This is a genomic window from Burkholderia sp. YHN3-13 (assembly GCF_055810675.1).
The window spans coordinates 1-57,236 of record NZ_JBVVNQ010000014.1; the positions used below are offsets into that span (position 1 = coordinate 1).

At 66.8% G+C, this 57,236-nt stretch carries 50 protein-coding genes (1 of these 50 running past the window's edge); 31 read left to right on the top strand and 19 right to left on the bottom strand.

Features of this window, described 5'->3' with window-relative positions; all coding sequences use genetic code 11:
• Positions 1-174: 174 nt before the first annotated feature.
• The 4 genes from AC0KUR_RS26505 to AC0KUR_RS26520 form a co-directional block, all read right to left on the bottom strand.
• Positions 175-891, bottom strand: coding sequence for an O-methyltransferase (locus tag AC0KUR_RS26505; RefSeq protein ID WP_473376599.1), 717 nt, complete (start codon positions 889-891; stop codon positions 175-177).
• A gap of 103 nt (positions 892-994) precedes the next feature.
• Positions 995-1,291, bottom strand: coding sequence for a 4Fe-4S dicluster domain-containing protein (locus AC0KUR_RS26510; RefSeq protein WP_124609256.1), 297 nt, complete (start codon positions 1,289-1,291; stop codon positions 995-997).
• A gap of 2 nt (positions 1,292-1,293) precedes the next feature.
• Positions 1,294-1,602: a hypothetical protein gene (locus AC0KUR_RS26515; protein WP_034190681.1), complete on the bottom strand. Its 309-nt coding sequence runs from the start codon at positions 1,600-1,602 to the stop codon at positions 1,294-1,296.
• 12 nt (positions 1,603-1,614) lie between these two features.
• The gene (locus tag AC0KUR_RS26520) at positions 1,615-2,196 is read right to left on the bottom strand and encodes an RNA polymerase sigma factor (protein WP_175902134.1); all 582 of its coding nucleotides are present in this window, start codon (positions 2,194-2,196) and stop codon (positions 1,615-1,617) included.
• A gap of 274 nt (positions 2,197-2,470) precedes the next feature.
• Between AC0KUR_RS26520 and AC0KUR_RS26525 the strand changes: the two genes are divergently transcribed.
• Positions 2,471-4,300, top strand: a complete 1,830-nt coding sequence (locus AC0KUR_RS26525) for a methyl-accepting chemotaxis protein (protein WP_059557998.1) — start codon at positions 2,471-2,473, stop codon at positions 4,298-4,300.
• A gap of 95 nt (positions 4,301-4,395) precedes the next feature.
• Here AC0KUR_RS26525 and AC0KUR_RS26530 read toward each other — a convergent pair whose 3' ends face one another.
• Positions 4,396-4,767, bottom strand: a complete 372-nt coding sequence (locus AC0KUR_RS26530) for a nuclear transport factor 2 family protein (protein WP_226230123.1) — start codon at positions 4,765-4,767, stop codon at positions 4,396-4,398.
• Between the two features lie 56 nt (positions 4,768-4,823).
• Entirely contained in the window at positions 4,824-5,423 is a 600-nt protein-coding gene (locus AC0KUR_RS26535; RefSeq protein ID WP_473376600.1) for a hypothetical protein, read from the bottom strand.
• 387 nt (positions 5,424-5,810) lie between these two features.
• Between AC0KUR_RS26535 and AC0KUR_RS26540 the strand changes: the two genes are divergently transcribed.
• Entirely contained in the window at positions 5,811-7,316 is a 1,506-nt protein-coding gene (locus tag AC0KUR_RS26540; RefSeq protein ID WP_473376601.1) for an aldehyde dehydrogenase, read from the top strand.
• An 80-nt stretch (positions 7,317-7,396) separates the two neighbouring features.
• On the top strand, positions 7,397-8,788 hold the full coding sequence (locus tag AC0KUR_RS26545) for an aspartate aminotransferase family protein (RefSeq protein ID WP_034190676.1): 1,392 nt from the start codon (positions 7,397-7,399) through the stop codon (positions 8,786-8,788).
• A gap of 107 nt (positions 8,789-8,895) precedes the next feature.
• Here AC0KUR_RS26545 and AC0KUR_RS26550 read toward each other — a convergent pair whose 3' ends face one another.
• Positions 8,896-9,900, bottom strand: coding sequence for an AraC family transcriptional regulator (locus AC0KUR_RS26550; protein WP_049029564.1), 1,005 nt, complete (start codon positions 9,898-9,900; stop codon positions 8,896-8,898).
• A gap of 145 nt (positions 9,901-10,045) precedes the next feature.
• Here AC0KUR_RS26550 and AC0KUR_RS26555 point away from each other — a divergent pair, with 145 nt between their 5' ends.
• The 3 genes from AC0KUR_RS26555 to AC0KUR_RS26565 are packed head-to-tail and all read left to right on the top strand — an operon-like array spanning position 10,046 to position 13,703.
• Complete coding sequence (locus AC0KUR_RS26555) at positions 10,046-11,713, top strand: acyl-CoA synthetase (protein WP_473376602.1); 1,668 nt, start codon at positions 10,046-10,048, stop codon at positions 11,711-11,713.
• A gap of 13 nt (positions 11,714-11,726) precedes the next feature.
• Entirely contained in the window at positions 11,727-12,494 is a 768-nt protein-coding gene (locus AC0KUR_RS26560; RefSeq protein ID WP_034190674.1) for a 3-hydroxyacyl-CoA dehydrogenase, read from the top strand.
• Between the two features lie 18 nt (positions 12,495-12,512).
• On the top strand, positions 12,513-13,703 hold the full coding sequence (locus AC0KUR_RS26565; RefSeq protein WP_034190673.1) for an acetyl-CoA C-acetyltransferase: 1,191 nt from the start codon (positions 12,513-12,515) through the stop codon (positions 13,701-13,703).
• A gap of 81 nt (positions 13,704-13,784) precedes the next feature.
• Here AC0KUR_RS26565 and AC0KUR_RS26570 read toward each other — a convergent pair whose 3' ends face one another.
• Complete coding sequence (locus tag AC0KUR_RS26570) at positions 13,785-14,483, bottom strand: TetR/AcrR family transcriptional regulator (protein WP_034190672.1); 699 nt, start codon at positions 14,481-14,483, stop codon at positions 13,785-13,787.
• A gap of 319 nt (positions 14,484-14,802) precedes the next feature.
• Between AC0KUR_RS26570 and AC0KUR_RS26575 the strand changes: the two genes are divergently transcribed.
• The 8 genes from AC0KUR_RS26575 (at position 14,803) to AC0KUR_RS26610 (ending at position 25,334) form a co-directional block, all read left to right on the top strand.
• A complete protein-coding gene (locus AC0KUR_RS26575) occupies positions 14,803-16,083 on the top strand; it encodes a Zn-dependent hydrolase (protein WP_034190671.1) in 1,281 nt (426 codons plus the stop codon).
• 127 nt (positions 16,084-16,210) lie between these two features.
• Complete coding sequence (locus tag AC0KUR_RS26580) at positions 16,211-17,548, top strand: NAD(P)-dependent oxidoreductase (RefSeq protein ID WP_473376603.1); 1,338 nt, start codon at positions 16,211-16,213, stop codon at positions 17,546-17,548.
• A 54-nt stretch (positions 17,549-17,602) separates the two neighbouring features.
• Positions 17,603-18,913: an NAD-dependent dihydropyrimidine dehydrogenase subunit PreA gene (preA, locus tag AC0KUR_RS26585; RefSeq protein WP_034190669.1), complete on the top strand. Its 1,311-nt coding sequence runs from the start codon at positions 17,603-17,605 to the stop codon at positions 18,911-18,913.
• A gap of 101 nt (positions 18,914-19,014) precedes the next feature.
• On the top strand, positions 19,015-20,523 hold the full coding sequence (locus tag AC0KUR_RS26590; RefSeq protein ID WP_049033028.1) for an NCS1 family nucleobase:cation symporter-1: 1,509 nt from the start codon (positions 19,015-19,017) through the stop codon (positions 20,521-20,523).
• A 52-nt stretch (positions 20,524-20,575) separates the two neighbouring features.
• Positions 20,576-22,033 carry a dihydropyrimidinase gene (hydA, locus tag AC0KUR_RS26595; protein ID WP_034190667.1) on the top strand — a complete coding sequence of 486 codons (1,458 nt, stop codon included), beginning with the start codon at positions 20,576-20,578 and terminating at the stop codon, positions 22,031-22,033.
• A gap of 255 nt (positions 22,034-22,288) precedes the next feature.
• Positions 22,289-23,563, top strand: a complete 1,275-nt coding sequence (locus AC0KUR_RS26600) for a NupC/NupG family nucleoside CNT transporter (protein WP_034190666.1) — start codon at positions 22,289-22,291, stop codon at positions 23,561-23,563.
• Between the two features lie 39 nt (positions 23,564-23,602).
• Positions 23,603-24,919: a thymidine phosphorylase gene (gene deoA, locus AC0KUR_RS26605; protein ID WP_069707038.1), complete on the top strand. Its 1,317-nt coding sequence runs from the start codon at positions 23,603-23,605 to the stop codon at positions 24,917-24,919.
• A gap of 25 nt (positions 24,920-24,944) precedes the next feature.
• A complete protein-coding gene (locus AC0KUR_RS26610) occupies positions 24,945-25,334 on the top strand; it encodes a cytidine deaminase (protein ID WP_034190664.1) in 390 nt (129 codons plus the stop codon).
• A 28-nt stretch (positions 25,335-25,362) separates the two neighbouring features.
• On the opposite strand, the gene AC0KUR_RS26615 is transcribed toward AC0KUR_RS26610, so the two are convergent.
• The 7 genes from AC0KUR_RS26615 to AC0KUR_RS26645 form a co-directional block, all read right to left on the bottom strand.
• Positions 25,363-26,478: an aromatic ring-hydroxylating oxygenase subunit alpha gene (locus AC0KUR_RS26615; protein ID WP_034190663.1), complete on the bottom strand. Its 1,116-nt coding sequence runs from the start codon at positions 26,476-26,478 to the stop codon at positions 25,363-25,365.
• 220 nt (positions 26,479-26,698) lie between these two features.
• The gene (gene msrA / locus AC0KUR_RS26620) at positions 26,699-27,442 is read right to left on the bottom strand and encodes a peptide-methionine (S)-S-oxide reductase MsrA (protein WP_059558018.1); all 744 of its coding nucleotides are present in this window, start codon (positions 27,440-27,442) and stop codon (positions 26,699-26,701) included.
• 55 nt (positions 27,443-27,497) lie between these two features.
• The gene (locus AC0KUR_RS26625) at positions 27,498-29,345 is read right to left on the bottom strand and encodes a cytochrome c biogenesis protein DipZ (RefSeq protein WP_473376604.1); all 1,848 of its coding nucleotides are present in this window, start codon (positions 29,343-29,345) and stop codon (positions 27,498-27,500) included.
• Between the two features lie 35 nt (positions 29,346-29,380).
• A complete protein-coding gene (gene msrB / locus AC0KUR_RS26630) occupies positions 29,381-29,908 on the bottom strand; it encodes a peptide-methionine (R)-S-oxide reductase MsrB (RefSeq protein WP_124609266.1) in 528 nt (175 codons plus the stop codon).
• Between the two features lie 723 nt (positions 29,909-30,631).
• Positions 30,632-32,287: a tannase/feruloyl esterase family alpha/beta hydrolase gene (locus AC0KUR_RS26635; protein WP_473376605.1), complete on the bottom strand. Its 1,656-nt coding sequence runs from the start codon at positions 32,285-32,287 to the stop codon at positions 30,632-30,634.
• A 25-nt stretch (positions 32,288-32,312) separates the two neighbouring features.
• Positions 32,313-33,353, bottom strand: a complete 1,041-nt coding sequence (locus AC0KUR_RS26640) for a hypothetical protein (RefSeq protein WP_473376606.1) — start codon at positions 33,351-33,353, stop codon at positions 32,313-32,315.
• Positions 33,350-34,699, bottom strand: a complete 1,350-nt coding sequence (locus AC0KUR_RS26645) for an MFS transporter (protein WP_034190902.1) — start codon at positions 34,697-34,699, stop codon at positions 33,350-33,352. Before AC0KUR_RS26645 ends, AC0KUR_RS26640 begins: the two co-directional genes overlap by 4 nt.
• 113 nt (positions 34,700-34,812) lie before the next feature.
• On the opposite strand from AC0KUR_RS26645, the gene AC0KUR_RS26650 reads away from it, so the two are divergent.
• The 16 genes from AC0KUR_RS26650 to AC0KUR_RS26725 all read left to right on the top strand — a co-directional run bounded on the left by AC0KUR_RS26650 (position 34,813) and on the right by AC0KUR_RS26725 (position 52,431).
• Positions 34,813-35,721, top strand: coding sequence for a LysR family transcriptional regulator (locus AC0KUR_RS26650; RefSeq protein WP_034190903.1), 909 nt, complete (start codon positions 34,813-34,815; stop codon positions 35,719-35,721).
• Between the two features lie 1,502 nt (positions 35,722-37,223).
• Positions 37,224-38,168 (top strand): GlxA family transcriptional regulator, encoded by a 945-nt coding sequence (locus AC0KUR_RS26655; protein WP_226104035.1) that lies wholly within the window; start codon positions 37,224-37,226, stop codon positions 38,166-38,168.
• 552 nt (positions 38,169-38,720) lie between these two features.
• Positions 38,721-38,903, top strand: a complete 183-nt coding sequence (locus AC0KUR_RS26660; protein WP_473376607.1) for a hypothetical protein — start codon at positions 38,721-38,723, stop codon at positions 38,901-38,903.
• A gap of 86 nt (positions 38,904-38,989) precedes the next feature.
• A complete protein-coding gene (locus AC0KUR_RS26665; RefSeq protein WP_049035390.1) occupies positions 38,990-40,066 on the top strand; it encodes a sugar transferase in 1,077 nt (358 codons plus the stop codon).
• A 180-nt stretch (positions 40,067-40,246) separates the two neighbouring features.
• The gene (locus AC0KUR_RS26670) at positions 40,247-41,422 is read left to right on the top strand and encodes a polysaccharide biosynthesis/export family protein (RefSeq protein WP_049035391.1); all 1,176 of its coding nucleotides are present in this window, start codon (positions 40,247-40,249) and stop codon (positions 41,420-41,422) included.
• Entirely contained in the window at positions 41,419-41,853 is a 435-nt protein-coding gene (locus AC0KUR_RS26675; RefSeq protein WP_034190906.1) for a low molecular weight protein-tyrosine-phosphatase, read from the top strand. The genes AC0KUR_RS26670 and AC0KUR_RS26675 overlap by 4 nt, the downstream gene beginning before the upstream one ends.
• A 53-nt stretch (positions 41,854-41,906) precedes the next feature.
• The gene (locus AC0KUR_RS26680; RefSeq protein ID WP_034190907.1) at positions 41,907-44,144 is read left to right on the top strand and encodes a polysaccharide biosynthesis tyrosine autokinase; all 2,238 of its coding nucleotides are present in this window, start codon (positions 41,907-41,909) and stop codon (positions 44,142-44,144) included.
• 63 nt (positions 44,145-44,207) lie between these two features.
• Positions 44,208-45,440 carry a lipopolysaccharide biosynthesis protein gene (locus AC0KUR_RS26685; protein WP_473376608.1) on the top strand — a complete coding sequence of 411 codons (1,233 nt, stop codon included), beginning with the start codon at positions 44,208-44,210 and terminating at the stop codon, positions 45,438-45,440.
• 28 nt (positions 45,441-45,468) lie between these two features.
• The gene (locus AC0KUR_RS26690; protein WP_301742828.1) at positions 45,469-46,668 is read left to right on the top strand and encodes a capsular polysaccharide export protein, LipB/KpsS family; all 1,200 of its coding nucleotides are present in this window, start codon (positions 45,469-45,471) and stop codon (positions 46,666-46,668) included.
• A 1-nt stretch (position 46,669) separates the two neighbouring features.
• Positions 46,670-47,200 carry a serine O-acetyltransferase gene (locus tag AC0KUR_RS26695; protein ID WP_034190910.1) on the top strand — a complete coding sequence of 177 codons (531 nt, stop codon included), beginning with the start codon at positions 46,670-46,672 and terminating at the stop codon, positions 47,198-47,200.
• Positions 47,197-48,171, top strand: coding sequence for a glycosyltransferase (locus tag AC0KUR_RS26700; RefSeq protein ID WP_124609276.1), 975 nt, complete (start codon positions 47,197-47,199; stop codon positions 48,169-48,171). Before AC0KUR_RS26695 ends, AC0KUR_RS26700 begins: the two co-directional genes overlap by 4 nt.
• A gap of 52 nt (positions 48,172-48,223) precedes the next feature.
• Complete coding sequence (locus tag AC0KUR_RS26705; protein ID WP_473376609.1) at positions 48,224-49,306, top strand: glycosyltransferase; 1,083 nt, start codon at positions 48,224-48,226, stop codon at positions 49,304-49,306.
• 31 nt (positions 49,307-49,337) lie between these two features.
• A complete protein-coding gene (gene kdsA, locus AC0KUR_RS26710) occupies positions 49,338-50,183 on the top strand; it encodes a 3-deoxy-8-phosphooctulonate synthase (RefSeq protein WP_473376610.1) in 846 nt (281 codons plus the stop codon).
• Positions 50,180-50,731, top strand: a complete 552-nt coding sequence (locus AC0KUR_RS26715; protein ID WP_124609279.1) for a KdsC family phosphatase — start codon at positions 50,180-50,182, stop codon at positions 50,729-50,731. The genes kdsA and AC0KUR_RS26715 overlap by 4 nt, the downstream gene beginning before the upstream one ends.
• Positions 50,715-51,518: a 3-deoxy-manno-octulosonate cytidylyltransferase gene (kdsB, locus tag AC0KUR_RS26720; RefSeq protein WP_473376611.1), complete on the top strand. Its 804-nt coding sequence runs from the start codon at positions 50,715-50,717 to the stop codon at positions 51,516-51,518. The genes AC0KUR_RS26715 and kdsB overlap by 17 nt, the downstream gene beginning before the upstream one ends.
• Complete coding sequence (locus AC0KUR_RS26725; RefSeq protein ID WP_034190915.1) at positions 51,496-52,431, top strand: KpsF/GutQ family sugar-phosphate isomerase; 936 nt, start codon at positions 51,496-51,498, stop codon at positions 52,429-52,431. The genes kdsB and AC0KUR_RS26725 overlap by 23 nt, the downstream gene beginning before the upstream one ends.
• Before the next feature lie 63 nt (positions 52,432-52,494).
• Here the strand turns inward: AC0KUR_RS26725 and AC0KUR_RS26730 are convergent, their stop codons facing one another.
• The 4 genes from AC0KUR_RS26730 to galU all read right to left on the bottom strand — a co-directional run bounded on the left by AC0KUR_RS26730 (position 52,495) and on the right by galU (position 56,712).
• On the bottom strand, positions 52,495-53,622 hold the full coding sequence (locus AC0KUR_RS26730) for a sialidase family protein (protein WP_473376646.1): 1,128 nt from the start codon (positions 53,620-53,622) through the stop codon (positions 52,495-52,497).
• Between the two features lie 71 nt (positions 53,623-53,693).
• Positions 53,694-54,887, bottom strand: a complete 1,194-nt coding sequence (locus AC0KUR_RS26735; protein ID WP_473376612.1) for a hypothetical protein — start codon at positions 54,885-54,887, stop codon at positions 53,694-53,696.
• A gap of 315 nt (positions 54,888-55,202) precedes the next feature.
• Complete coding sequence (locus AC0KUR_RS26740) at positions 55,203-55,802, bottom strand: phosphatase PAP2 family protein (protein ID WP_124670540.1); 600 nt, start codon at positions 55,800-55,802, stop codon at positions 55,203-55,205.
• 25 nt (positions 55,803-55,827) lie between these two features.
• The gene (gene galU, locus AC0KUR_RS26745) at positions 55,828-56,712 is read right to left on the bottom strand and encodes a UTP--glucose-1-phosphate uridylyltransferase GalU (protein ID WP_034190918.1); all 885 of its coding nucleotides are present in this window, start codon (positions 56,710-56,712) and stop codon (positions 55,828-55,830) included.
• A 319-nt stretch (positions 56,713-57,031) separates the two neighbouring features.
• Between galU and AC0KUR_RS26750 the strand changes: the two genes are divergently transcribed.
• Positions 57,032-57,236, top strand: partial view of a flagellar transcriptional regulator FlhD gene (locus AC0KUR_RS26750; protein ID WP_226104033.1) — the 5' portion only. 68 nt of this gene lie beyond the right edge of the window; 205 of the gene's 273 nt are visible here — the first part of the coding sequence; it begins with the start codon at positions 57,032-57,034; its stop codon lies beyond the right edge, outside the window.

Sequence of the window (57,236 nt, forward strand, 5' to 3'; positions counted from 1 at the left end):
AACGACTCTACGCCGATGATAGTGCGGGTTCCCGTGTGAAAGTAGGTAATCGTCAGGCTCCCTAAGCCAAGAACCCCCGCCCGAAAGGCGGGGGTTTTTGCATTTCGGCGACGGAAATGCGCGTCGGCGCAGAAAGGTGCTCGATTCATCGCATCCATTCGACGACATCCCGACTCAAGATACGACGACCGTAAATTCGACCCCCGATTCAAAGTCCAGCGTCGTGGTCGAAAACCGCGGATCGTTGTCCAGGTATTGCTTGTAGGGTCGAACGGCATCCTCGGCTGTGTACATGTTGTCGGCAAGCACGACCGATCCCGGGCGCAGCAGGTGCTCGATCTGCTTGAACAGTCTCAGATAAGCGTCGGCCCAAACGTCGATGAATACCAGGTCGAAGGCCCCGTCCAATTCGGCAACGGTCTCGAATACGTCGCCCTCCCGCAAATCGACATAAGCGTCCAGGCCTGCCGTTTTGGCGTGCGTGCGCAGATGTGCGCACTTGGGCGCGTCGCGCTCGGTCGCGACGACCACGCCGCGGCCCAACATGCGCAGCGCCTCCGCGAAATACAGCGTGGACACGCCGCGGGAACTGCCGAGCTCGAGGATTCGGGCCGGCCGTTGCGAAAGCACCATGTTGCGCAGGAATCTTCCCGTTTCCGCCGACACGGCCAACGATAGCGGGCTGCCTTCCGAGGACTCGAAGTCTTCGCTGGACAACCCGAGCATTTCGAGAAATCGTCCCCGCAGCCGGGGAGCAAGCGCCTCGTATTCGTCGCCGAGCGTCAGGAACGCTTCGTTCGATCCCTGGAACTGCGCGCGTGCGCGCGCGATGATTTCGGCTCGGCTCTCCTCATGAAGCCTTTGCAGAAGAGCGATGGTGGGTGGAGTCATGTGCATTCCCTGGAGAGATTGATGAGGTCGACGACGCATCCAGCGACTGCTCCCTCCGCCGGGTTTCCCGCGCTGAGGTTCGGCCGCCGACCAACCGGCGATGCTACGTGCTTCGGGCGAGCGTGATGGCGCGTTCCGGACACGCCGTCACGCAAAGCCCGCATGACCGGCACGCATGCGCATTTGGCGTGTAGGCGACTTTCATTCCATGCACGCGCAACTTCAGGCGATGCATCATGCCGAGGCCGACGTAGTCGGCCTGATCGATGCGCCGGATCTCGAATACGTTTTCCGGGCAAACGGTGACGCAATCCCCCTTGCCTTCGCAACGTTTCAGGTCGACGACCGGCGCAATCACCCCCGGCTTCTGTTTGCAGCTGCCCGTGGATCGTTCGCGCATGTTCACTCTCCCGTGCGCGGGTTGCTGCCCGATCGCCACGCGGCCCGAAAACGCTCGCGCTCTTCCGGCGTCATCGATTCCCACTTGCGCCAGTGGCGTCGGCCGTGCCAGCCACGGTGTCCGCGGAATCCGCCGAACAGAATGCGGCTCAACACGAGCAGGCCCAGCGCATGGGCGAAGTCGATCGTCCGGGCGCCGACGAATAACGCCGGCATCACCCAGTTCCACAGCATCATGACGACCCATCCGAGCACGCCTATGGCGATCACCACGAGCAGTGCCTTGCCGGCACATCTGATTCGAAAATTCATCCGTCGACTCCGTTAGTTATCCAGTTCGTCATAAATGGGCTGCAGCCGAGCGCGCAGATGCAGGACCGCATAGCGTTTGCGCGCGAGCAGGGTATTGAGCGCGATACCGCTTTGCGCGGCCATCTCCTTGAAGGACTGCCCTTCCAGTTCATGCGCGATGAAAACCTCACGCTGATTGGCGGGCAACTCGTCGAGCGCATCCTGCAACGCCTTGAGCACCAGCGTGCGGGCGTAGAGCGCTTCGGGGCCGGCGTCGTGCGCCGGTAGCGCGAGGTCCAGCCGATACTCGCCGTCCGGTTCGTCTTCGGCTTCGAGCAGATCGGTCAGCGGCTGCTCCTTCTTCTTGCGAAAACGATCGATGATGCGGTTGCGCGCGGTACGGAACAGCCACGCGCTCGCCTGCTCGATCGGGGCAGGCAGTCGATACGCCTGCACGAATTCGTAAAACACATCCTGCAGGATGTCCTCGGCATCGTCCGGGTCGCGTATCCGGCGCCGGATGAAGCTCACTAGCCTCGATCGTTCACGCATCACCGTCGCCGTGATGTCGCGGTCTGGGTCGGTCATCATGTGCGAAGTGGGTGGCGATTCCATGCCTGTGAAGACGTTTCAGGCGCCCGGATATTGTGGCGCCGGTGAAAATCCGCTGCTGAACGCTTTCCCTCGACGCACCACGGACAGTCGGCACGATAGTCCGATCTCGCCGAATCGACTCCGTCTTTTCCGACTTCGCAGCCCTGCCAACCTCTCGTCTGAACTGGTCAGGCCAGTCAGGCCTTAAGTTCCCGCCACCGCTGTCGTTAAACAGGACGTTGCCGGCCTTCGGCAACCCCATTCAAATAACGCGGTAACGGAGATCGAAGTCATCATGCTGTCCTCGATTCGTGCTCGGATACTTGCGACCTGCGTCGCCATCGTGGTCACGGCGCTGGCCGTGACGGGCGGACTGGTCTATTACGTCGTCAAGAACCACAACGACGAGGCCATCGACCAGAACCACAAGTCGATCCTCGCCGGCCACGCGCTCGCGATCAACGAATGGGTGGCCAGCAGGGCGCGGGCGACCCAGGCACTCGCCGACACGATCGCGATCGGCGAAGGCGACCCGCTGCCGGCATTGAAACTGCTCGGCAAGTCGGGTGGCTTCGAGGTGCTGACGCTTGGCTTGCCGGACAAGACTGCGTTCTCGAACGTCCCGCTCGCGCCCGGCTACGATCCGACCGCACGGCCCTGGTACAAGCAAGCCGTCAGCGCGGGCCAACTGGTCGTGACGGCGCTCTACCGTGATGCGACGACCGGCAAGCCGGCCGTCGCGTTCGCGGTGCCCGTGGTGCGCGACGGTGCCGTGAAAGGCGTGCTGGCCGCCAGCCTGTTCATGGAGAGCGTGAGCGCGATCGTCACCTCCGTTCACCCGACACCGGCGAGTTTCGCGTTCCTGGTGGACAAGAGCGGGCGCGTGATCGCGTCGGCGAAGACCGACCTGATCATGAAACCTGCGACCGGCCTTTCGCCTGCGCTCGACTCCGATCACCTCGGCGCGCTGCAAACGGCGTCCGCGCCCGTCGCGGTCGACATCGACGGGGCCACCAAGCTGGTGCGCGCACAGCCGATCGCAGGCACCGACTGGTCGCTCGTCCTCGCGCTCGACAAGGCCGACGTGACGGCCGGCATGCGTGCGGTCGCGACCACGACGCTGGCTGCCATCCTGATCGTCGCGGTCATCGCGGCGGCGCTCGTCGGCGCGATGACGAATGCGGCTTTCAAGCGCATCCTGCTGGTTCGCGATGCGCTCATGGACGTCTCGAGCGGCAGCGGCGACCTGACGAAACGCCTGCCCGCCGACGGCGCGGACGAAGCCGCGCAGATCGCGCATGCGTTCAACCTGTTCGCCGAAAAGATCAGCACGATCCTGCTGCAGATTCGCGAATTCAGCGAATCCGTCAACCTCGCGAGCGCCGAGATCGCACAGGGCAACCAGGATCTGTCGAGCCGGACCGAACATGCGGCGTCGAGCTTGCAGGAGACGGCCGCCGCGCTCGAGGAAATCGCCGGCACGGCCCGCAACTCGGCCGATGCCGCCAGCCAGGTGAGCCGTCTGGCGGAATCCGCGTCGACTGTCGCGTTGCGCGGCGGCTCGGTCGTGAGCGAGGTCGTGTCGACGATGAACGACATCACGCAAGCGTCCGGCGAAATCGCCAACATCGTCGGCGTGATCGACGGCATTGCGTTCCAGACCAACATCCTCGCGTTGAACGCCGCCGTCGAGGCAGCACGTGCGAACGAGCACGGCCGCGGCTTTGCGGTCGTCGCGGGCGAGGTGCGTGCACTCGCACAGCGCAGCGCGCAAGCCGCCAAGGAGATCAAGCAGCTGATTCACTCGTCGGTCGAGAAGATCGAGGGCGGCTCCGGACTCGTCCAGACGGCCGGGGCGACGATGGACGAGATCGTCGAGGGCGTGCGCGGCATCACGGGTGTGATCGCCGAAATGACCGTGGCGGCGAAGGAGCAGAGCACGGGGCTCGAGCAGGTGAATCAGGCCGTGTCGCATCTCGACGACGCGACGCAGCAGAATGCGGCGCTCGTCGAGCAGTCGGCGGCCGCGGCGACGTTGTTGCGCGAGCAGGCTGCCAGGCTCGCGCAGACGGTCGGCGAGTTCAAGCTCGCGGACAATCGTGCGTCGGCGTTGCAGCCCGCTTGACGACGCGCGTATCGGCTACCCGACATTCGCGGCATGGACGGGTGCGGCACCTTCACCTGTGCGCGAATGTCCGGACAGCCTGAACCGGGCGCAGCCTACATGACCTGCGAAGCGTGCCCGGCGACGATGCGCCAGCCCGTGCCCGAGCGGCGCCAGAGGCGCGTATAGGCAAACGTGCCGTCGAACGCGATGCCGTCGAAATGGCCGGCGAGTGTCGCTTTCGTCGTGGTCAGGATCATCGCGTCGATCGCGCAGGCGCGCATTTCGTGGACGTCGAGTTTCTCCAGGCGCAGCAGCTTCGCACGATGCGCGGACAGGTCGTCTTCCTTGGAAATGATCTGGCCGGTCGGGACGGTGAACACCAGATCGTCGTCCAGCAGCGTATCGAGCGCGTCGACGTCGTTGACCAGCATCGCCGCACGCAGCGCGGTTTCAAACGGTTCGATGACAGTACGGATTGCATCCATGTCGGATCCTCGCTTCATCCCCGAAGGGTTGCACACGCAGCGGCGGCAGATAAAACCTACCGCGCATTCGACAGCGATTGACGCCGGACCAGCATCACCACGCAGATGCCGATCGACGCGATGACGTTGACGACCGGATAGAACGCGACCGCGCCACGCCACGTGTTCAGTGCCAGCAACGCCAGCGCGTACTTGAGCACGCACAGCGCGAAATAGGCGAGGCTTTCGCTCCACGGATCGCGGATCGTCTTGCGCACGGTCGGGCCGAGGCCGGCAAGCTCGATCAGCGTGACCAGGCAGATCGAGATCGTCGGGTCGTCGGTCAGCATCCACAACGGCACGGCCGACAGCGCCGCGCCCAGAAAAACCCAGTCGAGGCCGGTCCAGCCGCGATCGCCGCGAAAGATGCTCGCCACCAGCGTCAGAAGGCACGTGACGGCAATCGCCGCCGTGCACCATGCGGACGGCCCCGCGCCTGCAGCGAACTGGCCGGCCGCCGCGATCGCGGTGACGACCGACCAGACGAGCCACGTGAACGGATGCGGGCGAACGGTGCGCCGGTAGATCGCGAGCGCGTACGGAACCGCCGCCAGCAGGGACACGGCCGTGCCGATCACGCCAAAGACCGAAGCGGCACCCTGATCGATACTCCCCATCGACGCAACCTCGTGCGGACTGGCCGACCAGTATGTGGTCGGACGGCGCGGGGCGCAACGTCGTGCCGACGCAATGTTGCGTCGCGTTTTCACGCAGGCTCGCACCGGAATGCCGAAGCAATCACCTCCAAAACGAACGGCGCCGCGATCGTGACGCGGCAGGAAAACCCCGCTGCACGACGATCGAATGGATAGAAATAACCTCGTCAGTGAGAAGAAAAACTGTTCTTTCAAATCTCCTTTTGATCACCGACAGTTGGCCGACCGGACGACTGCCGCGATGCACGGTGGTCATGGGCCGAGGTCGTGGCCGCCAACGTCCGTCGTCGGGTAGAAGCCGGGCGGAGCACCCCACACAAGCGCCGGGTCGTCACAACGGAGCCTTGAATGAACCCAACTTCAACAGAAAGCCGTCAGCACGCGGACTGGAGACGTCTCGCGGCGCAGGTCGTCCCGAGAACGCTCGCGCATATCGGCGGGCGCGGCGTGCCGGCCCGCAGCGGGCGGACGTTCGCCGCGATCAATCCGGCGACCGAGGCCGTCATCGCGGAAGTCGCGTCGTGCGACGCGCCGGACGTCGACGATGCGGTGCGCGCCGCGCGCCACGCGTTCGAATCCGGCGTCTGGTCGCGCTGCGCGCCGGCCGAGCGCAAGCGCGTGCTGTGCCGGCTCGGCGAGCTCATCGCCGCGCATGGCGAAGAGCTCGCGCTGCTCGATTCGCTCAACATGGGCAAGCGCGTCGCGGACGCGTTCGGCATCGACGTGCCGGCCGCGGGCGGCCTGTTCGGTTGGTATGGCGAAGCCGTCGACAAGCTGCACGGCGAAGTCGCGTCGGCCGATCCCGGTAACCTCGCGGTCGTCACGCGCGAACCGCTGGGCGTGGTCGGCGTGGTCGTGCCGTGGAATTTTCCGCTCGACATGGTCGCGTGGAAGGTGGCGCCGGCGCTTGCCGCCGGCAACAGCGTCGTGCTGAAGCCGGCGGAACAGTCGCCGCTGTCCGCGCTGCGTGTCGCGGAGCTGGCGCTCGAGGCCGGCCTGCCGCCCGGCGTGCTGAACGTCGTGCCGGGTGACGGCGAGACCGCGGGGCGCGCGCTCGGACTGCATCCCGACGTCGACGTACTCGCGTTCACGGGATCGACGGCCGTCGGCAAGAAATTCCTCGAGTACGCCGCGCAGTCGAACATGAAGCAGGTGTGGCTCGAATGCGGCGGCAAGAGCCCGAACCTCGTCTTCGACGATGCGGACGATCTCGATCTCGCCGCACGCAAGGCGTGCTTCGGCATCTTCTTCAACCAGGGCGAAGTGTGTTCCGCGAACTCGCGGCTGCTGGTCCAGCGCTCGATCCACGATGCGTTCGTCGACCGGCTGATTGCGCATGCCGCTGCATTCATGCCGGGCGATCCGCTCGATCCGTCGAGCGGGATGGGCGCGATCGTCGACGAGCAGCAGCATCGGCGCGTGCGTGAATGGATCGCGCGCGGCCGCGACAGCGCGACGCTCGCGATCGGCGGCGGCGCACCGCGTGTCGACGGCAAGGGCTACTTCATCGAACCGACGATCTTCATCGACGTGCAGCCGGACGACGCGATCGCGCGCGAGGAAATCTTCGGACCGGTGCTGTCGGTGATGGCGTTCGACACCGAGGACGAGGCCGTGCGGCTCGCGAACGATTCGATCTATGGGCTCGCCGCGTCGGTGTGGACCGGCAGCCTGTCGCGCGCGCATCGCGTATCGGGCCGGCTGCGGGCCGGCACGGTGTCCGTCAACACGGTCGATGCGCTGAGCGCGCAGACGCCGTTCGGCGGGTTCCGCCAGTCGGGCTTCGGCCGCGATCTGTCGCTGCACGCGATCGACAAGTACACGGGCCTGAAGACGACCTGGATCAGCTACTGATTCGGCCCGGCGGGCCGCCAATGGCCGCGCCGGGCGGCACGACCGCGCTTTTATCCCTACAACGCACCGGAGACTTGCCCATGAATGCCCCCCACTTTCCGCATCGTACGACCCAGGACTATCAACGCAGCGACGCCGCGCATCACCTGCATGCATTCGTCGACCAGAAGGCGCTGAACGAGGAGGGCGCGCGCGTGATGGTGCGCGGCGAAGGTGTATATCTATGGGACAACGACGGCAACCGCTATCTGGACGGCATGTCCGGGCTGTGGTGTACCAACGTCGGCTATGGCCGCCCGGAGTTGGTCGACGCCGCCGCGCGGCAGATGAAGGCGCTGTCGTACTACAACATGTTCTTTCATACGACGCACCCGTCGGTGATCGAACTGTCGGAGCGGCTGTTCGCGCTGCTCGGCAATCGCTTCAGCCATGTGGTGTATACCAATTCGGGTTCCGAATCGAATGAGGTACTGATCCGCACGGTACGGCGCTTCTGGGACGTGATGGGCCAGCCGGCGAAGAAGGTGCTGATCGGCCGCGTGAACGGCTATCACGGGTCGACGGTCGGCAGCGCGTCGCTGGGCGGCATGGCGTTCATGCATGAAATGGGCGACCTGCCGATTCCGAACGTCACGCACGTCGACGAACCGTACTGGTACGCGAACGGCGGCGACCTGAGCCCCGAGGCATTCGGCAGGCAGGCGGCGCTGTCGCTCGAGCGCAAGATCCTCGAGATCGGTGCGGACCGCGTCGCCGCCTTCGTCGCGGAGCCGTTCCAGGGGGCGGGCGGGATGATTTTCCCGCCGGACGGCTACTGGCAGGAGATCGAACGCATCTGCCGCCAGTATGACGTGCTGCTTTGCGCGGATGAAGTGATCGGCGGCTTCGGCCGTACCGGCGAGTGGTTCGCGCATCGTCACTTCGGCTTCGAACCCGACCTGATCTGCATGGCCAAGGGGTTGACGTCGGGTTATGTGCCGATGGGCGGCCTGATCATGAGCCGGCGCGTCGGCGATGCGCTGGTCGACAAGGGTGGCGTCTATGCGCACGGGCTGACGTATTCGGGGCACCCGGTCGCGGCCGCCGTCGCGCTGGCGAACCTCGACGTGCTCGAGCGCGAGGGCCTCGTCGAGCGGACGAGGACGGATACGGGCCCGTACCTGCAGAAGGCGCTGCGCGACGCATTCGACGGTCATCCGCTCGTCGGCGAGATTCAGGGTGTGGGCGCGGTCGGTGCGATCCAGTTCGCGAAGGACAAGGCGACGCGCGAGCGCTTCGAGAACGAGGCCGACCTGACCTGGCACAGCCGGACGGTCGGTTTCGAACTCGGTGCGATCGTGCGATCGACCAACGGCCGCCTGATCGTTGCGCCGCCACTGGTGATCGATCATGCGCAGATCGACGAACTGGTCGGCACGATGCGCAAGGCGGTCGATGCGACAGCACGCGAAGTGCTCGGGATCGACTGCTGACCGGTCGAGCGGCGCGCTTTCGTCCGGCGACTGACTGCTCCGCGGCGCCGGTGCCAGCGTGAGGTGACAACCCGAATGTTCGAAGCGCACCGCGTGCGCTTCGCGCGTCAAGGCTCCGCTTTTGCCGCATGCACGTCGCGGCGAAACGCGCCGGGGCTCGTGCCCGTCCACTTGCGGAACGCGCGATGGAACGCGCTCGGCTCGGTGAAGCCGAGCTCGGCCGCGATCTCCGCGACGCTGAGCGCGTGAGCGCGCAGCAGCGACTGGGCCAGCGCGCCGCGCAGCTCGTCCTTGATCGCCGCGAAGCTCTGCCCTTCGCTGCGCAGGCGCCGTCGCAGCGTCGCCGGCGTCGTGCCGAGGCGCACGGCCAGCGCGTCGAAGTCGGGCCACTCGGCGGCCGGCAGCGCTTTCAGGTGCGCGCGCGTTTTCGCGACCCAGCCGGTGTCGTGCCGGTAGCGAACCAGCAGGTTGCCGGGCGCGCCGCGCAGGAAGGTTTTCAGTGCCTGCTCGGAACGGATCGTCGGCAGCGCGAGATACGCGGCGTTGAACGCGAGCCGGCTGTCGGGCCGGTCGAAATGCACGGGGACGCCGAAGAACTGGTGATAGTCGCTGCGCTGGTCGGGGCTTGGGCACGCGAAATCGATCCGTTGCAGCGGAATGCGCCGGCCGGTCAGCCAGCACGCGACGCCGAGCAGGATCAGCCAGAACGTGCGGTAGGCGAACGCCGGATAGGGTGCGCCCGTCTGCGTCAGCACGATTTGCGCCTGCCCGCCGGCCACGACGAGTTCGCCGTGCGGTTCGTCGAGCACCACGCGAAGGAACTGCAGCGCGCGGCGCAGCGCCTGCTCGAGCGTGCCGGCGTGCAGCACCGCGTGGCACAGCAGCGTGAAGCTGCCTCGTCGCATCGGGCGCGCGGCGAGGCCGAAGAATTCGTCGTCGAGCGTGCCGGCGATCGCCAGCCACAGCCGGCCGTACTGTTGCGGCGTGACGGGCTCGCGCACGGCGGCCGGGAGGCCGGCGGCGTGCAATACCGGTTCCGTCGGCAGGCCTTGCCGGCGCAGGCACGCGAGCGCGTCGTCGACGAAATCCGGCGAAATCATCTGCGGCCCCATTTTTTTGCGTCCTCCCGACATGGCAAAAGCGATCACGATTCTAGATTCTGTTTGTCATTGAATGCAATGTGCGGGCTGTCTACTATCGATGTATGCCCCATCGCGCTCCTGGCTCGACGGCGGCCATAACGTACAGGAGACACGCATGCCTGATGGAGCGACCGCCCGGGCGGTGCCGGCCTACGCCGACGCCGTGGCCCGGTTCAGAATCGAGACCGCCGCCGCGCAGCTGCACGGCGATCTGGAGCGCGGCATGAACGCGTGCGTCGAGTGCTGCGACCGGCACGCGACGGCGGACGCGGTCGCACTCGACTGGATCGACATCGGCGGGCGGCACCACCGCTTCACGTTCGCGCAGATGCAGGCGTGGTCGGCGCGGGTCGCGAACCTGCTCGTCGCGCAGGGCGTGAAGCCGGGCGACGTGGTGGCCGGCCTGCTGCCGCGCACGCCCGAGCTCGTCGCGACGATCCTCGGCGCGTGGCGCGCGGGGGCCGTCTATCAGCCGCTGTTCACCGCATTCGGCCCGAAGGCGATCGAACACCGGCTGCGCATGAGCGATGCACGCGTCGTCGTGACCAACGTCGCGAATCGCGCGAAGCTCGACGAGATCGACGATTGCCCGCCGGTCGCGACGGTGCGCGAACCGGGCGACACGCTGCCCGAGCGCGACATCGATTTCCGCGCGGCGCTCGATGCGCAGCCCGATACGTTCGAACCCGTGCCGCGCAAGGGCACGGACCTGTTCATGATGATGTCGACGTCGGGGACGACGGGCTTGCCGAAGGGCGTGCCGGTGCCGCTGTACGCGTTGCTCGCGTTCGGCGCCTACATGCGCGAAGCGGTTGATCTGCGCGCAGGCGACCGGTTCTGGAACATCGCCGATCCGGGCTGGGCGTACGGCCTCTATTACGCGATCACGGGCCCGCTCGTGCTCGGCCATGCGACGACGCTCTACGAAGGCAGCTTCACGGTCGAGAGCACGTACGACGTGATCGAACGGCTCGGCATCACGAGCCTGGCCGGCTCGCCGACCGCGTACCGGATGCTGATGGCCGCCGGGCCGGAAGCGGCGGCGCGCGTGAAAGGCAAGCTGCGCGTGGTCAGCAGCGCGGGCGAGCCGCTGAATCCGGAGGTCGTGCGCTGGTTCGACGCGGCGCTCGGCGCGCCGATTTACGATCACTACGGCCAGACCGAGCTCGGGATGGTCGTGAACAACCATCACGGTCTCGCGCACGTGGTGCATGTCGGTTCCGCCGGCCTGGCGATGCCGGGCTACCGTGTCGCGGTACTCGACGAAGCGGGCCGCGAGCTTGGCCCCGGCGAACCGGGCAACCTCGCGATCGACATCGCGCGCTCGCCGCTGCTGTGGTTCCGCGGCTATTGGCGGCAGGACACGCCGGCGATCGCGGGCGGCTATTACCGGACCGGCGACAACGTCGAGCTGGAGCCGGACGGCACCGTGAGCTTCATCGGCCGCGCGGACGACGTGATCACGTCGTCCGGCTACCGGATTGGCCCGTTCGACGTGGAAAGCGCGCTGATCGAGCATAAGGCCGTCAGCGAAGCCGCGGTGATCGGCGTGCCCGATCCGGAGCGTACGGAGATCGTGAAGGCGTTCGTCGTGCTGTCGAAGGGCTTCGACGGCACGCCGGAACTGGCCGAGGAATTGAGCCTGCACGTGAAGCGGCGGCTGTCCGCTCACGCGTATCCGCGCGCGATCGACTTCGTCGGCGCGCTGCCGAAAACCCCGAGCGGCAAGATCCAGCGCTTCGTGCTGCGCAAGATGGAAGCCGAGAAGGCCGCTCAACCCTGAATACGGACTGCGAATGAATATCAAGGATCGCGTTTTTCTGATTACGGGCGCCGGCTCGGGCCTGGGCGCCGCGGTGGCGCGCATGGTCGTCGGGGCCGGCGGCAAGGCCGTGCTGCTGGACGTCAATGACGATGCCGGGACGAACCTCGCGCACGAACTCGGGGCGGCCGCCCGCTTCGTGAAGACCGACGTGACGAACGAAGCCGACGGCCAGGCGGCCGTCGCCGCCGCGCGCGACGCGTTCGGCCGCATCGACGCGCTGGTCAACTGCGCGGGCGTCGCGCCGGGCGAGAAGGTCGTCGGCCGCGACGGTCCGCACTCGCTCGACCGTTTCGTCCGTGCGGTGTCGATCAATCTGGTCGGCACGTTCAACATGATCCGGCTGGCCGCCGAAGCGATGTCGAAGCAGGACGCCGATGCGGAAGGCGAGCGTGGCGTGATCGTCAACACCGCATCGGTCGCGGCGTTCGACGGGCAGATCGGGCAGGCGGCGTATGCTGCATCGAAAAGCGGCGTGGTGGGCATGACGCTGCCGATCGCGCGTGAACTCGCGCGCTTCGGCATTCGCGTCGTGACGGTCGCGCCGGGCATCTTCGCGACGCCGATGATGGCCGGCATGCCGCAGGACGTGCAGGACGCGCTCGGCAAGAGCGTGCCGTTCCCGCCGCGGCTCGGCCGCCCGGAAGAATTTGCGGCGCTGGTGCGCCACATCGCCGAGAACACGATGCTGAACGGCGAAGTCATCCGTCTCGATGGCGCGTTGCGCATGGCACCGCGCTGACACTGGAGGAAGCGAATCATGACGACTCAGGATCCGATCGTAATCGTTGGCACGGCGCGTACGCCGATGGGTGGTTTTCAGGGCGACCTGGCGGGGGCCAGTGCGAGCGACCTCGGCGCGGTCGCGATTCGCGCGGCGCTCGAGCGCGCGAACGTGCCGGCCGAACGCATCGACGAAATCGTGTTCGGCTGCGTGCTGCCGGCCGGCCAGGGCCAGGCGCCGGCACGACAGGCCGCGCTGAAGGCCGGGCTACCGCTCGGCGCAGGCGCGACCACGGTCAACAAGATGTGCGGTTCGGGGATGAAGGCCGCGATGTTCGCGCATGATCTGCTGCTGGCCGGTTCGGCGGCGGTGGCCGTCGCGGGCGGGATGGAGAGCATGACGAATGCGCCGTACCTGCTGCCGAAGGCGCGCGCCGGGATGCGCATGGGCCACGGTCAGGTGCTCGATCACATGTTCCTCGACGGGCTCGAGGACGCGTACGAGAAGGGCCGCCTGATGGGCACGTTCGCCGAGGATTGCGCGCAGGCGTACCAGTTCACGCGGGAGGCGCAGGATGCGTTCGCGATCGCGTCGCTCACGCGTGCGCAGCGCGCGATCGCGGAGGGGCGTTTCGTATCGGAGATCGCACCGGTGACCGTGAAGGCCGGCAAGACGGAAAGCGTCGTGTCGATCGACGAGCAGCCGGGCAAGGCAAAGCTCGACAAGATCCCGACGCTGAAGCCCGCATTCCGCGAAGGCGGCACGGTGACGGCCGCGAACGCGTCGTCGATCTCGGACGGTGCGGCCGCGCTCGTGATGATGCGCCGCTCGGAAGCCGAACGTCTCGGCCTCACGCCGAAGGCCGTGATCGTCGGGCATTCGACGTTTGCGGACAAGCCCGGCCTGTTCGCGACCGCGCCGATCGGCGCGCTGCGCAGGCTGTCGGAGAAAACCGGCTGGAACCTGCGCGACGTCGACCTGTTCGAGATCAACGAAGCGTTCGCGGTGGTGCCGATGGCCGCGATGCGCGACCTCGACCTGCCGCACGAGAAGGTCAACGTGCATGGCGGCGCGTGCGCGCTCGGGCATCCGATCGGCGCATCGGGTGCGCGCGTGATGGTGACGCTGCTGGCCGCGCTCGACACGTATGGGCTCAAGCGCGGCGTCGCATCGCTGTGCATCGGCGGGGGCGAGGCGACGGCGATCGCGATCGAACGGGTCGCGTAACGCATCGCGGAATACGCACGCTGCAACGCGGGCGACGGGTCTGGCGCGGGGTGAACCTGCGCCAGACCCGTCGCCCGATTTTCATTCGGGAGAACTTGCCTTCGGCGACACCGCGCCGCACGCACGAATCACGAGCTGCACGACCTGCTCGGTCTTCTCGTCGAACGCCTTCTGCGTGAACGCGCGCTTGCCGCTCAGCGCGCGGATCTGCGCGTCGAAATCCGCGTAGTGCTGGGTGGTCGCCCAGATCAGGTACATCAGCGCGTGCGGGTCGATCGGCGCGAGCAACCCGCGCGCGATCCAGCCGTCGATCACGTTCACGCGGGTGTCGAACCACGGCTTCACGCGTTCCGACAGGATGTCCTGCATGTGCTCCGCGCCCTGGATGATCTCGTTGGCCCACACCTTCGAGCCGAGCGGGCGCCGCCGCGACAGCGCCATCTTCGCGCGCACGTAGCCGCCGATCGCCTCCACCGGATCGTCGCTGGCCTCGAACGAACCGGCCGCGCGATGCCATTCCTCGAACAGGTCGTCGAGCACGCGGCGGTACAGCGCGAGCTTCGTCGGGAAGTAGTAATGCAGGTTCGCTTTCGGCAAGCCGGCGCGTTCCGCGATCGTCGCGGTGCTCGCGCCGTCGAACCCGCGTTCGGCGAACACGGCCTCCGCACAGGCGAGCAGATGCGCTTCGTTGGATTCGCGGATGTGTGCCTTGCGTCGCCGCAAAGGCGCGGACGTCTCGTCGCTGTCGGTGGCTTCGGCTGCGGCCTCGTCATGTCTCATCGTTACCCTCGCGCGGCGGGCGTGCCGCGTTGGGCTTCATTCTAGCCGCTGATCCGCGTCGAACGCACGCATGCGGACAGCGCGTCCGCCGCGATGCTGCGTTGCGATGGCACGTTTCTCGCTCTGTCCATTCCCGCAAGAAAGAGATTGCTTTGGTGATTTTGATCGTCTAAAACCTGTCCAATCGGACAGGATTTAACGGGTTTCGCACACGACACAAGCATGCACCGCCGATGGGCGCGCATGCCCCGAAACCGGCATGACGCGCACCGGCACAGACCGGGCTGACGACATCACCGACCCCACAGGAGCGATACGAATGAATGCGGTATCGGAAACAGTGAAGCGGGCAGCGTTCGACACGTCGATCAAGGTCGACGGGAAGCGGTTGTGGGAGAGCCTGATGGAGGTCGCGAAGATCGGCGCAACGCCGAAAGGCGGCGTGTGCCGCCTCGCGCTGACCGATCTCGACAAGGCCGGCCGCGACCTGATCGTCGGCTGGGCGAAGGCCGCCGGCTGCACGGTGACGGTCGATACGATGGGCAACGTGTTCATGCGCCGCGCGGGCCGCGTGGCCGACGCGGCGCCGGTCGTCACGGGCTCGCACGCGGATTCGCAGCCGACCGGCGGCCGCTTCGACGGCATCTACGGCGTGCTCGGCGGCCTCGAGGTGATTCGCAGTCTCAACGATCACGGGATCGAGACCGAGCATCCGGTCGAGGTCGTGATCTGGACCAACGAGGAAGGCTCGCGTTTCGCGCCCGCGATGGTCGCGTCCGGCGTGTTCGCGGGCGTTTTTTCGCTCGAGTACGGGCTGTCGCGCAAGGACGTGGATGGCAAGACGATCGGCGAGGAACTGGCGCGCATCGGCTACGCGGGCGACGTGCCGTGCGGCGGGCGCAAGCTGCACGCGGCGTTCGAACTGCATATCGAACAGGGACCGATTCTCGAAGCGGAATGCAAGACGATCGGCGTCGTGACCGATGCGCAGGGGCAGCGCTGGTACGAGATCACGTTCACCGGCCAGGAAGCGCACGCGGGGCCCACGCCGATGCCGCGCCGCCGCGATGCGCTGCTCGGTGCGTCGCGCGTCGTCGATCTCGTCAACCGGATCGGCCTCGATCACGCGCCGTTCGGCTGCGCGACGGTCGGCATGATGCAGGTCCACCCGAACTCGCGCAACGTGATTCCGGGCCGCGTGTTCTTCACCGTCGACTTCCGGCATCCGGACGACGCGGTGCTCGCAAAAATGGATGCGGCGCTGCGCGACGGTGTCGCGCGCATCGCGGCCGACATCGGGCTCGACACGGCGCTCGAGCAGATTTTCTATTACAAGCCGGTTGCGTTCGATGCCGCCTGCGTCGAGGCCGTGCGCGGCGCGGCCGATCGCTTCGGCTACTCGCATCGCGACATCGTATCGGGTGCCGGACACGACGCATGTTATCTGGCGCAGGTCGCGCCGACCTCGATGGTGTTCGTGCCGTGTGTCGACGGCATCAGCCACAACGAGATCGAGGACGCGACGCCCGCATGGATCGAGGCCGGCGCGAACGTGCTGCTGCACGCGATGCTGTCGCGCGCCTGCGAGCCGGTTTCATGACGCATCGACCGTAGCAGTCGGCAGGCTGCGTATCGCCTGATTGCAGGATGCCTCAGCATGACCGCCCCGACTGTGCGTTCGCAGCCGGCGGGGACGGCTTTGTCTCCACTCAGTCGAAGGAACGCGTATGACCACCAAGCCAACCGGCGATATCGCCGCGCATCGCCTGTCGTCCACGCAACTCTCGTGCGAATTCGCCGATATCGCGCCGCTGCTCGATCCGACTGCCGCGGCGGCCGCCGCGAGCCGCTGCCACTACTGCTACGACGCGCCGTGCGTGCAGGCCTGCCCGACGCAGATCGACATCCCGAGCTTCATCCGCAAGATCGGCAACGGCAACCTGAAGGGCGCCGCGACCGACATCCTGTCCGCGAATCCGCTTGGCGGGATGTGCGCGCGCGTTTGCCCGACCGAGATCCTGTGCGAAGGCGCGTGCGTGCGGAATCACCAGGATGCGCAGCCGGTTGCGATCGGCGCGCTGCAGCGGCACGCGACCGACTGGGCGATGGCGACCGGCGCGGTGCAGTTCCGGCGCGCGCCCGACACGGGCCGCCATGTCGCGGTGGTCGGCGCGGGGCCGGCCGGGCTCGCGTGCGCGCACCGGCTTGCGCTCGCCGGGCATCGCGTCACGTTGTTCGACGCGCGCCCGAAGGCCGGCGGCCTCAACGAATACGGAATCGCCGCGTACAAGACCGTCGACGATTTCGCGCAGCGCGAAGTCGAGTGGCTGCTGTCGGTCGGCGGCATCACGCTGGCAACGGGCGTCGCGCTCGGCCGCGACGTGACGCTCGACGCGCTGCGCGAGCAGCACGATGCGGTGTTCCTTGCGATGGGTCTGGGCGGCGTGCGGGCCCTCGCGATCGACGGCGAGCAACTGGGCGGCGTGATGAACGCGGTCGACTTCATCGAGCAGGTGCGGCAGGCCGACGGGCTCGAGAACGTGCCGGTCGGGCGGCGCGTGGTCGTGATCGGCGGCGGCAATACGGCGATCGATGCGGCGGTGCAGAGCCGCAAGCTCGGCGCCGAGCGCGTGACGATGGTGTATCGGCGCGGCGTCGACGCGATGAGCGCGACGTGGGCCGAGCGCGAATTTGCGCAGAAGAGCGGCGTCACGCTCGTCACGCACGCGAAGCCCGTGCGCATCGCGGGCGCGAACGGGCAGGTGAGCGGCGTCGAATTCGAGGCGGCGTCGGGCGAGCGCTTCACCGTCGAGGCGGACATGGTGCTGAAGGCGATCGGGCAGACGCTGGTGCCGGACGGAATCGCGGCCGCGTTGCTGACGGCCGACGGCACGCGCATCGCGGTGGAGGCCGACGGGCGTACGGCGCTGCCCGACGTATGGGCCGGCGGCGACTGCGCGGCGACGGACGGCATCGACCTCACGGTGCAGGCGGTGCGGGACGGCAAGCGCGCGGCCGCCTCGATCGATGCGGCGCTGGCGGCGCGCGACGCGAAGGCGGCCTGAACGCGGGACGTATCCAGGCATACCGATCACGACACCATTCTTCTGGAGCCGACCATGGCCGACCTTCGCTGCACCATCGCAGGCATCACTTCGCCGAATCCGTTCTGGCTGGCGTCCGCGCCGCCGACCGACAAGGCCTACAACGTCAACCGCGCCTTCGAGGCGGGCTGGGGCGGCGTCGTCTGGAAGACGCTCGGGCTCGATCCGCACGTCGTCAACGTCAGTTCGCGCTACGGCGCCGTGCAGTGGAACGGCCAGCGCATCGCGGGGCTGAACAACATCGAGCTGATCACCGACCGTCCGCTCGACGTGAACCTGAGAGAGATCGCGCAGGTGAAGCGCGACTGGCCGGACCGCGCGCTGATCGTGTCGCTGATGGTGCCGTGCAACGAACGCGACTGGAAATGGATCCTGCCGCTCGTCGAGGATACCGGGGCCGATGCGGTCGAGCTCAACTTCGGCTGTCCGCACGGGATGAGCGAGCGCGGCATGGGCGCGGCCGTCGGGCAGGTGCCCGAATACGTCGAGATGGTCACGCGCTGGGTGAAGGAAGGCACGAAGCTGCCGTGCCTCGTGAAGCTCACGCCGAACATCAGCGATATCCGGATGGGGTCGCGCGCCGCGTACAAGGGCGGCGCGGACGGCGTGTCGCTGATCAACACGATCAACTCGATCGTCGCGGTCGACCTCGATCAGATGGCGCCGATGCCGACGGTCGACGGCAAGGGCACGCACGGCGGCTATTGCGGGCCGGCCGTGAAGCCGATCGCACTGAACATGGTGGCCGAGATCGCACGCGACCCCGAAACGCCGAACCTGCCGATCTCGGGCATCGGTGGCATCTCGTCATGGCGCGACGCGGCCGAGTTCATGGTGCTCGGCGCCGGCAGCGTGCAGGTGTGCACCGCGGCGATGCATTACGGATTCCGGATCGTGTCGGATCTCGCCGACGGGCTGTCGAACTGGATGGACGAGAAGGGCTACGCGACGCTCGACGATATTCGCGGCCGCGCGGTGCCGAACGTGACCGACTGGAAATACCTGAACCTGAAGTACGACATCAAGGCGCGCATCGACCAGGACCGCTGCATCCAGTGCGGGCTGTGCCATATCGCGTGCGAGGACACGTCGCACCAGGCGATCACGGCGACGAAGGACGGCGTGCGGCACTTCGAAGTGGTCGACTCGGAGTGCGTCGGGTGCAATCTTTGCATGCACGTGTGTCCGGTCGAGCAATGCATCACGATGGAGCGTGTCGATTCGGGCGACTACGCGAACTGGACCACGCATCCGAACAATCCGGCGAGTGCCGAAGCCGGTGCGGGCACCGCGGCGCCACCCGAGAAGCATGCGAAGGCGGCCTGACCGGCGTCCGGCGGTGTGCAATGTCCGCGCCGCCGCTTTTCGTGACCCCTGGGCCGGCATCGCACGATGCCGGCGCTGACGTTTTTCGTGGAGTGCGATCGATGACATCCGCAGCGAATCCCGCCGATCCCGACAGCGCCGCGGCGCGGGGCGGCAGCCTGTACAACGACGACCTCGCGCCGACGACGCCGGCGCAGCGCACGTGGAAGTGGTATCACTTCGCAGCGCTGTGGGTCGGGATGGTGATGAACATCGCGTCGTACATGCTCGCGGCCGGGCTGATCCAGGAAGGGATGTCGCCGTGGCAGGCGGTGATGACGGTGCTGCTCGGCAACCTGATCGTGCTCGCGCCGATGCTGCTGATCGGCCATGCGGGCGCGAAGCACGGCATTCCGTACGCGGTGCTCGTGCGCGCGTCGTTCGGCACGCAGGGCGCGAAGCTGCCGGCGCTGTTGCGCGCGATCGTCGCGTGCGGCTGGTACGGCATTCAGACCTGGCTCGGCGGCAGCGCGATCTACACGCTGCTGAACATCCTGACCGGCAACGCACTGCACGGCGCGGCGCTGCCGCTCGTCGGCATCTCGTTCGGGCAGCTCGCGTGCTTCCTCGTGTTCTGGGTGCTGCAGCTGTACTTCATCTGGCACGGGACCGATTCGATCCGCTGGCTCGAGAGCTGGTCCGCGCCGATCAAGGTCGTGATGTGCGTGGCGCTCGTGTGGTGGGCGACGTCGAAGGCCGGCGGGTTCGGCTCGATGCTGTCGGCGCCGTCGCAGTTCGCGGCCGGCGGCAAGAAGGCCGGGCTGTTCTGGGCGACGTTCTGGCCGGGCCTGACGGCGATGGTCGGCTTCTGGGCGACGCTCGCGCTGAATATCCCCGATTTCACGCGCTTCGCGCAGTCGCAGCGCGACCAGATGATCGGGCAGTCGATCGGGCTGCCGCTGCCGATGGCGCTGCTGTCGGTGGTGTCGGTCGTCGTGACGTCGGCGACCGTCGTGATCTACGGCAACGCGATCTGGGATCCGATCGACCTGACGAGCCGCATGACGGGTATCGGCGTCGGCATCGCGCTCGTGATCCTCACGCTCGACACGATGTGCTGCAACCTCGCCGCGAATCTCGTCGGCCCGGCGTACGACTTCTCGAGCCTGTGGCCGAAGGCGATCTCGTACCGTACCGGCGGGATGATCACCGCGACGATCGCGATCGTGATGATGCCGTGGAAGATCCTCGCGACGACGGACGGCTACATCTTCACCTGGCTCGTCGGGTACTCGGCGCTGCTCGGGCCGGTCGCCGGCATCATGATGGTCGACTACTTCCTGATCCGTGGCACGCAGCTCGATACGCGCGCGCTGTTCGACGAACGCGGCGGCTTCAGCTACGCGCGCGGCTGGAACCCGGCCGCGCTCGCCGCGCTCGCGGTCGGCGTGCTGCCGAACCTGCCTGGCTTCCTGCATACCGCCTTTCCGGCGTCGTTCCCGAACGTGCCGGCGTTCTTCAACACGCTCTACACGTACGCGTGGTTCGTCGGCCTCGTGCTGGCGTCCGGCGTGTACGGCACCTGGATGAAGTGGCGCGCCGGACAGCGCGCGCAGATCGCGAGCGCATGACGCGCGACATGCGTGTCGAGCGGCACCCGACAGTCAACGAGGAGGCAACCCCATGGCAATCCTGATTCGCGGCGGCACCGTGGTCGATGCGGACCGCTCCTATCGCGCGGACGTGCTTTGCGCGGATCCGCAGGACGGCGGCACGATCCTGCAGATCGCCGAGCAGATCGACGCGCCGGCCGGCGCGAGCGTCGTCGACGCGCACGACCAGTACGTGATGCCGGGCGGCATCGATCCGCATACGCACATGGAACTGCCGTTCATGGGCACGACCGCGAGCGACGATTTCTACTCGGGCACGGCCGCCGGGCTGTCGGGCGGCACGACGAGCATCATCGACTTCGTGATCCCGAGCCCGAAGCAGCCGCTGATGGACGCGTTCCGCGAGTGGCGCGGCTGGGCCGAGAAATCGGCGGCCGACTACGGCTTCCACGTGGCCGTGACGTGGTGGGACGAGAGCGTGCACCGCGACATGGGCACGCTCGTGCGCGAGCATGGCGTGTCGAGTTTCAAGCACTTCATGGCGTACAAGAACGCGATCATGGCCGACGACGAGATTCTCGTGAACAGCTTCACGCGTTCGCTCGAACTCGGCGCGCTGCCGACCGTGCACGCGGAGAACGGCGAGCTCGTGTTCCGGCTGCAGCAGGCGCTGCTCGCGCGCGGCATGACGGGGCCGGAGGCGCATCCGCTGTCGCGGCCGCCGGAGGTCGAAGGCGAGGCCGCGAACCGCGCGATCCGCATCGCGCAGGTGCTCGGCGTGCCCGTGTACATCGTGCATGTGTCGGCCAAGGACGCGGTCGACGTGATCACGCGCGCGCGCGGCGAAGGGCTGCGCGTGTTCGGCGAAGTGCTGCCGGGCCACCTGGTGATCGACGAGGCCGTCTATCGCGACCCGGACTGGACGCGTGCGGCCGCGCACGTGATGAGCCCGCCGTTCCGCTCGGCCGAGCATCGCGAGGCGCTGTGGCGCGGGCTGCAGTCGGGGCAGCTGCATACGACGGCGACCGATCACTGCGTGTTCTGCGCATCGCAGAAGGCGATGGGCCGCAACGATTTCACGAAGATCCCGAACGGTTGCGGCGGTGTCGAGGATCGCATGTCGGTGCTGTGGCATCACGGCGTGAATCATGGCCGCATCACGCCGAACGAGTTCGTGCGGATCACGTCGACGAACGCCGCGCAGATCTTCAACCTGTATCCGCGCAAGGGCGCGGTGCAGGTCGGTGCCGATGCCGACCTCGTCGTGTGGGATCCGGCCGCGACGAAGACGATCTCGGTGAAGACCCATCACCAGCAGGTCGACTTCAACGTGTTCGAGGGGATGACGGTGCAGGGCGTCGCGACGCACACGCTCACGCGCGGCGCGCTCGCGTGGGCCGACGGCGAGCTGCGCGCGGTGCGCGGCGCGGGCCGCTACCTGGAGCGTCCGCCGGCGGCCGGCTACTACGAGGCCGCGCGGATCGCGAACCGGTTGCGCGAACCGCATCCGGTCGAGCGCGCGGGTTGAACGACGCGTGTCATGCGGGGCATGTCCGTTCGAGCGGAGAGCGGCATGCCCCGCGTGCGTTTTCCGCCAGCTAGATAGAACAACTGATCAAGTCGGATAGATGCGAAACGGGAAACGATCGATGCGGCTGGTCACGGTGATTTTGTCGGCGTTGCAGGCGCGCGTATCGAGCGAGTAACATCCACCCACCCCATGCAGGGGCCGCGAGCCAGGGCCGCTCGCCGGACAGTTCAAATAGTGAGAAAGGAGCACAAGGTGGATATTCTGCGCAGTCTCCTCGGTATGCTGTTCCTGTTGCTGGTTGCCTATCTGCTGTCGAACAATCGTCGGGCGGTGAGCGGCCGGACGATGATCGCCGCGCTGCTCACGCAGTTCGCGATCGGCGCGCTGGTGCTGTTCGTGCCGTCGGGCCGCGCGGCGCTGGCCGGGGCCGCGAACGGCGTCAATCGCGTGCTCGACATGGGCAATCACGGCATCGCGTTCGTGTTCGGCGGGCTGGTCGACGCGCGGATGTTCCAGCTGTTCGGCGACGGCGGATTCGTGTTCGGCTTGCGCGTGCTGCCGATGATCATCTTCGTCACCGCGCTGATCTCGGTGCTGTACTACATCGGCGTGATGAAGTGGATCGTCGCGATCCTCGGCGCGGGGCTCGCGAAAGTGCTCGGCGTGAGCCGCATCGAGGCATGTTCGGCCGTCGCGACGATCTTCCTCGGGCAGAGCGAGATGCCCGCGCTCGTGAAGCCGTTCGTGCGGAACATGACGAGCGCCGAGATCTTCACGGTGATGGCGAGCGGCATGGCGTCGGTCGCGGGCTCGGTGCTGGTCGGCTATGCCGGCCTCGGCGTGAAGATGGAATACCTGCTCGCCGCGTCGTTCATGGCCGTGCCCGGCGGCCTGCTGTTCGGCAAGCTGCTGTTTCCGACCGTCGAGCCGAGCCGCGTCGTGGTCGACGGTCTCGATTTCGACGACAAGCGCGCCGCGAACGTGATCGAGGCTGCGGCATCCGGCGCGTCGGTCGGGCTGCGCATCGCGATCAACGTCGGCGCGATGCTGATCGCGTTCGTCGGGCTGATCGCGCTGATGAACCTGATCGTCGGCGGCGCGGCCGCGTTCGCGGGCTTTCCGCAGGTCACGCTGGTGGGCATCATCGGCCACCTGTTCGCGCCGCTGGCGTGGATCATCGGCGTGCCGTGGCACGATGCGACGCTCGCCGGCAACTTCATCGGCGAGAAGCTGATCTTCAACGAGTTCGTCGCGTACGGCGACCTGTCGCCCTACCTGAAGGGCGGCGAGCACGTCGCGGCGGCCGGCCTGCAGGTGCTCGACCCGAAGACGCTCGCGATCGTGTCGTTCGCGCTGTGCGGCTTCGCGAACTTCTCGTCGATCGCGATTCTCGCGGGCGGCTTCAGCGCGGTCGCGCCGGAGCGCCGCTCGGAAGTCGCGCGGTACGGCCTGCGCGCGCTGACGGCGGCCACGCTGTCGAACCTGATGAGCGCCGCGATTGCCGGGCTGTTCTTTTCGCTGCATTGAATCGTGCAGTAGACTCCGACCGTTCGAAGAGAGGCAACGATGTTTCTACCGCAGGAATTCATTCGCAGGAAGCGCGACGGACAACCGCTCGATCGCGACGGGATTGCCGCGTTCGTGCGCGGCGTGACCGACGGCAGCGTGACCGAGGGCCAGGTGGCCGCGTTCGCGATGGCCGTGTATTTCAACGACCTGAGCACCGAGGAGCGCGTCGCGCTGACGCTCGCGCAGCGCGACTCGGGCGACGTGCTCGACTGGCGCGCGCTCGATCTCGACGGGCCGGTGATCGACAAGCATTCGACCGGCGGCGTCGGCGATGTGGTGTCGCTGATGCTCGGGCCGATGGTGGCCGCGTGCGGCGGCTACGTGCCGATGATCTCCGGGCGCGGGCTCGGCCATACGGGCGGCACGCTCGACAAGCTCAGCGCGATTCCCGGCTACGACGTGATGCCCGCGACGGATGCGTTTCGTCGCACGGTGCGCGAGGTCGGCGTCGCGATCATCGGGCAGACCGCCCGGCTCGCGCCGGCCGACAAGCGCATCTATGCGATTCGCGACGTGACGGCGACCGTCGAGTCGGTCGCGATGATTACCGCGTCGATCCTGTCGAAGAAACTCGCGGCGGGGCTCGACGGGCTCGTGATGGACGTGAAGGTCGGCTCCGGCGCCTTCATGCCGACCGCGGAGAAATCGGCGGAACTGGCGCGCAGCATCGTCGACGTCGGCAACGGCGCCGGCATGAAGACGACCGCGATCCTCACCGACATGAACCAGTCGCTCGCGCCGTGCGCGGGCAATGCGCTCGAAGTCGCCTGCGCGATCGACTACCTGACGGGCAAGTCGCGCCCGGCGCGCCTGCATGACGTCACGATGGCGCTGTCGGCGGAGCTGCTCGTCACGGGCGGGCTGGCGCGCGACGTCGCGGCGGCGCGCGCGAAGCTGCAGGAGGCGCTCGATTCGGGTGCGGCGGCCGAACGCTTCGCGAGAATGGTCGCGGCGCTCGGCGGCCCCGCGGACCTGATCGACGTGCCCGCCCGGCATCTGGCGCGCGCGGCGGTGATCGTGCCGGTTCCCGCGCCGGCGACCGGCGTGGTGCAGCGGGTCGATTGCCGCGGGCTCGGGCTGGCGGTCGTCGCGCTCGGCGGCGGCCGCACGCGCGCGGAGGACGCGATCGACGTCAGCGTCGGACTGACGGCGCTGGCGGAGATCGGGCAGCGCGTCGAGGCCGGCGAGCCGCTCGGCTACGTGCATGCGCGCGACGGCGCGGCGGCTGCACACGCGGTGGACGCGGTGCGGCGCAGCTACGTGCTCGGCGAGACGGGCGAAGCGCCACCCACCCTTTACCAGCAGATCGGCTGACCCCACTCCCGGAGGCATCATTTCGATGGAACGAGACGAACTGATCGAACAGGCCAGGGCGGCGCGCGAACGCGCGTATGCGCCGTATTCGCGCTTCAAGGTCGGCGCGGCGCTGCAGGCGCGCGACGGGACGGTCTTCCACGGCTGCAACGTCGAGAACGCGTCCTACGGATTGTGCAATTGCGCGGAGCGCACGGCGATGTTCTCGGCGATCGCCGCCGGCTATCGCCCGGGCGACTTCGCACGGCTCGCGGTGGTCGGCGACACGGACGGCCCGATCGCGCCGTGCGGTGCGTGCCGTCAGGTGATCATCGAGATCGGCTTGCCCGACATCGAAGTGATCCTCGCCAACCTGAAGGGGGCCGTCGAGGTCACGACGGCCCGTGCGTTGCTGCCGGGCGCGTTCAGCCTGTAACGGCGCGCGCCGCGGCGGGTCGCACGCGTCACGCGCCTTCGCGCGTTTCGCGGATCGGGATCACGGTGCGCGCGCCGCACTGGCGCAGCAGGTCGCGCAACTCGTTGATGACCGGAAACACCTCGTGGTTCCAGTCGGCGCCCTGGCGATCGTGCGCTTCCTGTTCGCGCTCGACGATCCAGCGATCCTCGCGGAAGATGCGCTCGGTGAACCACACGAGCAGCGGCCACGCGAGATCGAGCGCGAACGGGATGCCGGGCTTGTGGATCGACAGCAGGCCGAACGTGCGGTTGGTGCGCTGTTCGGCGTCGAGCGGCACGTAGACGATCCACAGGTCCATCACGAGCGTGCCTTCGCTCGAACGGATCTGCAGCGTCTGGTACGGGTAGCCGGTGCGCACCGTCATCACGCTCTTGTCGGACTGGTCGGCCGGCTTCTTGCTCGCGCCGAACACGAGCGCCTCGCCGACCGGCTGCTTGCCTTCCATCCGCGCGAACGTGTAGTCGACCTCGACCCAGTCGTCGCCGCGGCGACGGCCCACCGAGCGCGCGCGCATCTGCCCCATCTGCTTGCGGTGCAGGAACTGATGGTTCATGTCCATCAGGTTCTCGTGCATGAACGAGTAGTGGCACTTGACCTCGCGGCCGAAACGGCGCGTCTTGTACGCGCGGTTGTCCGCCGATTCGAGGGCGGGGAACGGCCGTTCCTCGGCGAGCGTCGCGTCGCCCGGGAACACGAAGATCAGCCCGTGCGCCTCGCGGCACGGATACGCGCGCACGCCGTTGGGCAAGCGCTCGCGGCCGAGATAGGGCACGTCGACGCAGCGGCCGCTGTCGCACGCGTAGGTCCAGCCGTGATAGCAGCAGCGCAGCGTTTCGCCGCTGACGACGCCCGCGTGCAGCGGCACCTGGCGGTGCGCGCAACGATCCTCGAGCGCGTACACGGCGCCGGACTCGGTGCGCACGAGCACGATCGGCTCGCCGGCGAAGTGCACGCCGAGCGTCTTGCCGCGCTTGAGCTCGCGCGACCACGCGAGCGGGTACCAGTGATCGGGATGAATCGGCACACGGCGCAGGTCGCGCACGGTGGCGCCGGAGGACGATTCTCCAACGGTGTTGCTGTCAGGCAAAGGCACTGCGAGCATGCGTGACGCCTCCTGGGCGGGTAGTCCGGGCGCCGCAAGAAGCGGCGGGGATCTGGAGAAGTCTACGCGAAGTTGCCCGCGACGGCGGACGCGATGCGGGTTTGCCCCGGCATGGCGCGACGGGTTTCGTTGATGCGGCGCAAATCGGGACGCAGGCGGCGCGCGCCGGTCGTGCCCGGCCGCGCGGCGGGCGGTATCCCGTTACGCGGCCGGTGGCGGGTCATGAACGGGCGTCGCGCCACAGCACCGCGTCGGAACGGTACAGCGCCGGGAAACGCTGCTTCAGCCCGGCGACCTTCGGCAGGTCGTTGAACGCGATATACGGCGCGTCGGGATGCAGTTCGAGGTAGTTCTGGTGATACGCCTCGGCCGGATAGAACCCCTTGTAGTCCTCGACCCGCGTGACGACGGGCGCCGGGAACACGTGCGCCGTGCCGAGCTGCGCGATGTACGCGGTCGCGACCGCGCGTTGCTGCGCGGTGGTCGGGAAGATCGCGGACCGGTACTGCGATCCTTCATCGGGGCCCTGCCGGTTGAGTTCGGTCGGATCGTGCGCGACCGAGAAGAACACCTGCAGCAGCCGGCCGTACGTGATCTGCGTCGGGTCGTAGACGATGCGCACCGATTCCGCATGCCCCGTCAGCCCCGAGCCGACGAGCGCGTAGTGCGCGGTTTCGGACGCGCCGCCCGCATAGCCCGCGGTGACCTGCTTCACGCCCTTGACGTGCTCGAACACGCCCTGTACGCCCCAGAAGCAGCCGCCGGCGAGCACGGCCGTTTCGTCGTGCGACGCGCCGGACGTCTCGTCGAGCGTCGGGGCGGGCACGGTGCGCATCGGCTCGGCGGAATTGACGATACGCTGGTAGCCGAACACGGCGGCGGCCGCGAAGGCGACGGCGCCGATGCGGCGCAGCAAGGTCGCGCGCCGTCGCGCCGCGGCATCACGGGGGGAGATCGGGATCATCATTTGCTCCTTTTCAATGGGTCGGGGATACGGCGCCGGGTGGCGGCGCACGCGATCAACCGAAAGTGAATGCGTACGCATCGACACCGGGATCGAGGAACTCGATCGCGAACGTGCGATCGGCGATCGCTCCCGGCTGCCGCACGAGCTGATACAGGCGCTGGCCGGTGACGGTGCCGTAGCCCTGCGCGTCGACGTCGGTGCCGTGCGCGGCGCCGGGGGCCGCGCCGTCGAGCGTCACGCGAAAGCGCACGGGCTGGCCGTTCGCACCCGGGCCGAGTACGAGGTGCAGGTCGCGCGCATGGAAGCGGTACACGATCCGGCCGTCCGGCGCGGCGAGCGACGCGCGCTCGGCACCGACGTTCCAGGTGCCCGCGAGGCCCCAGTCGTTGAGGTCCGGCCGGGCCGGCGCGTCGTAGCGGTGCGCCGCATCGCGCACGGCGCCGCCCGGCGACGTGAAGCTCTCCGCACGCGTGTAGCCGACATAGGTTTCGGGCGAGCGGACGTCCGCGCTGTCGGCCGCCGCGAGCGCCCCGTTCGCGGGCGCACCGGCCAGCCCGAGCGGCACGTTCAGCGCTTCCGGATGGCCGGCTTCCGCGAGCAGCGACTGGATCGCGCGCTCCGACTGCGCGTATTCGCCTTCGCCGAAGTGGTGATGGCGCACGCGCCCTTGCGCGTCGACGAAGTAGTGCGCCGGCCAGTATTCGTTGTTGAATGCGCGCCAGATCGAATAGCCGTTGTCGATCGCGACCGGGTAGTCGATGCCCAGGTCGTGCACGGCCTTCTTCACGTTGCCGATGTCGCGCTCGAACGCGAATTCCGGTGCGTGCACACCGATCACGACGAGCCCGTACGGCGCGTACTTGCGTGCCCACGCGTTCGTGTACGGCAGCGTGCGCAGGCAGTTGATGCATGAATACGTCCAGAAATCGACCAGCACGACCTTGCCGCGCAGGCCGGCCGCGGTCAGCGGCGGCGAGTTCAGCCACTGCACGGCGCCGTCGAGCGACGGCAGCGTGCCTTCGACGGGCAGCGCGGACGGCGTCGTGACGGCCGCGCGCATCATCGCACCGCCACCGGCCGGTGCGCCGTCGGCGGCCGCGGCCATCATCGCGCCGCCGGTTGCGCTGTCGGCAGCGGTGCCGGTCGCGGCCATCGCGGCCGGTGCACCGTTCGAGCGTCCGCCGAGGCGGTCGACCAGCTTCGTCTCGAGGCCGCCCGTCGTGACGGTCGACAGCTGCGCGAGTGCGCCGGTGTCGAGGCCGAGCGCGATCGCGCCGACGCCGGCCAGCAGTGCCGCGCCGATCCCGCGCCGGATCCATTCGCCGGCGCCGAGCGAGCGCTTCATCGCGGCGAACACCTTGCCGCCGATCACGAGCGCCACGCCGAGCGAGGTCGCCGCGCCGGCCGCATACGCGACGAGCAGCAGCGTCGTACCGACGCTCGCGCCGCGCAGGGCGGCGCCGGTCAGCACGAGCCCGAGGATCGGGCCCGCGCACGGCGCCCACAGCAGGCCGGTCGCGACGCCGAGCAGCAGCGACGAAGCGGGGCCGGCCGGGCGGCCGGCGCGCTGCGCGAAGCCGGTGAGCCGGTTGCCGGCCGCGACGAGCGGGCGCGTCAGGTGTTCCGCGAAGCGCGGCATCAGCAGCGTCAGGCCGAATACGGCGAGCAGGACGATCGCGATCCAGCGGCCGGCCTGGTTCGCCTGTGCGACCCAGCCGCCGCCGACGGCGGCGAGCGTCGCGACGACGGCGAACGTGAGCGCCATGCCGGCGAGCAGCGGCAGGCCGGTGCGCACGAACGGCTGGTCGGCGCGGGCGAACACGAACGGCAGCACGGGCAGGATGCAGGGGCTCAGGATCGTGAGCACGCCCCCGAGATAGGCAAGGACGATGAGCAGCATGGTGCGTTCTCCAGTCGGTCGGAAGGGGGGCCGGATCAGGCGGCGGCCGGATGGAAGGTGAGCGCGAGGCCGTTCATGCAGTAGCGCAGGCCGGTCGGCTGCGGGCCGTCGTCGAACACGTGGCCGAGGTGCCCGCCGCAGCGCCGGCAGTGCACTTCGGTGCGGACCATCCCGAACGTCGTGTCGGTGTGGGTGTCGACCGCGTGGTCGAGCGGCTTCCAGAAGCTCGGCCAGCCCGTATGGCTGTCGAACTTGGTGGCGGACGAGAACAGCGCGAGCGCGCAGCCGGCGCACGCGAACGTGCCGGCCCGGTGTTCGTCGTTCAGCGGGCTGCTGTACGGCCGCTCGGTGCCGGCTTCGCGCAGGATCGTGTACTGGGCGGGCGTGAGCCGGCGATGCCATTCGGCATCGCTGAGCGTGACCTCGAAAGGGGCCGCCGGTGCGCCGGCCGGCGGCGCGGCGAACGCCCGGCCGACCAGCGCACGCCGTCCGGCGGACGACAGCGCCGCGAGCGCGGCAAGACCGGTGGCGCCGGCGAACAGCAGATGTCTGCGGGTGGGCATGATGGGCTCCTGGAAGCAGGTCCTGAAAACATGCGCCCATCGTAGACAGCGGCCGGTGTCGAAGTCCTCACGGAAAGTTAAATGAATCGTGACATCTGGGGTGTTCCGAGGGGGGCGGTGGAATCCGTCGATGTTCCAGCTGGCAAGCGTCTTCGGACGGGTGAGCTGACGATATTTACCGCGCAGCGGTTCGCGCCGCGTTTTTAAGTGTTTTTTTAGTTTTCGTTGAGTTGCGTGGCGAATCCGGAGTCAGATCCGCCTGTCCTCGCAATCCTTGAGCAATTCGCCAAGTGCGTCGAATACCACCCGCACGCGCCCCGGCACGGTCGCCGAGACGGTGCTGCGGCAGCTCGCATCGCGCGCTTTGTCTGCTTGAGTCCGTTGCAACGATCCGTATCACTTCGTCGCGTTGCGTGACGAGCGTGGGTGACCACCCGACAGGGGGGGCGCCCGCTCCGCGGACTCGAGCAGTGCGACCCCATGCGTGCGATTGACTTGCGCGACAGTACGATCATGAGCGATGACCTTGCTCCGACATCCCGAGACTCGCGAACGCCGAATCGCTTTGGAAGCGGTGACATCGGATTACCGACGGCAAAACGGTCGTTCGTTCGCGCAAGCGATCCTCGCGTTCCACCCGTCGACGCGATGGCGTTGTGCTCGGGTTCCTGAAAGACGACGGTGCAACCGGGCAACGACGATGACGAGAAAAACTGCCGTGCGCTACGAGCTAGTGCACTGGAAGCTCGCCGCTGCCTTTACATCTCCACCGATATACTTGGGCCACAGGGGATAGCGGCACAACGGGCGCGTCCTCCCGAGCGTGGCGGCGTTGAGGTCGCTCATCGTCAGTGTTTCAGGTGCCTTGCCGCTTTCTACCCATTCATCGAGTGCGGATAGCGAATCGATGGCGGGATGAAAGGGGCCTGTGCCGTGGCCGACCCCCGGCATCAGATAAAACCGCACGAAGCCGTCGATCGTTCCTTGTCCGAAGCGCTGCACCAGACCGGCGTAATAGTCGGTGCTCGAGTCGGTGCTCACGATCTCGTCGGCAAGGCCGTGCGTCATGATGAGCTTGCCGCCTTTCGCGACATAGGCGCTCAGGTCGGTGCTCGTTGCATCGGTCAGCGCCGATAGCGCCTGGACGCGCGACTGATACGCACCGGGATTGACCGGATCGAACGTCAACGAATCGAACGTGGGCACGCGCGTGACAAAGTACTTGACCCATTGGTCGCCTGTCACCCACTGGTTCGCGTCTTTCTTTCCCGCGGGATTCCCGGGTACTTTCGATTCGCCGAGATCACGCGTCGTGTACGGCCCCGCGAACACCGAACCGGCGAGGATGTTGTAGCCGGCGTATTGCGTCACGCCGTTCGCAAGCGGATAAGGCAATTGCAACGGTGCAGCGATGGTCTGAATGGTCGCGATCTGCGCATCCGACAGACAGGTGTCGCCCGAATCCGCGCCGTTCGGGCAACGCACGGACGCCAGCACCGTCGCCGATTGCGCCTTGCACGCCGCCACGTTGGACACGATGCCGTCGGCGACACCGTCGAGCGCATCGCACGCGCTCATGACGGCATTTTGCAGCAGTACCGTTTTGGCGACATCGAGCCAGCCTGCGCCGTTGTTCAGGTAGAGTGCGCGGCCGAGCGCGACATTGCTCAAACGCAGCCCGGTATAGTTGAGCGCCGGGCGATTCACGACGATACCGTCATAGTCGGCGGGCCAGCGTTGCGCTTCGCTCAACCCGTCCCGACCGCCTGTAGAACTGCCGAAGAAATAGGTTTTGCCGGGCGCGCTCGCGTAGCGCTTTCTGATGAGCGCCATCGCGACGTCGTGTGTCTTCTTCAGACTCAGGCCGCCGTAGTTCGCCAGCGACTCGTCATTCGCGGCGAACTTGCCGTCGGTGATGCTGGTGCTCTGATGCCCGGAATCGTCGCCGAACGTCGCGTAGCCGTCGGCAAGCGGCGTCGGCGTGCCCGTTGGCGCCATGTCGAGCGCGTCGACGCCGGTAATCAGCGTACCGTCGAAGCCGCCGCCGCCATAATGCAGCGCCTTGCGGTTCCAGTGGGTCGGCAGATTGACCTGAAACCTGATCGACGGCGCCGCGGGATCGACGGGAGCGATGGCCCCATTCACCTGACAATATTCACCGGCGGCCTCCACCAGCGTGGCGCTCGTGATCGTCGCGCCGCCGGTCGGCTCGGCAATCGACGATGCCGGAATCGCCAGGCCGTTCAATGCCGCACATTGGGCCGCGGCTGACGGCGGTGGCGGCGAACTCGCCGAAGCGCCGCCGCGCGACTCATTGCCGCCGCACCCGCTGATGCAAAGGCTGAGGGCGAGTGCCCCCCACAACGGTCTGTTGTCCATCGTCGTCTCCAGGATGAATGGATTGCTATTCGACAGCACCGCCTGCCTGCTCGACGCCAGATTCGGCGAGCCGAACGGAGGGGCCGAACAGTGCGCACACGCCGGCCTGCGATACGAACATTGCATCGCCGCTGTGCCCCGCGCCTTGAACTTCATGCAGCACATGCCGCAATGCCGGATGCCGGGCGCGCAGATAGGCGTAGTACGCGCGGCCGCGTGCGAGGCGGTGCGGGCCTTGCATCATCGCCTCGCATGAGCGGTCGAGAGCCGGGTGCGCCGGATCGTCGTCGTGCGCACCGAGCAGATAGGTGACGTCGTGATCGACATAACGACGTTCGAGCGATTGCGCGTCGAGTCCGTCCGCGTAGCGGGGAAGTCGCGACGTGCCGTATTTCCATTCATTGAATCCGGCGCATGCGGTTCGATCGATGCCCTCGCAGTGCGGACGCCACGCGTCGAAATACACATACGACGAAGGATTCGCGATGACGTAACGTACTTTCACACCGCGTGCGAGACAACATGCCGTAGCGTTGCTGAGTATCGCGTGCCGATGCGCGACCTGCGCACCTCCGGAATGTCCCGCGATCACGATCTCGCGCAGCTTCGGATAGCGGCCGCTCTGCATGCCCTGCACGTAATGTTCGACGAGCGCATCGAGCACATCGAACGAGCTGAGCGGCGCTGGACCGACTGCGTCAAGTCCGCCCATCCACGAGGTCCATTCCCAATGCAGACAGGCGTCCGCCAACCGGTGATACGCGACGTCGGCCGTCGCGAGAAATTGCGGCACGGCGAGCATCACGCTTTTCGCATCGGCCGTGGAGGCGTCGAGCGCGCGCTGCGTCGATCGAAGGTATGCGTCGGCGTCGCGCAATCGGCCGTGCAGTATCACGACGACCTGCGTCGCGGTTGCCCGTGCGGCGGTGCCGCCCGTGAACAGCGGCACGTTCGCTGCGCCGCGTGACGTCGAAACGGTCAACCGCTCGCTGGCGACGACCTTGACGGGTACTTCGTTGCGTGGACGCATCTCGTGGTTCCGGGGAAGGCACATCGCGGCGCTCATGCTGTATCACCCGGCCACAGGTCGGGCTCGCGGCGCAAGCGTCGCCCGGACGACGTGAACCCGACCAGCAACAACGAGACGATGCCGGCGAACACCAGATACCACGCCGGTACGATGCGCGAGCCGGTGACGTCGATCAATGTCGAAACGGTGAGCGGCGCGAGTCCGCCAAACAGCGTGACGGCCACGTTGTACGACAGCGCCACGCCCGTCGAACGCATGGCCGTCGGAAACAACTGCGTCAGCATGCCGGGGTGCGCGCCCGACATGACGCTGAGCACGACCGTCGCGATTATCTGCGCGCTGAAGACGCGTTCGGGCGAGGGCGCCGCGAGCACCCATGCGAAAAGCGGATAGGCAGCGCATACCCAGGCGATCGTCACCGGAAAGAACAGTCGATACGCGCCGAAGCGGTCGGCAAGCTTCCCTGCCAGCGGATAGCCGACAATGCCGATCAATCCGGAGATCGCCGTGCCGAACAGCGCGTTCTTGAGCGGTAGATGCAACTGGTGTTCGACATAGAGCGGCATATACGAGTGCCACAGATAATTGGTCGCGGCGCCGATGATGATGACGCCCATCGCGCATAGCGCCGCATCGCCGCGCTCGCGAATGAATGTCCGTAGCGACTGGCGTGGCGCATGTCCAAGGCGCTCCCGCAACTGTACGAATTCCGGCGACTCGCCGACCTTGTGGCGGATGTAGAAGCCCACGGGCCCCACCAGCGCGCCGAGCAGAAATGGCACGCGCCAACCCCACGTCACGAGCGACTGGTGCGACAGCTGCGTGGTGAGCAAGTACGAACACAGCGACGACAGAAGCAGCGCGACGGCCTGTGACGTCATCTGAAAACTGCCGAAGAACATCTTGCGCCCTGGCGGCGCGTATTCCGTCAGCATCGCGGCCGCTGTCGCGAACTCGCCGCCCACCGAGAGCCCTTGCAGAATACGGGCGAGGACGACGAGGAGCGGTGCGGCCATGCCGATGGCTGCGTAACTGGGTGTCAGGCCCATCATCAGCGTGCTCGCCGCCATCAGCAGAATCAGCAGCGACAAGGTTTTGCGCCGACCGTAGCGGTCCGCGCATGCGCCTATCACGATGCCGCCTAGCGGCCTCACCACGAAGCCGACCGCGAACGTCGCAAGCGTCAGCGTGATCGACACAAATCCGTTGCCGACAGGGAAAAACACCTGCGCGATGATCTTCGCGAAGTAGCCGTAGATGAGGAAGTCGAACCACTCGAGGCCATTGCCGATGACCGACGCGAGCACCGCGCGGCGGGTTTGCGAACGGCTGAGTGCCGTTGCGGCCGACGCGTGCACAGCCGCTTGCAAGGTGGATTGCATGTGTCTCCTTTGATGCGCTTCCAGCTTTTGAAGCAAGCGTACGTGTCGATGTCGCGAATGTAAAATACCGATGAGACACGGTTGCCATATCCAACGCATATACCAGACAAACGATGGAACTCAGACAGCTGCGCTATTTCCTCGCCGTCGCCGAAGAAGGTCAGTTCACTCGGGCCGCCGCGCGACTGCATATCCAGCAGCCGCCGTTGTCGCAGCAGATTCAGGAACTCGAACAGGAACTAGGCTTCGCGCTGTTCGTGCGGCAGCCCCGCGGCGTCGTGTTGACGGCGCCCGGCGAGATCTTCGCCGCACGCGCGCGTACGGTACTGCTCGAACTGAACAACGCCGTCGTCCATGCGCGCCGAGTGGCGCAAGGCCGGATCGGCACGGTGCGTATCGCGCTCACGAGTTCGGCGGCGTTTCACCCCCTTACGCCTACCGCTATTCGCAATTTTCGGGACATGTACCCCGAGATTTCGATCGAGATGAGCGAGGTGAATGCGGCGGAGATCATCGAAATGATGTTGAACGGCCGCGCGGATGCCGCCATTCTCCGCAAACCGGTCGAAACGCCCGCTGACCTACGCTTCGAACTCCTCGCCGAAGAACGCATGTTGCTGGTGCTGCCGGTGGGGCACAGGCTGGTCAGCAGTCGTTCCGTGTCGCTCAAACAGCTCGCGAACGAATCGTTCATCTTCGTGCGTCGGCCGGGTGCGCCCGGCATGTACGCGGACTTCATTCGCGCTTGTCAGGCGAAGGGATTCGAGCCGCACGTCGCGGAAGAGGTGCCGCGCATGGTGACGGCAATCAATCTCGTGGCGGCGGGCGGCGGCGTATCGCTCGTTCCGGCGTCGATGCAACGTTACCATCAGGAAAGCGTGCGCTACTGCCGTGTGGCCGGCGATCATGCGTTTCGCGCGCCGTTGCATCTCGTTACCCGGCATGATTTGCAAAACCCCGCCGCGTCGCATTTCCGTGAAGCGTTGCTGATGTTTGTCCAGCGTCACCCGCATCGCGAATAAGCCTGAGAACGGCAAGCACCTGACGGATGGCGCGGTCTGCCGAGTTCCATTGTGCAATGTCGACAAATTCCCGGACGCTCGGGCTGCCTTCTCGGACGCTCCGTCGCATCGCGTGATCGTGGGGAGCGATCGGTTACAGGTGATGGTCTGTGGCCCGGCGGGGCAAAACGGGTTGCCGGCGGTACAGGATGCGGGTCGCTCCGATGGCAAAGCCGACCGCAGGGTTTGCCGATTTCCCGCTTTTCGTGCATGTATGGCCCCGCCGCCTTTTGCAAGCCTCTTGTTTGGGATGTCGAAACGGTCTACATGCCTCTATCCGGCTCGCCTGATGCGAACGCATGGCCGGAACGCCAATCGTGACGTACTGGCTGTCGCGACACGACCGCGTTCATACGGTCGGACAACGGCATCGAATCCGTCGTTGCCGGCGCCACGACAGGTTTCTGCCGTGAAGGCGACGTGGTCGCGTGTCATCGTATTCACGAATTGCCTGGCCATCCCGTCAATTTGTGTGCCACGCTGCCTGCAGGCACATTGGCTTTGGCGCGGTGGCACGCCGCGAGCTGTGCCAATAGCGTCGAAACGAGTCCGAACGCAACGCGTCGCATTTTGCCGCTCTCCGGCGACGTCGATATGTCGAATAGGGCGTCGGCGCGACATTGCTGCATCAATTTGGTGCGCCCATCAGGGGTATATCCATATTTAACGAAACGTTTGCGTGGCACCGTTTCGAAATATTCGGTAATTGCACCGCTATTCGAGCGTCGATACAGCACGGGATACTGCGTGGATTTCCAATGACATCGGATGAATATGTCCGTCGCGAACGTTTGCCTCGATATCGAAGCGAATACAAATCGTACTTCGCACCACCCATTCGTGTTCAGCAATTTCCGATCAGGGCTCACACGATTACATCGATTGCCGTCTGCATTACACCCGGGACCCGTGCACGCGACATCGATTTGAACGTGATGCCGAGGTGCACGAATAATCGAGGCAACTGCCCGAATTTGCGGTGGTCCGCACACCCATGCGGTCGCCGAAACATCTCCCCTCATCCAGCCCTGATCCACCGGCTCACGGGCGTCATGCACCGGGCGGCCCGAATTTCGTCGCAATTATCCTGAGCCCGGTAAGTTTCCCGTTATCCCGATCGATATCCGCTGTCGATGACTAGCGTCAATTTTCTATCGAATTTTGAGAATTAATTCACATTCCATCCGGCTATTGCCAATAAACAGGGTCGCATCACGGGCTTGATTGATTCCGACAACAACACGGCGGAAACGGACATTGATAAATCGGCTAACAATCCCAGCCGCATATGATGCGGCGCAGAAATCAAGAAATGTAAGAAATTGTTAAAGGGCCGCAAGATGCAAACAGTATCGAATCATTCGTCGGCGGGGTTAAGCGTGAATCGTGGCAGAGGCTCCGGAACCGGGCATCAACGGGTAAGCGTAATCGTACTGTTGCTCGAGGGTTTTTCGATTATGCAGATGGGCAAGCTGGCGGCAGTGTTCGAACTCGCCAATCAGCTAGGTCGGGCCGAGGGCGCATTCGCCGACCACTACGAATTGCGGCTTTATTCGATCCATGGCGGCCCGGTTCGTTCGTCGTCCGGTGTCGGAATCTGGACGGACGCCACCCGCATGCTCGATGCAAGCACGGTTCACGCGATGTTCGTCCTGAGCGGAGAGGGTGGGATCGATGCTCTCGACGAGCAATTGATCGCGTGGCTCAGGCACGCGCATCAGCGCGCGCGCGTGGTCAGGGGCAGCGGTGGCGGCCGGAAGCTGTTGACGCAGATTCACCTGGCGCAAAAGGAGGCCGAGAAGGTGTTGCCGTCGGCGGACGACGACGGCGCTTCGCACCTCGGACGCGACGACATCGAATGTGCGGGTGACGAAGACGACGGGCCGTTCTCGGACGCGTTGTCGATCGTGCGCGTGGACATGGGTTACGAAATCGCGCAGGAAATCGTGGCGTGCATGGTATCCGGTGCGAACCGCAAGCTGACCGACGTGCTGTTCGGCGCTCGTGTCGCGCGCGCCAGCACCTTGATCCGACGCGCGGCCCATCACCTGCGCGTCAACAGCGAGAATCGGATCTCCATCGCGGACGAGGCGCAGGCCGCCGCGATGAGCGAGCGCAATTTCCTCCGGCGATTCAAGAACGAGATCGGTGTGACGCCAACCGAGTTCGTGTTGAGAATCCGCCTTGAAAAGGCCTGTCGCATGCTGATCGAAACGGACCTTCCGGCCGATAAGGTCGCGAGACGAACCGGCCTTGGCAGCGGCGACCGGATGGCCAAGCTGTTTCGCCAGCACTTGCAGACTTCACCAACCGAGTATCGGGCCGCTGCTCGAAAAGGCGGCGAAGCCTCGGCGGAAATGCTGTATGCGTCGGATCTGAGCAGCTGGATGAACAACGCGACATCGTAGTCGCGAGCGTGCCTTTCGTCACTCGAAACCGATACGTCAATTCATCGTGCCGGGCGTAATGAGTTTCCGGATGAACGGTATTTCAATCGAATGACAGGGCGCTCGATTCGTACTGCAAAATTCGTATATCGGTGGATCGACGCGCAACGACGGCGGATTCGGCCACAATCGTGGCGCCGTCCGACACCCGCCGCCCGAACCGCGTATCCGCTCGATTAGGTTATCGACTGGCCTTTCGAGGAGGCGGCACCCCGGTACTCCTCGGAATTTTGCCTGCCGTGTGTTCGTGAGCGCACCGTGCAGGCCTTTTTATTCCTCGAACCAGCATTCGCGCGGACATTGACCGCCGATGCTCGCTCGTCTGTTCCGCGTGGCACCCGGCGATGAAATCGCCGTCTGGCATGGCGAATGTCACCGGCAACATGAATCCTGCATTGGCGGGAGGCGGCGTAGTGCCGTAGCGGTCGTGATTCGAGAATCACTGAAAAGACGTGCGTCATTTCGCACGGAATGTTATCGGGACAATCGTGAGGGCGATCGGATAAATCCGGCATGGATTCACCCTTGATTCCATCAGCCATCAACAAGGCGAATTCGGACGCAAGCGATAAATGCGCAAGTCGCGATGAATATGATGCACTGCGGAAACACGGAAGTGACGACATTCCGACGGGCACACGGATGGGCACGCTGACCGGCGAGCGCACCGCAGCGTGCCGCGGCATAGCGGAATGACCGCCTCGCGGCGCCATGAGTTCTGACGTGAAGTGCCGGTGCGGAACGCGGATGGATGCTGGACTGAAAATTAGGAGTTCATATCAATGAATTCGTTGATCAATCGAGCGACCGATATCGGGCTGATCGTGCTGGGCGCGTTCATTCCCGCGTTGATCGGTGCCACCGGCGGCGCGCGCGGGACGCTGTTCGACGGCGCGCTCGTCGCGTTTGCCGCCGCGCTGGCCTTGTCGGTATTTCCCGCCTGTGGCATCTACGACGCGGCGCGCACGCGTTCGGCACTGCACGTGCTCGGTCGAACCGTGCTCGCGTGGATCGTCGTGCAGGGCGTGAGCACCGCGCTGCTGTACATGCTGCATCGCGCGCACGTGCTGTCGAGCGAGTGGTTCGTGTACTGGACGCTCGCCAGCGGGATCGGCCTGATCGCGTTCCGTGCGCTGACGCTCGCGCTCTTCGGAATGATCGAGCGTGCCGGCGATCGGATGCGTGCGGCGGCCATCGCGCACGCCGACCTGCGCGGCCAGCGCGAGATCGGCCACCGCGCGGTGGGGCGCGTGAAGCGCATGGTCAAGCGCGGCTTCGACCTGGTGTGCGCGTCGTTGCTGCTCCTGATGCTGGCGCCGGTATTGCTGGGCATCGCGTGGATCGTGCGGCGCGACGGCGGCCCGGCGATCTTCGGGCACGAGCGCGTCGGCCGCGACGGCCGGCGCTTCAAGTGCTTGAAATTCCGCTCGATGGTGACGAACGCCGATGCGGTGCTCAAGGCGCTGCTCGAGCGCGATGCCGACGCCCGCGCGGAATGGGATCGCGAATTCAAGCTGAAGAACGATGTCCGCATCACGCCGATCGGACGCCTGCTCCGCAAGACGAGTCTCGACGAACTGCCGCAGCTGCTGAACGTGCTGAAGGGCGACATGAGCCTCGTCGGGCCGCGCCCGATCGTCGAGGCGGAACTCGAACGCTACGGCACCGACGTGCGCTACTACCTGATGGCGAAACCGGGGATGACCGGACTCTGGCAGGTCAGCGGCCGCAACGACACCGACTATTCGACGCGCGTGTCGCTTGACGTGTCCTACGTGCGCGAATGGTCGCTGCGGCGCGACATCGGCATCCTGTTGCGGACGATCAACGTGGTGGTGCGCGGATCGGGCGCGTATTAGCCGCTGCCGCGCGCACGTCGCGAAGGATGGGCGGCGGCGCGTCACTGTGGCAGGCGCGGCGGGGTTCGGCAGTGAGCAGTGGCGGCAAGCATGTCCGGTCTCGACAGGGGTGCTGTACTCGCGTTCGACACGACGCGGGGCGACCGGTGAAATTTCAAATTAAAAGAGTGCGAGGGTGTAATGCAGAGGTTGCGTCAAATGGAGTCGGCGCGCGCGATCGCGCCGCGCCGGCCAATGCGTGTCGGTTCGCTCGTGATGATCCCGCCGCTGTGTGCGTTGCTGGGCGCGTGCGGCATCGCGCCGGGCATGCGCATGCAGCAGCCGACGTCGATTCCGCTGCAAAGCGTGGCCGCGCAGGCGGAGAGCACCGTGCTGCCGGTGTCGATCACGAACATCGATCTGTCGCTGATCCGGCGCATGCGCGACACCGAACGCAGTACGCGCGGCGAAGCGCGCGATGTCGTCGGGTCGCCGGATGCCTACACGATCGGGCGCGGCGACGTGCTGCAGATCGTCGTCTGGGATCACCCCGAACTCGCGGCGGCGCTCGGCGCGCCGGCGCAAGCCGCGCCGCGCCCGGCCGATGCGCCGCCGGGCTTTGTCGTCGACCAGGACGGCACGCTGCAGTTCCCGTTCGCGGGGCGCCTGCCGGTGGCCGGACTGACGGCCGAGCAGGTTCAGACGCAGCTCACGCGGCGTCTCGACAAGACGTTCAGGAATCCGCAAGTCACGGTGCGCATCGCATCGTTCCGCGCGAAGCAGGTGTATATCGAGGGTGAGGTGCATACGCCGGGCTCGCAACCCGTCAACGACATCCCGATGACGCTGTACGACGCGATCGGGCGGGCCGGCGGCTTCGCGGCGTCGGCCGACCAGAGCCGCGTCGTGCTCGTGCGCGACGGCGTCGAACGCCGGCTCGACCTGACCGAGATGGCCGAGCAGGGGCGCAACCCGTCGACGATCGTGCTGCGCAACGGCGATCTCGTGCGCGTGCTGCCGCGCGACGAGAGCGGCGTGTTCGTGATGGGCGAGGTCAACAAGCCCGTGACGGCGTTGCCGATGCGCAATGGCCGGCTGACGCTGAGCGAGGCGATCTCGCAGGCCGGCAGCTTGAACGCAAACACGGCCGATGCGGCGCAGGTCTACGTGGTGCGCGGGATGCAGGACGAGCAGCCGCAGGTCTATCACCTCGACGCGCGCTCGCCGGTCGCGATGGTGCTGGCGAATCAGTTCCAGCTGAAGCCGCAGGATGTCGTGTACGTCGACGGCAACGGGCTGGTGCGCTTCAGCCGTGTGCTCAGTCTGTTGCTGCCGGCCATCAACGCCGGCCTGACCGCGGCGATTGCGACCAAGTGATGGAATCGATCCTGATCGTCTGCGAGGGCAACATCTGCCGCAGCCCGATGGCCGAAGCGATGCTGCGTGACGCGATGCCCGGGCGCCGCATCGCGTCCGCCGGCCTGAACGCGCTGGTCGGCATGCCGGCCGCGCCGTATGCGCAGGACGTCATGCGGATGCGCGGCTTCGACGTGTCGACGCATCGCGCGCAGCAGATCGGCCGCTCGCTGTGTACCGACGCCGACCTGATCCTCGTGATGGACCGTCGCCAGCGGACGTCACTCGAGAACCAGTTCCCGTTCGTGCGGGGACGCGTGTTCCGTCTCGGCGAGTACACGGATTTCGACGTGCACGACCCTTACCGCCAGCCCCGATTCGTGTTCGAACGCTGCGCGCGACTGATCGAGCTCGGCGTGTCCGAGTGGTCGAAGCGCCTGCGTATCGTCTGACGCGGCCGCAGGTCGATGCCCCAATGAAACCCCATATGCCTCCCGTCGCTGCCATGACCCAACCCTCCGCCCCGCCGCAGCCCACCGCCGAAGACGGCAGCGAGACCGACTTTGTCGCGGTGCTCGACATCCTGCTGGAAAGCCGTTGGCTGATCGCGATCATCACGTGCGTGCTGCTTGCCGCGGGCCTCGCGTATGCGATGCTCGGCAAGCCCGTGTTCGAAGCCAACATCATGGTCCAGGTCGAGGACAGCCCGGACACGTCGGCCGCCAAGTCGTTGCTCGGCGATGTCTCCGCGCTGTTCGACGTGAAGTCCTCGGCCGCCGCCGAGCAGCAGATCCTCGCGTCGCGCCTCGTCGTCGAACGCGCGGTCGACAAGCTCAACCTGTTCATCGACGCCGAGCCGAAGCGCTTTCCGCTGATCGGCGACTGGATCGCGCGCCATGCCGACGGCCTGTCCGACCCCGGCCTGGCCGGTTTCGGCGGCTACGCATGGGGCCGCGAGCATATCGACGTGCCGCGCTTCGACGTGCCGCGCAAGAACGAAGGCGATGCGTTCTCGCTGACGAACCTCGGCGGCAAGCGCTACCGGCTCGAAGGCGGCGATTTCGATGCGCCGGTCGAGGGCACGGTCGGCACGCTCGAGCATTTCAGCTCGCCGCGCGGGCCGGTCACGCTGCTGGTCGCGTCGATCGCCGCGAAGCCGGGCGCCGCGTTCGTGCTGGTGCGCAACTCGCGGCTGAAGACGATCGAGGACATCCGCGACCGCCTCAACGTGCAGGAGCGCGTGAAGCAATCGGACGTCGTCGTCGCCAGCCTGCAGGACACCGACCCGAAATGGGTCAGCGACACGATGAACGAGATCGGCCGCCAGTACGTGCGGCAGAACATCGAGCGGAAGTCGGCGGAGGCCGCGCAGTCGCTCGAGTTTCTCAGCGGGCAACTGCCGCAGCTCAAGCAGCAGCTGACCGATTCCGAGGCGCGCCTGACGAAGCTGCGCAACGAGCACGGCACGGTCGACCTCACCGAGGAGGCGAAGCTCGCGCTGGCGCAGACCGCCGACGCGAAGACGCGCCTGCTCGAGTTGCAACAGAAGCGTCAGGAGCTGATGTCGCGCTTCACCGAGCGGCATCCGAGCGTCGCGGTGATCGACGAGCAGATCGCCGCGCTGAACGGTTATCGGAATACGGCCGAACAACAGATCCGGCGCCTGCCGGACCTGCAGCAGGATACCGTGCGGCTGATGCTCGACGTGAGGGTCAACACCGACCTCTACACCGCGTTGCTGAACAACATGCAGCAGCTGCAACTCGTGCAGGCCGGCAAGACGGGCAACGTGCGCCTCGTCGACACGGCGGCGGTACCGGAAGTGGCGGTGCGGCCGAAGAAGGCGCTCGTCGCGCTCGCATCGCTGCTGCTCGGGCTGCTCGCCGGCTGCGGCACCGCGATCACGCGCTCGATGCTGTTCCATGGCATCTCCGATCACAACGAGATCGAGCGCCGTCTCGGCCTCGCGGTGTACGCGACGGTGCCGATCAGCGACCATCAGCGCGACCTGGCCGAGGAGGCCGCGCGCAAGCGCGGCCACAAGTCGATCCTGTCGATCGACTTCCCGAACGAACCGGCCGTCGAGTGCCTGCGCAGCCTGCGCACCGCGCTGCAGTTCGCGATGCTCGAGGCGAAGAACAACATCGTGCTGATCGCGGGCCCCACGCCGGGCGTCGGCAAGACCTTCCTGTCGGCGAACCTCGCGGTCGTGATGGCGAGCGCCGGCAAGCGCGTGCTGCTGATCGACGGCGACATCCGCAAGGGCCGGCTGCATGACTATCTCGGTTTTCCGCGCGGGCGCGGCTTCACGGAGCTGATCGCCGGCAGCGCGCGCGTGGAGGACGTGATTCACCGCGAAGTGGTCGACGGTCTCGACTTCATCTCGACCGGGACGATGCCGAAGAACCCCGCGGAGCTGCTGCTGAACCGCAATCTTGCGGCGCTGATGGACGACCTGTCGTCACGCTACGACATCGTCGTGATCGACTCGGCGCCGGTGCTCGCCGTGCCTGATACCGGCATTCTCGGCGCGGTCGCCGGCACCGCGCTGCTCGTCACGATGGCGGGCAAGACGAAGCTCGGCGAGATCGGCGAATCCGTGAAGCGCTTCGCGCAGAACGGGGTCCGCCTGAGCGGCGTCATCTTCAACGGCGTCAACCCGCGGCTTGGGCAGTACGGATACGGGTCGAAGTACGGCGGGTACCGCTACGTCGCGTATGAATACGGGGCGCAGGATGCGTGACGCGCTCACCGCCGCCGGCGGCCCGGCCCGCGTATCCGGCCGCGCATCGCGCACGGAGGCGAGATGATCAATCCACGGGATTCGATCGTGTCGCTTGCCGGCGTCGTGTTCGGCCAGATCGCGCTGTTCGCCTGCATCTTCGTGATCGGACGGCGCTTCGGGCCCGACTCGCTCGGCCATTTCAACTATCTGCTCGCGCTCGCGACCTTCGTCGGCACGCTGCTCGCGTTCCGCTACGAACTCGCGTGCGTCGACGACAGGCCGGGCGAGTCGTTCAACGCGTTCGTCAACGTGACGGCGCTGAGCCTGGTCGTGACCGCGGCGGTCGGCGTCGTGATTGCCGTCGCCGGGCGCCGGGATCTCTCTCTCGTCGCCGTCTATGCGCTGGCCACGTTCGTGCAACTGGCCGCCGGTTCCTATTTGAACAGCCTCAGGCGTTATGGCTGGATCGCGCTGTCGCGCGTGGTGGTCAACAGCATGTTCCTCGCGGGCCTCGTGCTGTCGCTCGCCTGCCCAGCGTGCGGAAGGGTCGACGTGTTCGCGCTGTACACGTGGGCGACCGCGGCGGTGTCGATCGTGATGGCCGCGGCCATTCTGCTTTCCGGCTATCGCGCCGGGTACGCGTTCAGGCTGTCGCGCGCGTTCTTCGTCAGGAACCGCCGTTTCGCGCTGTACATCCTGCCGTCGACGCTGTGCGCGTCGGTGCTGACCTACGCACTGTCGATCGCGATTCCGCACTGGTTCGACGCGCAGAGCGCCGGCTACTTCGCGGCTGCGTACCGGCTCGGCTTCTTTCCGGTGTCGCTGATCGCGCAGAGCGTCGGCGGCGTGTTCCGCCGTGACGCGATCGGTGCGATGGCGCGTCCGGATGCGGGCACGACCGTGCCGCGCGTGTACCGGACCTACGCCCGCGCGCTCGCGGTGCTCGCGGTCGTGTACATGGCCGGCGGGCTGCTGCTGTTCGCGCCGCTCGTGAACCGGTTCTTCGGCCCGAGCTGGCACGGCTCGGTCGGGTTCTATCACAGCCTGATGCCGCTGTTCGCGCTGCAGCTGATCTACGTGCCGCTGTCGCAGATCTTCCTCGCGACGCGCGCGCAGCGCGTCGATTTCCTGTTTCAGCTGACCTGCGGCGTGTGCCTGTCCGGTGCGCTGGGCATCGCGCGGCTGATGAACCTATCGGCCCCGGCGAGCGTGCAGGTTTTTTCGCTGACCGGCGCGGCGCTGATGGCAGCCGGCATCGCGCTCACGTACCGGGTCCTCGACACGAACCTGTCCCGATTCCGCGCGCTGGCGTGAGATCGCCGCAACGACGAATGAGCACACCATGATCCTGATCGTCATCGATTCCCTCGAGCGCTACTACTTCGCGACCCGGCTCGTGAGCGCGGTGCGGCACGAATACGAGTTCGCGTTCCTGACGAGCGAGCCGGTCGCGCATCTCGGCCTGCTGCTGAACGGCTATCGCTCGGTGTACTTGAACCGGCTGATGTCGATCGACGTGCCCGACGGGCACGCGGCCGACCGCACGCCGTACCCGCTGTCGATCGAGGTACTGAACGGGCAGATGACCGAGGCGCGCGCGAAGCGCGAGTCGGCGGCGATCTTCCATATCGCATCGGAGGTGCTGCGCGGCCTGCGGATCGAGCAGTGCGTGATGTGGAACGGACAGCAACTGGTGTGCCGCGCGGTGCGGCAGGCGTGCACGGTGTACGGTGTCGCGACCCGCTTCATCGAGATCTCGAACCTGCCGGGCAAGCTGTTCGTCGATTCGCTGGGCGTCAATGCGCTGTCGACGATCAGCCGCCACCCCGAGAGCATCGATCGGTTGCCGCTGCCCGACGAGCACATGCATGCGCGCTGGCTGTCGGCCTACGAGCGCTACAAGCAGATGCCGCTGCCGCAGGCGCGAACGTCGTTCGCGCGCAAGGCCATGTCGGCGACCAACTACGTGATGAAGGTGGTCAGCCGCGGCGTCGGCCGCCGGCGCCTGACGAGCGTGCGGGCGCGCAACGGGATGCCGGCGCCGCGCCAGGCCACGTACATGTCGGCGGACGCGCTGGCGACGAGCCGCTATGTGTTCCTGCCGCTGCAGGTATCCGGCGACACGCAAATCAAGCTGCATTCGGACGTCGACAATCTCGAGGCGATCCGCCGTGCGTTCGCGTTCGCGGCGAACGAGAGCGCCGACCTGTTCGTGAAGCTGCATCCGGCCGAAACCGATGCGGCCGAGATCGAAGCGATCGTGCGCCTGCAGGAGACGTATCGCTTCGAAATCGTCACGTCGCCGACGACGGACCTGCTGCGGCACGCGTATGCGGTCGTCACGATCAATTCGACGGTCGGGCTCGAGGCGATGCTGTACGGCAAGCGCGTGGTGTCGCTCGGCCGCTGTTTCTACAAGGAGTTCGATCGCGAGCGGCTGCTGAAGTACATCCATTCGTTCCTGGTCGACGGCATCGACTACTTCGGCGCCGCGCGCATTCCCGCCGATGCGGCCCGGCGCGTGTTCGAGAGGCGGCACTGACATGGGCGTCACGTTGCGACAGACCGCCGAGGCGATCGCCGAAGACTGCCGCCGCAATGCGTTCGTGAAGACGCGCAGCGTGGTGATCTTCTACCGCGTCGTGCACTACCTCGCGTGCCGGAGCCGGTTCACGCTGCTGGCCGGCGCGCCGCTGATCCTGCTCTACATCGTGCTGTGCGACTGGCTGATGGGCATCGAGATTCCGGTGAAGACGAAGATCGGCAAGGGGCTCGCGCTCTATCACGGCACCGGTCTCGTGATCAACGGCTACGCGGTGATCGGCGACTACTGCACGCTGCGGCACGGCGTGACGATCGGCAACACGATCCGGAAGGACGGCACGCTCGGCGGCGTGCCGACGATCGGCGATCACGTGGAGTTCGGCGTGCACAGCGTCGTGCTCGGCGCGGTGCGGGTCGGCGACGGCGTGCGGATCGGCGCGGGCGCGGTGGTGTTGCGTGACGTGCCCGACCGTTGCGTGGCCGTCGGCGTCCCCGCGCGCATTCTCGACAACGAACAGGAACCGACATGAAAGTGTTCATTCTGCATCCCGGCAAGGCGAACTATCCCGAGATAGCCGCTTACCGCAGCCGCCTGGGGAAGCACGGGTTCGAGGTATTCGACGGCGATATCGACGCATACGCGCGCTTTCCCGATCGGGACGTCTGCATCCTGTGGTGCATCATGGGTTTCTATCGCACGCTGCCGCCCGCGCGGTTCGTGATTCACGATTACCGGTCGCTGTCGGTCGGCCGGCTCGCGGCCGTCAAGGATGGCGTGAAACGCGTGCTGAACGTGCGGCCCGATCTGCGGATCTTCCAGAACGAGCAGATGCGCGACGCGATGGCGTTTCGAGATGGCGTGCGCGCGTTGCTGCTGCCGATGGGCGTGCCGGACTGGATCTTCGCGCCGGCCGATGCGGGGAGCGACCGTATCGCGCCGGGCGGCGCCGGTGTCGCGCCGATGCCGTCCGCCAGGTTCTGCTATATCGGCGAAATGAGCCGCGAACGCGGTTTTCAGAAGGTGCTGGCCGCCTATCGCGACGCGCGTCGCGACGAGTCGGACACGCTCGTGCTGGTCGGCCAGCCGGAGCCCGAGATCCACGCGGCGTTCGTCGATACGCCGGGTATCCGTTTCGTCGGCCGCGTGCCGCAACCGGACGCGCTGCGCATCGTCCGCGACAGCGAATACGCGGTGTGCTTCTTTCCGTATCACCGGCCGCATTGCTTCCAGACGCCGACGAAGCTGCTCGAGTACGCGTCGCTCGGCAAGAAGATCATCTGCAACGACGCGCCGTCGAACGTGCGCACCGCGCACGAACTCGGCATCCAGTGCCACGTCACCGGTGCGGCGATCTTCGACGAACTGTTTCCACTGTCGCGGGTCCGGGCGACCCGGCCCGACCCGGCGGCAATGCAGTCGCTCGAATGGGGCCGCGTGATCGAGCGCTCGGGCGTGCTCGCGTTTATCGATGCGGTCGCGGGGCGCCGTCCGGGTGCCTGACGACGTCATTCGCCGTCAGCGCGGCGGCTCATCCCTCATGGAACGGATTCCGATGAAGATCGTCCACATGGTCGAATCCAGCGCCACGGGCACGTTGTCGATGGTGTGCCTGATCGCGAATCGCCTGGCATGCGAAGGCCACGACGTGCATGTCGTCTACTCGGTGCGGCCCGATACGCCGCCCGGTCTTGCCGCGATGTTCGACAAGCGGGTGTCGCTGCGCCACGTCCAGATGAAAGGCGCGGGCCTGCTGCGGACCGCGGGACGGCTGCGCGCGACGCTCAACGAGATCGGCCCGGACGTCGTACACCTGCACTCGTCGTTCGCCGGCTTTCTCGGGCGGTTGTCGACGCTGTTCGCGCTGCCGAAAGCGGCGTTCTTCTACAGCCCGCACTGCATCTCGTTCATGCGCCGCGACATCTCCGGCGTGAGGCGGCTGGCATTCGTCGGTCTCGAATGGGTCGCATGCGTGCGCAAATGCCTGTACGTCGCATGCTCGGAAAGCGAGGGCCGGGCGATCCGCGCATGGCTGCGCCAGCCGGTGGTGGTGGTCGAGAATGCGGTAATCGACCGGCCGTCGTCGGTACCGGCGGGCGACGACGGCCGGCCGGCCGGCGGCCCCCTGCGCGTGGTGACGGTCGGCGGCATTCGCGCGCAAAAGAATCCGGCGCTGTTCGCGCAGATCGCGCACGGCCTGCGTGCGCGCGGCGTGCGCTTCGTCTGGATCGGCGACGGCGACGATGCATCGAAGGTGCGCCTGGCCGAGGCGGGCGTCGAGGTGACCGGATGGTTGCCGCACGACGAGGTCGCGCGGCGGCTTGCCGGCACGGACGTATACCTGTCGACGTCGTCGTGGGAGGGCATGCCGGTGTCGGTCATCGAGGCGATGCTGGCCGGGCGGCCCGTCGTCGTGTCCGGGTGCGCCGGCAATGTGGATGTCGTGCGCCATCTGCAGACCGGTGTGATCTACGCGTCGGCCGCCGACGCGGTCGCGTGGCTGGAGCGTCTCGCCGGCGACGGCGCGCTGCGCCGGGAGCTGGCACGGCGGGCGAGCGGCGAGGCGCGGCACCGCTTCGCCGAGGCGCGCTTGTTGGGCGAGCTCGTGCCGCTCTATGCTGCACGGGCGACCCGCTAACGACAGCAACCCCCATTTCGTGGAGAACCGTATGAATGTAACCCTCACCCCGGATGTCACCGTCGGCAACGACTTGCCGTTTGTCCTGTTCGGCGGCCTCAACGTGCTCGAAAGCCTGGACTTCACGCTCGACGTCTGCGGGACGTTCGTCGAGGTCACGCGCCGTCTCGGCATTCCGCTGGTGTTCAAGGCGTCCTTCGACAAGGCCAACCGCTCGTCGATCCACTCGTATCGCGGCGTCGGATTCGACGAGGGGCTGCGGATCTTCGACGCGGTCAAGCGCCGGTTCGGCGTGCCCGTGATCACCGACGTGCATGAAACCTGGCAGGCCGGGCCGGTGTCGCAGGTCGTCGACGTGCTGCAGGTGCCGGCGTTCCTCGCGCGCCAGACCGACCTGGTGGTCGCGATCGCGCGGACCGGCAACGCGGTCAACATCAAGAAGCCGCAGTTCATGAGTCCGACGCAGGTCGAGCATATCGTGTCGAAGTGCCGCGAAGCCGGCAACGACCGCGTGATCCTGTGCGAGCGCGGCTCGTCGTTCGGTTATGACAATCTCGTCGTCGACATGCTCGGCTTCCGCCAGATGCGCGACACGACGAGCGACTGCCCGGTGATCTTCGACGTCACGCACAGCCTGCAGATGCGCGATCCGGGCGGTGCTGCGTCGGGTGGCCGGCGGCGCCAGGTGCTCGACCTCGCGCGCGCCGGGATGGCGGTCGGGCTGGCCGGGCTGTTCCTCGAAGCGCATCCCGACCCCGACCGCGCGCGCTGCGACGGCCCGAGCGCGCTGCCGCTCGCGCTGCTCGACGCGTTCCTGCAGCAGGTGAAGGCGGTGGACGACCTGGTCAAGCGGCTCCCGCCGCTCGATGTCCGGTGAGCGGCGCGACGTATCGCGGGCCCGTGCGCCTGGTGCTGTTCGACGTCGATGGCGTGCTGACCGACGGCTTGCTGCACGTCACGCACGAAGGCGAGTGCATGAAGAGCTTTCACGCGCACGACGGGGTCGCGGTCGCGCTGCTGCGCGCGCACGGCATCCGCACCGGCATCCTGTCGGGCAAGCACAGCGGCGCGTTGACGTGGCGCGCGGCGCAACTCGGCGTCGACGTGCTCGTGAGCGGCTGCGACGACAAGGGCGCCGGTTATGCGGACATCAAGGCGCGGCAACGGGTCGACGATCATGAAGTCGCGTATGTCGGCGACGACGTGAACGATCTCCCGGTCATCGAACGCGTCGGCGTGTCGTATGCGCCGGCCGATGCGCATCGGCTCGTCCGCACCCGCGTCGACCATGTCGCGGGCGCGGCCGGCGGCCGCGGCGTTGCGCGCGAGGTGGCCGAGCATCTGCTGATGGAGGCCGGGCTGTCGCTCGACGACGCATACCGGCCGTTGCTCGAACAATGGAGCGGTCATGACGTCGTTCAATAACAGGCGGACGGTGCGCGTCGTGATTCCGGCGCGGTACGGTTCGGCGCGGCTGCCGGGCAAGCCGCTCGTCGATCTGGCGGGCGAACCGATGATCGTCCGCGTGCATGCGCGCGTGCGCCGCGCGCTGCCCCATACCGACATCGTCGTCGCGATCGACGACGCACGCATCGCCGAGGTACTCGACGCGCGCGGCATCCGGTTCGCGATGACCGATACCGGTCACGCGTCCGGCACCGACCGCGCGGCGGAACTCGCGCGGGCGTTTGGCTGGCCCGACACCGATGCGGTGCTCAACGTGCAGGGCGACGAACCGCTCGTGCCGACGGCGCTGCTGAGGGCATTCGCCGGATTTTGCGGCGCGGCGCCGGATCTCGGTGTCGCGACGGTCGCCTGCCCGGTCGGGCAAGGCGCGCTGCTCGACGAGCCGGCGATCGTCAAGCTCGTCGTGGATCGCCACGGCCGCGCGCTGTACTTCTCGCGCGCGGCGATCCCGTTCTGCCGCGACGGGCGGCCGGCGGCGGACGGTGCGAGCGGGACCGGGTTTCTGCGCCACATCGGCCTCTACGGCTACGCGAATGCGACGCTGCAGGCGCTGGCGAGCGCGGCACCGTGCGAACTCGAACAGCTGGAGAAGCTCGAGCAGTTGCGCGCGCTGTGGCTCGGCATGCCGATCGACGTGATGCGCTGGCCCGATGCGCCGCCCCCCGGCATCGATACGCCCGACGACGTCGCCCGTGTCGTCTCCCTTCTCAAACGACAAACCCATGATGCGACAGAACCATATTGAATCCGCCCGGCAGGTCTTCGAGATCGAGTCGCGGGCATTGGCCGGCGTGGCCGCGCGGCTCGATGCGAATTTCGAGCAAGCGGTCGAGATCGTCCTCGCGTCGAGCGGCCGCGTCGTCGTATGCGGGATGGGCAAGTCCGGCATTGTCGGCAGGAAGATTGCCGCGACGCTGTCCAGCACGGGTACGCCGGCTTTCTTCATGCATCCGGGCGAGGCCTATCATGGCGACCTCGGCATGGTGACGCCGGACGACGCGTTTCTCGCGATTTCGAATTCCGGCGAAACGGACGAGGTGATCAAGCTGATTCCGTTCCTGCGCGGCAACGGCAACGACCTGATCGCGCTGACCGGCAACCCGGCGTCGACGCTCGCGAGCGCCGCGCGGGTTCATCTGGACATCGGCGTCGAACGCGAGGCGTGCCCGTTGCAGCTCGCGCCGACCGCGTCGACGACGGCAACGATCGCGATGGGCGATGCGCTGGCGGTCACGCTGATGCGGGCGCGCGGCTTCCAGCCGGAACACTTCGCGCGCTTCCATCCGGGCGGCTCGCTCGGCCGCCGGCTGCTGTCGACGGTCGACGACGAAATGGCGCGCGGCAACCTGCCGTTCGTGACGGAGGCGACGTCGACGCTCGACGTGCTCGACGCGATGACGCGCGGCCGGCTCGGGCTCGCGATCGTGAGGCGCGACACCGGCTGGGGCATCGTGACCGATGGCGACATCCGTCGCGCGATCGAGCGGCATGGGGACGGCGTGCTGCGGCGCACGGCCGCCGACATGATGTCGATCGAGCCGTCGACGGTACGGCCCGGGACGCGGGTCGAGGATGCGTTGCTGCTGATGCAGCAGCAGCGCATCGGCGCGTTGCTGGTGGTCGACGGCGGCGACGTCGTCGGCGTGTTCAAGAAATAGCGAACGGGCCGCGCCCGCCGCGTGGGGCGGCGCGCGGGAGACGTGCCGGCACACCGGCGTGCGCTATTGCAGGCTTTGCGTCAGCGCGGCGGATGCCGCGTTCTGACGAAACCGGCGCACGCGCAGGAACGTGACGAAATTCGAGTCGTGCTGGCTCGCGGCGCCGCCTTCCGGGTCGTCGAACGCGACGCGCAGCACCGCGACGAGATCGTTGCCGTCGAATTGCCAGTCGACGTACTGGAAGCCGTGCCGTTTCGGATCGGCGTGCTGCAACACGACGCGCCGCGCGGTCCACTGCCGGAGATCGGGCGACGACAGCAGCACCAGCGTGTTGCGGACGCGTTCGAGGTTCATCCGCCCAGCGCTCTTCGGCACCGCATTCGTGATCGTCCAGTACTGCTTCGACTGCGGATCGAAGCGGATCGTGAACTTCTTCCCGGCGCCGGGCAGGTCGATGAAATCGCGTGCCGGGTCGAACGACAACGTGCGGCCGTCGTTGCCCGTCGCCACCAGCGCGGCCTTCTCCGGGCCGTTCGCGGTGTTCACGCGCAGCACGACGGCGGGCGCGGCGCCTTGCCGGCCGACCACGTTGCCTTCTTCCCATGACTGGAACCTGCCGTCGAGCCAGCGCTTGTCCGACGGCAGGTGCGCGGACGCGCGCCAGTTGCGGGCATCGAGCAGGTCGCGATCGACGGGCGCGGACAGGACCAGCGCACGCAGGTCGCCGTCCTCGACGCTTTCATACGCGCGCCACACGCGTCCACGATCGACGAGGACCGGCACCGGCCCGGTAATGTAGTGCCCCGCATACGGCAGCAGCCCGGTGGACGCGTCGACCGGCGTGGTCCACGTTTCGCCGCCGTCTTCGGAGCGGCGAATCGTCGGCGTGCCCATCGAGCGGTTGGTCCCCATCAGGTACAGCGCACCGTTCAGCACGAACAGCGACGACCAGTACTGGTCCGGCACGTCGCCGAGCTTCGACCAGGTCGCGCCCTTGTCGTGCGACGTGAACACGGACACCCGGTTCTGCGCCGACGCGGCGCCGAATGTATCGAAGCTCGCGACATAGTCGCCGTTCGGCAGCACGGCCAGCGACGGCGAGCCGAGATAGACGCGCGTGGCGGCCGGGCTGTGCGCGATCACCTCGCCGGGCGGCGCGGGCACGGTTTGCGCGCGAACCGCCGTCACCATGCAGCCCAGGCATAGCGCCGCGATCGTCGACCGTTTCAGCGCGCGGAACGTCGAGGCAGGTCGAAGCGAGTTCATGTCAGGTGCGCGAGCGGCTTGCCGCCGGATGCGTTCGGGATGGGACGGGCAACCGCGCGCCGGTAGGGCGCGTCCTGGTCGGCCAGCACGACGAACAGCAGGATGGTGAGCCAGAGCATGCCATAGAGCACGTGATACTTGAACAGCAGGATCGGCAGCAAATAAAGCAGATACTTGCGCCGGCCATTGCGGCGGAACAGCATGACAAGCGCACCGCCGAACACGACGGAACCGGCGATGCCCGCGGCGAACACGAGGTAGACGTAGAACGAACTGTCCCGCACCTGGTAGCCGCGCAGGTGCGTTTTCCCGACGTTGTTGCGCTCGTCCCAGAACAGGCCGCCGCCGAACACGCCCGCGACGACGTCGCGCTCGGTCAGCTCGGTCAGCACGAGCGTCCGGCTGCCGACCGCATCGTAATCGACCGACTGGTTCACCCGCTGATCGTACACGCTGTAGAGCCAGGGCACGCACGCGAGCGCGACGACGACGACGGCGATCCGCGTCCGCAGCCGCCCGCGCCCGGTGAGCACGTGCAGCCCGCACAGCGCCGCGCAGACGACCATCGACGCGACCGAGAAGCTGAGCAGCGCGGTGGCGAACCCGATGACGGGCGCGAGCGTGATGCGCCGCTTCGACAGCAGCAGGATCACCGCGCTCGGGACGACCGTCATCGCATAGAACGACGGTTCGGAATACAGGCCCAGCGCACGGATCGAAATCAGGCTGTCGGACAGCGCCTTGGTCGCATAGAGCGCTTCGGAGTCCGCTTCGCGCACGTAACTGTCGAAATCGATGAAGGTGCCGGTTCCGAGGTAGAAGACGAGCTGGAACGTGAAGAACGCGGCATGCACGTAGATCAGCGTCTTGCACGCGGTGTCGAGCGATGCCCGTGTGAGTACGCCGCCGGCGAACATCCAGTAGCTCAACGCGATGTACGTCTGGATCAGCACGAACTTGATGAAGAAGTTCACGTAGAAATCGCCGAACGCGGACAGGATGAAGGCGAGGCAGGTGCTGATCAGCCAGTACGTGCACACCGGAAACAGGTGGCGCTGCCGGTTCATCAGTGTCGGCGCGCGCAGAAAGGCGAGCGCGCACAGCAGCACATATGCGGCGAAGGTGGCCCGCACGCTGAACGCGTTGAGCGAGAAGAACAGTACGCTGGCTGAAAAGAGCAAGGTCGACATGCGTGTGCCCGATCGGAGGCTCCGGATCCGCTGCGTGCCGGCCGTGCCGGCGCCGCGCGGCGAGAGGTCGTGCGGCGCGTGGCAAGGTGCCCGCGGGGAGGGCGGGCATCGTGTCGCGCCGCGTCGCACGCGGAATGTGCGTTCGTCGTCCGGGACGAAGCGCTTCCGGCGACCGAGGATAGACGACTGGACAGTCGGGCGAGCCGGGCCGTCCGATCCGGGCGGCATTCTGTCCGTTTCGGGCGGGGTCGGCGGAGCGCGCGATGTGCCGGAGGCCGGCGAGGGCGTTCGCAGCGTACGGTCCAGGCGCGGCCGTCACGGCTGAAACGCGAATCGCCCGCACAAGAACGGCGAATACAGTTCGATCGCCTCCTGAATCGGCACGTGGCGCCCGTACGCGGTGGCCGACACGGCCAGCAGCGAGCCGACGACGAGCACGCGATAGCGTGCGTCGACACGCGGCGTGCCGTGTCGCCACACGAATGCCAGCGCGACCGCCGAGCCGACGAGCCAGCCGGCGACGACTTCCGATGGCGTGTGCGCGTCGTCGAACACGCGCGCGACGCCGATCAGCGCGCCGAGCGCGAGCCCGAGCCCTAGCGGCAGCGCTCGCGACGCGCTCGCCCGCGGTTGCATGCCACCGCTCAGTGCCAGCACGCACACCATCGGCCAGACTGCGGACGCGAGCATCGTATGCCCGCTGATCACACGAAAATGTATCGGGCGGATCTGGATACCGCAGCCGGCGTACAGCATTTTGGTCGCGCCGACGAGCGCCATGCCGGCCGCGAGCATCAGCGCCCACGACGCCGCGCGATGCCGTCCGGCCGTCGAGCGCACGAGCCACGCGATGCATACGACGGCCAGCGGCAGCGTCAGCGCCGCGTCGCCGAGATCGCTGACGGCGGCCCACATGATCGGATTCGTGATGGCCGCGCCGTCAGGCGGCCAGCAGCGCAGACATGCGGGTGGCCAGATAGCTTTCGAAATCCGCGGCCACTTCGGGGTGCCGCAGCGCGAACTCGACCGTCGCCTTCAGATACCCGAGCTTGCTGCCGCAATCGAAACGCGTGCCGTCGTAGCGATGGGCAAGCACCTGCTCGTCGGACAGCAGCGACTGGATCGCGTCCGTCAACTGCAACTCGCCGCCGGCACCGGGCCGTAGCGCGCGCAGATGCTCGAACACCTTCGGCTTCAGCACGTAACGGCCGACCACGCCGAAATTCGACGGCGCCTGCGCCGGCTCCGGCTTCTCGACGATGCGGGACAGCTTGAACAGGTTGTCCTCCCAGCGCTTGCCTTCGATCACGCCGTACGACTTCGATGCGTCGGGCGCGATTTCCTCCACGCCGATCACCGACGCGTGATAGTGATCGAACACGTCGATCATCTGGCGCAGCACCGGCGTCGGGCCGTCGAGCAGGTCGTCCGCGAGGATCACGGCGAACGGCTGGTCGCCGACCAGTTTCTCCGCGCACAGCACGGCATGGCCGAGCCCCAGCGCTTCGGCCTGGCGCACGTAGAAACAGTCGACGTGGCTCGGCTTGATGCCGCGAACCAGCGACAGCAGCTTTTCCTTGCCGCGCGCTTCGAGCTCGGCCTCGATCTCATAGGATTTGTCGAAGTGGTCTTCGATCGCGCGCTTGCTGCGGCCGGTCACGAAAATCATTTCGGTGATGCCCGCGTCGATCGCTTCCTCGACCGCATATTGAATCAGCGGCTTGTCTACGACGGGCAACATTTCTTTCGGGCTGGCTTTGGTCGCCGGCAGAAATCGCGTGCCGAGACCGGCAACCGGAAATACGGCTTTCGTCACTTTCAACATGATTTTCGAATTCCATCCGTTCAGGATCAGGCATCAACAATGCCGAGGGTAACCGGCGATGCGTGCATGCAATCGTCGCGCGCCGGTGCCATATCGTTCGCGCAGCCGGACTCGCGCGTCGTTCGACCATCGTATGAGTGTTCGCGTTTCGAGTGGAGACCGAATCTAGGCTGAATCCGACAGCGATGAACGGCGAATCGCGAATTGAGATTGCCGAATTCGAATATGTCTGATGCCATCTAGGAATTGTCGGCATGACGTCGATCGCATGACATAGATTCAGGCATCCATTACTGGACGGCCGGTCTCGGCGCCGCGCGTGCGGCATGCGACGATCGCCGTCGGCTCAGGAGCAGTCATGACCGAACGGGGCGATATCTTCGATGCAATTGCGGAATTCAACCGCGCGTATCTCGTGCTCGCGCAGCGCATATTGCGGATCGACTACGAACAGGGCAAGCGGCAATTGGGTATCTCGGATGAAATCGCCGCATCGATCGACGCGTTGACGCTGGATCAGATCG

What these genes read in the sequence shown, in the direction of transcription:
- AC0KUR_RS26505 (WP_473376599.1), bottom strand. Translation starts at nt 891, where the DNA reads ATGACTCCACCCACCATCGCTCTTCTGCAAAGGCTTCATGAGGAGAGC.
- AC0KUR_RS26510 (WP_124609256.1), bottom strand. Translation starts at nt 1,291, where the DNA reads ATGCGCGAACGATCCACGGGCAGCTGCAAACAGAAGCCGGGGGTGATT.
- AC0KUR_RS26515 (WP_034190681.1), bottom strand. Translation starts at nt 1,602, where the DNA reads ATGAATTTTCGAATCAGATGTGCCGGCAAGGCACTGCTCGTGGTGATC.
- AC0KUR_RS26520 (WP_175902134.1), bottom strand. Translation starts at nt 2,196, where the DNA reads ATGGAATCGCCACCCACTTCGCACATGATGACCGACCCAGACCGCGAC.
- AC0KUR_RS26525 (WP_059557998.1), top strand. Translation starts at nt 2,471, where the DNA reads ATGCTGTCCTCGATTCGTGCTCGGATACTTGCGACCTGCGTCGCCATC.
- AC0KUR_RS26530 (WP_226230123.1), bottom strand. Translation starts at nt 4,767, where the DNA reads ATGGATGCAATCCGTACTGTCATCGAACCGTTTGAAACCGCGCTGCGT.
- AC0KUR_RS26535 (WP_473376600.1), bottom strand. Translation starts at nt 5,423, where the DNA reads ATGGGGAGTATCGATCAGGGTGCCGCTTCGGTCTTTGGCGTGATCGGC.
- AC0KUR_RS26540 (WP_473376601.1), top strand. Translation starts at nt 5,811, where the DNA reads ATGAACCCAACTTCAACAGAAAGCCGTCAGCACGCGGACTGGAGACGT.
- AC0KUR_RS26545 (WP_034190676.1), top strand. Translation starts at nt 7,397, where the DNA reads ATGAATGCCCCCCACTTTCCGCATCGTACGACCCAGGACTATCAACGC.
- AC0KUR_RS26550 (WP_049029564.1), bottom strand. Translation starts at nt 9,900, where the DNA reads ATGGGGCCGCAGATGATTTCGCCGGATTTCGTCGACGACGCGCTCGCG.
- AC0KUR_RS26555 (WP_473376602.1), top strand. Translation starts at nt 10,046, where the DNA reads ATGCCTGATGGAGCGACCGCCCGGGCGGTGCCGGCCTACGCCGACGCC.
- AC0KUR_RS26560 (WP_034190674.1), top strand. Translation starts at nt 11,727, where the DNA reads ATGAATATCAAGGATCGCGTTTTTCTGATTACGGGCGCCGGCTCGGGC.
- AC0KUR_RS26565 (WP_034190673.1), top strand. Translation starts at nt 12,513, where the DNA reads ATGACGACTCAGGATCCGATCGTAATCGTTGGCACGGCGCGTACGCCG.
- AC0KUR_RS26570 (WP_034190672.1), bottom strand. Translation starts at nt 14,483, where the DNA reads ATGAGACATGACGAGGCCGCAGCCGAAGCCACCGACAGCGACGAGACG.
- AC0KUR_RS26575 (WP_034190671.1), top strand. Translation starts at nt 14,803, where the DNA reads ATGAATGCGGTATCGGAAACAGTGAAGCGGGCAGCGTTCGACACGTCG.
- AC0KUR_RS26580 (WP_473376603.1), top strand. Translation starts at nt 16,211, where the DNA reads ATGACCACCAAGCCAACCGGCGATATCGCCGCGCATCGCCTGTCGTCC.
- preA (WP_034190669.1), top strand. Translation starts at nt 17,603, where the DNA reads ATGGCCGACCTTCGCTGCACCATCGCAGGCATCACTTCGCCGAATCCG.
- AC0KUR_RS26590 (WP_049033028.1), top strand. Translation starts at nt 19,015, where the DNA reads ATGACATCCGCAGCGAATCCCGCCGATCCCGACAGCGCCGCGGCGCGG.
- hydA (WP_034190667.1), top strand. Translation starts at nt 20,576, where the DNA reads ATGGCAATCCTGATTCGCGGCGGCACCGTGGTCGATGCGGACCGCTCC.
- deoA (WP_069707038.1), top strand. Translation starts at nt 23,603, where the DNA reads ATGTTTCTACCGCAGGAATTCATTCGCAGGAAGCGCGACGGACAACCG.
- AC0KUR_RS26610 (WP_034190664.1), top strand. Translation starts at nt 24,945, where the DNA reads ATGGAACGAGACGAACTGATCGAACAGGCCAGGGCGGCGCGCGAACGC.
- AC0KUR_RS26615 (WP_034190663.1), bottom strand. Translation starts at nt 26,478, where the DNA reads ATGCTCGCAGTGCCTTTGCCTGACAGCAACACCGTTGGAGAATCGTCC.
- msrA (WP_059558018.1), bottom strand. Translation starts at nt 27,442, where the DNA reads ATGATCCCGATCTCCCCCCGTGATGCCGCGGCGCGACGGCGCGCGACC.
- AC0KUR_RS26625 (WP_473376604.1), bottom strand. Translation starts at nt 29,345, where the DNA reads ATGCTGCTCATCGTCCTTGCCTATCTCGGGGGCGTGCTCACGATCCTG.
- msrB (WP_124609266.1), bottom strand. Translation starts at nt 29,908, where the DNA reads ATGCCCACCCGCAGACATCTGCTGTTCGCCGGCGCCACCGGTCTTGCC.
- AC0KUR_RS26635 (WP_473376605.1), bottom strand. Translation starts at nt 32,287, where the DNA reads ATGGACAACAGACCGTTGTGGGGGGCACTCGCCCTCAGCCTTTGCATC.
- AC0KUR_RS26640 (WP_473376606.1), bottom strand. Translation starts at nt 33,353, where the DNA reads ATGAGCGCCGCGATGTGCCTTCCCCGGAACCACGAGATGCGTCCACGC.
- AC0KUR_RS26645 (WP_034190902.1), bottom strand. Translation starts at nt 34,699, where the DNA reads ATGCAATCCACCTTGCAAGCGGCTGTGCACGCGTCGGCCGCAACGGCA.
- AC0KUR_RS26650 (WP_034190903.1), top strand. Translation starts at nt 34,813, where the DNA reads ATGGAACTCAGACAGCTGCGCTATTTCCTCGCCGTCGCCGAAGAAGGT.
- AC0KUR_RS26655 (WP_226104035.1), top strand. Translation starts at nt 37,224, where the DNA reads ATGGGCAAGCTGGCGGCAGTGTTCGAACTCGCCAATCAGCTAGGTCGG.
- AC0KUR_RS26660 (WP_473376607.1), top strand. Translation starts at nt 38,721, where the DNA reads ATGGATTCACCCTTGATTCCATCAGCCATCAACAAGGCGAATTCGGAC.
- AC0KUR_RS26665 (WP_049035390.1), top strand. Translation starts at nt 38,990, where the DNA reads ATGAATTCGTTGATCAATCGAGCGACCGATATCGGGCTGATCGTGCTG.
- AC0KUR_RS26670 (WP_049035391.1), top strand. Translation starts at nt 40,247, where the DNA reads ATGCAGAGGTTGCGTCAAATGGAGTCGGCGCGCGCGATCGCGCCGCGC.
- AC0KUR_RS26680 (WP_034190907.1), top strand. Translation starts at nt 41,907, where the DNA reads ATGACCCAACCCTCCGCCCCGCCGCAGCCCACCGCCGAAGACGGCAGC.
- AC0KUR_RS26685 (WP_473376608.1), top strand. Translation starts at nt 44,208, where the DNA reads ATGATCAATCCACGGGATTCGATCGTGTCGCTTGCCGGCGTCGTGTTC.
- AC0KUR_RS26690 (WP_301742828.1), top strand. Translation starts at nt 45,469, where the DNA reads ATGATCCTGATCGTCATCGATTCCCTCGAGCGCTACTACTTCGCGACC.
- AC0KUR_RS26695 (WP_034190910.1), top strand. Translation starts at nt 46,670, where the DNA reads ATGGGCGTCACGTTGCGACAGACCGCCGAGGCGATCGCCGAAGACTGC.
- AC0KUR_RS26700 (WP_124609276.1), top strand. Translation starts at nt 47,197, where the DNA reads ATGAAAGTGTTCATTCTGCATCCCGGCAAGGCGAACTATCCCGAGATA.
- AC0KUR_RS26705 (WP_473376609.1), top strand. Translation starts at nt 48,224, where the DNA reads ATGAAGATCGTCCACATGGTCGAATCCAGCGCCACGGGCACGTTGTCG.
- kdsA (WP_473376610.1), top strand. Translation starts at nt 49,338, where the DNA reads ATGAATGTAACCCTCACCCCGGATGTCACCGTCGGCAACGACTTGCCG.
- kdsB (WP_473376611.1), top strand. Translation starts at nt 50,715, where the DNA reads ATGACGTCGTTCAATAACAGGCGGACGGTGCGCGTCGTGATTCCGGCG.
- AC0KUR_RS26725 (WP_034190915.1), top strand. Translation starts at nt 51,496, where the DNA reads ATGATGCGACAGAACCATATTGAATCCGCCCGGCAGGTCTTCGAGATC.
- AC0KUR_RS26730 (WP_473376646.1), bottom strand. Translation starts at nt 53,622, where the DNA reads ATGGTGACGGCGGTTCGCGCGCAAACCGTGCCCGCGCCGCCCGGCGAG.
- AC0KUR_RS26735 (WP_473376612.1), bottom strand. Translation starts at nt 54,887, where the DNA reads ATGTCGACCTTGCTCTTTTCAGCCAGCGTACTGTTCTTCTCGCTCAAC.
- AC0KUR_RS26740 (WP_124670540.1), bottom strand. Translation starts at nt 55,802, where the DNA reads ATGTGGGCCGCCGTCAGCGATCTCGGCGACGCGGCGCTGACGCTGCCG.
- galU (WP_034190918.1), bottom strand. Translation starts at nt 56,712, where the DNA reads ATGTTGAAAGTGACGAAAGCCGTATTTCCGGTTGCCGGTCTCGGCACG.